The organism is Kribbella sp. NPDC004138 (genome assembly GCF_053603655.1).
The window spans coordinates 1-56570 of record NZ_JBSGFZ010000035.1 but is presented as its reverse complement, the minus strand read 5'-3'; the positions used below and the strand labels follow the sequence as shown (position 1 = coordinate 56570).

Here is a 56570-nt window from a genome sequence, read left to right as displayed (position 1 = left end):
GGCCGCCTGCACGACCCGACTGGTGTCGCGATCGACATCGCCGGCTTCTCGAGCTTCCGGTCGGTGAAGACCTGGCTGGCAACCGTCGCCGCGGTGCTGGGCCTGGTCCAGATCCTGTCGGCGATCGCCCTGTACCGCGGCCGACCCGGCCTCGCACCGCTGCACCGCTGGTCCGGCCGGGCCGCCGTCGCCTTCACCCTGCCGGTCGTCGCCCATTGCCTTTATGCGTTGGGCTTCCAGTACGGCGAGCCGCGGGTATTGATCCACTCGCTGCTCGGCTGCTTCTTCTACGGCGCCTTCGTCGTGAAGATGCTGTCGCTCACCCGCACCGACGCACCGCGCTGGCTGCTGCCCGTCGCCGGTGGCGCGGTCTTCACGGGACTCGTCGGCCTGTGGCTGACGTCCTCGCTGTGGTTCTTCACCACGTTCGGCATCATCCGCTGAAGGGAGCAGATGTGGACGCACCAAGCCGCCGTACGATCCTGGCCGGAGCCGCCGCCGGACTCGCGGGCCTCACGGGGTGCCAGAAGTACGGCGAACCCACGGCGACCCCGGCGCCCGCGCCGGCCAATACCGTCCTCGGCAAGATCGCCGACATCCCGGTCGGCGGCGGCAAGATCTTCGCGCCGAACCAGGTCGTGGTGACGCAGCCGGTCAAGGGCACGTTCAAGGCGTTCAGCTCGATCTGCACCCATCAGAGCTGTCCCGTCGCGAGCGTCTCCGGCGGCACCATCAACTGCGACTGCCACGGCAGCAAGTACGCCGTCGCGACCGGGGCCGTCGTCGCCGGGCCGGCGCCCCGCCCGCTGCCCCCGAAACAGATCACGATCACCGGCGACACCATCACGCTGACCTGACTCTGACCTGACGCTGACCTGACTCTGCCCGCGAACCAGCCGTGGGGGAGGATGGGCCCCATGACGCCCTCCAGTGACCGTACGTCGTACGCCGCCGACGCCGAGGTGGTGGAGCTCTGCAGCGAGCTGATCCGGATCGACACCACGAACTACGGCAACGGCAAGAGCAACGGCGAGCGCGTCGCGGCGGAGTACGTCGCGGCCAAGCTGGACGAGGTCGGGATCGAGTCGACGATCTACGAGTCGGAGCCGGGCCGCGCGACGCTGGTCGCGCACTGGGACGGCGAGGACCAGAGTGCGGACCCGCTGCTCGTGCACGGGCACCTCGACGTCGTGCCGGCGGACCCGAAGGACTGGAAGGTGGACCCGTTCGCCGGGGAGATCTTCGACGGGTGCGTGTGGGGCCGCGGCGCGGTCGACATGAAGGACTTCGACGCGATGGTGCTCTCCGTCGTGCGGGCGCGCCAGCGGGCCGGCGTGAAGCCGCGGCGGCCGGTCCGGCTGGTGTTCACGGCCGACGAGGAGGCCGGCGGGGTGTACGGCGCCCAGTGGCTGATCAACAACCACCCGGACACGGTCGCCGACTGCACCGAGGGCATCGGCGAGGTCGGCGGCTTCTCGATCACGGTCAAGGACGACCTGCGGCTGTACCTGATCGAGACCGCCGAGAAGGGCATGAACTGGATGCGGCTCAAGGCCCGCGGCACGGCCGGCCACGGGTCGATGGTGAACACCGACAACGCGGTCACCAACCTGGTCGAGGCGGTCACCCGGATCGGCTCCCACGAGTGGCCGCTGCGTGTGACGCCGACCGTCCGCGAGTTCCTGAAGACGCTCGAGGACGTGCTCCAGGTCGAGCTCGACCCCGACGACATGACCGCGACGCTGGCCAAGCTGGGCAGCTTCAGCCGGATGTTCGGCGCCACGATCCGCAACACCGCGAACCCCACGATGCTGAACGCCGGCTACAAGGTGAACGTGATCCCGGGCGACGCCGAGGCGCACATCGACGGGCGGTTCCTGCCCGGGTACGAGGACGAGTTCTACGCCACCATCGACGAGCTGCTCGGTGACAAGGTGCAGCGCGAGACCGTCGTCACCGACATCGCGCTGGAGACCGAGTTCAGCGGCGGTCTGGTCGAGGCGATGAAGGCGTGCATCCAGGCCGAGGACGCGCAGAGCAGGTTCGCGCCGCTGCTGATGTCGGGCGGCACCGACGCCAAGTCGTGGAGCCGGCTGGGCGTGCGCTGCTTCGGGTTCGTGCCGCTGCAGCTGCCGCCGGACCTGGACTTCATGGGCATGTTCCACGGCATCGACGAGCGGGTGCCGACGTCCGCGCTGGAGTTCGGCTCGCGGGTCCTCGACCGCTTCCTCGATCAGGCCTGAGGCGTCACCCCTGCAGGTGACTCGGCCGGTGGGTCACCTGCTCGATGTTCTCGGCCGCCGCCAGCACGAGCTGGTGCGAGAGTTCGGACAGCGCCCGGGCCGCCGCCAGTTGGTCGCCGATCCGCGGCACCTCCCGGTCGTGCGGATGCCGATACGCCGTACCGCGTGCCGAGAACTGCTCCTCCTGGTGGGTGTGCAGCCGTGCTTCGGCGCGCGTCACCCGTTCGTCGCCCTGCTCGTCGATCTCGATGTCCACGACCCAGTTCCGCACCGTTGACATCCCACTCACCTTCGTTCGCTCTGGTCCTCCTTCGAGCGTCGTACCACCACCGGCCGGTTGAGAAGACCTGAGTTCAAGAAGTCCGCTGCGTGCTCGATGTGTTGCAGATCGAAGCGGCGGCCGAACTCGGCTGTCACGTCGGCGGCCGCCTGCAGAAGGTGGCGGTCCGCCGAGAGTGCGTTGGCTGCCGTGTTGTGTACGTCGATGCGCAGGACGTTCGTGCCCGGGCGCGCGGCGTCGGTGAGGTCGACCTCGTACGGCGGGGCCCAGAGCGAACCGCAGTGGACGTCGTTGAGCCAGATGTCGGCGGCGACGCCGATGGGCGGGGTGATGAGGGCGCGATAGGAGTTGGCCGGGAGGTAGGGCTCGCTGCCCGGTGCGACCGGCTCGCCTGGGCCGAAGTCGAGGAGCAGGTGGTCGGTGGTGTCCGGGAGTTCGAGCTCGGTTCGATAGGTGGCCGAGCCTGAGTACGTCGCCAACGCCGGGTCGTCCTCCCACCGGTGCGGGAGCGAAACCGGACGTGTCTCGCCACCGAAGGCCACCGACCAGTCGCCCTGCACTGCGCCGTCGAGGCGCTCACGCTGCTCAGGTATGTCGTCCTGACGCCCGACCGGCGTCAGGACAGCCGACTCGTACGGAGCGAGGGTCGGGGTGCGAGTGACGGTCACCTTGCCGGAGAGCGGGCTCCAGCGTTCCATCGGGTGCGGGAAGGTAAGGGTGCGGGGCTGAGTGCCGGTGTTGGCGACGAAGTAGAGGTCGCCGTCGGCCAGGCGGCGGTGGACGATGCCGATGTCCTGCTGCGGCTGGATCGGCGGCGGGGGAAGGTGACCGGCGAGCGTGCTGACGTCGGTGACGACCTGTCCGCCGGACGCCTCGACGGCGGCGAGCCACCGGCTGGTCTCCGGTGGGGTCGTGGTTCCTTCGGGTACGACGACCAGCGGCGCGTCGGACGGATCCAGCACGGCCAGCGCGTCGTCGTCGATCAGGTCGAAGTCGAGCCCGGCCTCGCGGATGATCCGGGGAACGCTCTCGGGGATCAGCTGCCGCACGACGCGGTACAGGTTGAGCGGCTCGGCGTGCCCGGCGCGTGCGGCGTACGCGTCGTACGTCGGGACGTAGATCTTCACCGGCCGGACCGGTACGCCCTGCTGGAGCACCCAGGAGAGGCGGTGCAGGGAACCGAACAAGTCAGTTGCCGTCGGCCACCAGGGGTTCCGGTCGTCGAGCGCGCCCGCGGCGTAGAAGATCCAGCCGAGCCCCGGTCCGCCGGACGGCGAGTACGGCCATCCGTGGCCGATCAGCTGATTGACGCCGGAGAGGAAATGCTCGTTGGCCTCGCCCTGCAGATCCAGCGGCGTGGCGCGGTACGACGGCGAGTGGACCCACGTCCAGACCTCGGCGGACACCACCGGCCGGCCGTGGATGTTCGCGGCCGACGACGCCCAGCGGGTCTCCGGAAGGCGTGTCCAGCCCCAGCCTTCGCCCTCAAAGAGGTCCGCGTGGCGATAGCTGCTCATCGTCGCCGGCGGTTCGCCGTAGCTCTGGATCCGGAACGGTACGCCGTGCCCGGCCGCCCAGCGCTGGAAGACCTTCAGAAAGTTGTCCTCGTACAGCTCCGACAGCGTCCGCCCGAAATCGATCCGCAGCTGCCGCGAGCCCTCGGTGCCGACGAGCAACCCGTAGAGCCGCGGCCGCAGGTCGTACCCGCGCCGCTTCGCGAACTCGTCGAGCATCGCCGGCGTCCAGTCGCCGCCGTACACCTCGAGGCTGTCGCAGAACACGGACCCGAGCAGCTCCGGCGTCGCGGCCTGCACGAGCGGCTCCGCCACCCGCCGGATGTGCTCTTCGGCCGCGGCCGCCGAGTAGTGGTCGAGCGTCAGCCCTTCGGCGCCCGCGGCGGCCCGCTTCACGTTCTGGCCGGTCACACGGGACGTCGCGATCAGCACCTCGCGCGGCTGACCGCCTGCCGGCACGCGGATCATCCCGTCCCGCACCGGCACCTCGACGTACGACGACGGCGCGCCCGCCGACCCGTCACCGACGTACGCGGCCACGAACTCGTCACCGGGCCAGGCGGCGACGATCGGTACGTCGTACGCCGCGGCGCCGATCTCGCGGCGGTCCCAGTGCAGGTGCCGCGCAGCCAACGAGGGGCCGATGTGCGGGCCGCCGTACGACCATCCGCTCCCGAGCGTCACGTCGAACCGCAGGCCGAGGCGGCGTGCCGTCCGGGCCGCGTGCCCGACGAGCTCGAGGAACTCCGGCGATCCGAACGGCGCGGTCACCGGCCCCATCGGGTAGACGAACGCGACCTCGGCCCCGCCGAGCCCCGCCGCGGCCATGGCTTCCAGCTCGCGGTCGATCTCGTCTCGCTCGACGGACGGACCGAACCACCACCAGCGCATCATCGGCCGCGCCTCGGGCGGCGGGTTCCGGAACTGTCGTCGGACGTCGTCGACGGTCGCCATGCTCTTCACCCCACCGCCGCGGGCGGCGCGCGGTCAACGCCGCTGACCAGTACCGGTCAGATCGTCCTGCGCAGTGGTGACACCCGGGCGTTCACGACAGGTTCAGCGTGGCGCGGAGCTGGGGGAGGTGCTTCATCAGAGGTTGCGGGGGCGAGGGAGTGGTGACGACCGAGAGGGTGAGGCGGTAGTGGAACGGCGCGGGGGTGAGGTGCTCGCCGGCGCGGAGTTCGGTGGCGAGGGCGCTGCGGGGGACCAGGGCCAGGTGGGAGCTGCGACGGGCCATGGCGACGGTGGTGCTGAGGGTGACGCCGCGGCGCGGGATCGCGCCCAGCGCCGCAAGGCGGGAGTGGATGTCCTCGGCGCCGCGGTCGTACGTCGAGAACGCGATCTGGCGGTCCTTCAACGGTCGGCGACCCCGGCCGGGTGGGCGGGCGCCGGGCGGGACGAACAGGACGAGTTCGTCGCGGCCGACGCGGCGGGACACAGTGCCGCGCGGCAGCGTCATCTGGTCGGCGATGGCGATGAACGCGGCGTCCATGGTGCCCTCGGCGACGCGCTCGACCAGGAAGTGACCGTGGTCGACCTGCTGCTGGATCTCCAGGTCGGGGAGATCGGCGTCCAGGACCGGGAACAGGATCGGCGCGAGGCTGGCGAAGGTGCCGATCACGAGCCGCTCGGTGACCGCGGCCGTGCGCGTGGCGTCGTACACCTCCTCGAGGTGGCCGAGGATGTGGTCGGCGCGGCGGCTGAGCTCGGCCCCGGCCCGCGTGGGGCGGGCGCCGCGGGTGTCGCGCTCGAAGAGCTTGGTGCCGCAGAGCCGTTCGAGCCGGGCGAGCCGCTGGGAGGCGGACGGCTGCGAGATGCGCAGTTCCCGTGCGGCGGTCCCCACGGCGCCGGTGCGGGTGACGGCCTGGACCAGCCGGAGGTCCTCGACCGATGGTAATGAGACCATAGGCTGAGCCTATGGCAAGCGGGCAAGATCCGCTGGCTACCTGGGCGCCGCCGGAACGCCAAGAATGCAAGGCGTGAAGGCGCGATTCGAGGCATTGGTCCTGTTGGCCGGAAGTGGTACGGCGGACTTCGCGTTCCGGATCGCCCAGGTCGCGCTGCCGTTGGTGATCCTGCGTGAGACCGGGTCCGTCGCGGCGACCGGACTGGTCGCGGGCGCGGCCGGCGTACCGGTGGTGCTGTCGCCGTGGTGGGCAAGGAGGGCGCGGCAGTGGGTCGACTCCGGCCCGCGGCTCGCGGTCGTGGCGCTTGTGTCGGCGATTGCGCTGGCCTCGGTTCCCGCGGCCGCCGGATTGGGCATCTTGTCGCCGGAGTGGCTGATCCTGAGCGGGCTGCTGCTCGGGTGCGGCGACGCTTTGTCGAACCCGGGCCGGTCGGCGCTGCTCGCCGACACCGGTGACCGGTGGGGCGATGGCCGGGCGGTCCAGTTGCTGACCTGGCAGGACGGGCTACGGCGGTTCGGGATGCTGATCGGCCCGACCGTCGGAGCGGTCGCGATCTCCACCGGCTTGACGAACGGGTTGCTCTGGATCGAAGCCGCAAGCGTCGCCGGCGCCGGACTCCTGGCCTGCGCTGTCCGGTCCGAGCGGGCTCCAGTAGGTCTGGTGACGCCGTCGATCCGCGGCAGTCTGCGCGGGCGCACCGAGGTCGCCTACGGATGGGTGGTCCGCGGCACGGGATGCGTCACGTGGTTCGCGTTCACGCTCGGGCTGTCGGTCGTCGGTGAGGAACGCGGGCAGCCCGGCGTCTACCTGGCCGCGGGCATGACTGGGTACGGCGTGGGGTCGCTTGTCGGCACCGCGGTGTCGCTGGCGGTGGTCCGGCGTACCAGGCCGACAGTGGCGGCGTCGGTGGCCTGGGCCTGGAGCGGGTTGTGCTGGGTCGGGATGGGTGTGTGGACGACGCCGCCGGTGGTCGCCGTGATGGGCGCTTTGTCGGGGGTGACCGTGGTGATCGGAATCGCCGCGATCTCCGTCCTCATCACGCGCACATCCGTCGGCGCCGAGCGACGGGCGTTGCTGTCCGGGCAGAGCGTCGTCGTGAGCGCCGGCAGCGCGGCCGGGATGCTCGTGGGCGGGCCGATCATCGGCGCGGTCGGTGCCGAGCTCGCGCTGATCGGGTCCGGGCTCGTCACCGCGGCCGTCGCCCTGCTGGTCCTGGTTCGGTGCCAGACTGCGACGCCTGCCCGAGATCACCACGTCGGCCGAGCGGCCTGAGTACCTGAAGCGGATGGACGACTTCGATCTCTAACGCGCGAGCCGTCCGAGCAGCGCCGAGGCCGCGCAGATGCCGGCGATCGCCGCGGCGATGAGGACGCTGAAGTCGAGCAGGTAGTTGGTGGGCTGGCCGATCAGCAGGCCGCGGAGGGCGCTGACCTCGTACGTGAGCGGATTGGCGTGCGAGAGCGCGCGGAGCCAGCCGGGCATGATGGCGACCGGATAGAGGGCGTTGGACGCGAAGAACAGCGGCATCGTGATCGCCTGGCCGATGCCCATCAGCCGGTCGCGGCGCAGCACCAGGCCGGCGATCGTCATCGACAGGCAGGAGAAGAACGCCGCCCCGAGCACGACGACCGCGAGCATCGCGAGCAGCTTCAGCGGGTTCCAGGTGAGGCTGACGCCGAGCAGCGCGGCGACGATGAGGACGACGATCGCCTGGGAGATCGTCCGGACCCCGGCCGCGAACGCCTTCCCGGCGACCAGCGCCGAGCGCGGCGACGGCGTGACCAGGAGCTTGGTGAGGATCCCGGCGTCGCGCTCCCAGATGATCTGGATCCCGTAGAAGATCGCGACGAACAGCGCCGACTGCGCGATGATGCCGGGCGCGAGGTAGTCGAGGTACGGGACGTCGCCGGTCGGGATCGCCCGGATCCGGCTGAACGTCTGGCCGAAGATGACCAGCCACAGGACCGGCTGGATCGCGCGGGTGATCAGCTCGGTCCGGTCGTGCCGCAGCTTCTGCAGCTCGACCAGGCAGAACGTCCCGATCCGGGAGAACAGCCGGAGCGCCGCGCGCGGGCGCGAATCAACCCAGGCGCTGGGCGGTGCGGCGGGTGCCACGGACATCGCGCAGACCTCCCTTCGCCTGACCCTCCAGGCTTTCCCCGGTGTGGCGCCGGAACACGTCCTCCAAGCTCGCGGCGGGACCGAGCGCGGCCTTCAGCTCGTCCGGCGTACCGACCGCGCGGAGCCGGCCGAGGTGCAGCAGGGCGACCCGGTCGCAGAGGATGTCCGCCTCCTCCATGTAGTGCGTGGTCAGCAGCACGGTCATCCCGTACCGCTCCTGCATCTCCTGCACCCGCGCCCACACCGAATCCCTGGCCACCGGGTCGAGCCCGACCGTCGGCTCGTCCAGCACGAGCAGCGCGGGCCGATTCACGAGCGCCTGCGCGAGCTCGAGCCGGCGCACCATCCCGCCGGAGTACGTCGACGCGAGCCGGTCGGCCGCATCGGTCAGGTCGACGATCGCCAGAACCTCGGCCACCCGCGCGGCCCGCTCCCGCCGCGGTACGTCGAACAGGCGCGCGAACCAGGAGACGTTCTCGCGGCCGGTGAGCGCGCCCTCGATGGACAGCTGCTGCGGGACGTACCCGAGCACCCGGCGGACCCGCATAGCGTCGGTGCGGACGTCGAGGCCGAAGACCCGGACGGTGCCGGACTGCGGCGGGTAGAGCGTGTTCAGCACCCGCAGCGTCGTCGTCTTGCCGGCGCCGTTGGGACCGAGCAGGCCGAAGCATTCGCCAGGGGAGACGGTCAGGTCGAGGTCGTCGACCGCGAGCTGGTCACCGAACCGGTGACTCAGACCCGTCACCGACACCGCGGGTTCCGCACTCATACGCGCTCCTTCCTGAGCTGCTCGTAGGGATGCAGGCGCTCCGCGAGCCCGGTCAGCACCGGCAGCGCGGCGACCAGCGCGTCCCGCTCGTCCGGCGACAGGTCATCGAGCACACCGGACACCAGCGCCGTACGGCGGTCGCGCCAGGCCTCGACCTGTTCACGGGCCGGCTCGCTGAGCGTCAACCGAGCGACGCGCCGATCGGACGCGTCGGGCGTGCGCTGCAGCAGGCCGCGCTCGGTGAGCTGCCCGACGAGGGTCGACACCGTGTTCGCGACCAGGCCGAGCTCGGCGGCGGCCTCGGCGACCGAGATGCCGGGGTTGCGGCGCACGGTGCGGACCAGCTCGGCCTGCGAATCGGTGAGCGCGGACAACGGGAACGGGCGTCCCGCGGAGCGGCGCAGCCGCCGCCGTACGAGCCCGATCGCGGCGATCAGTTCCTCGGCCAGGAGTTCGCTCACGCCGTCCAGAATACCTCTGGAGCAGAGATATTGCGCCGCGAGAACGGCCCGGACTTTCCGGGCCGGTCAGAGGGTCCGCATCACGCGGATGATGCGGCGGCGCAACCAGACGCGCCGCGATCCGTCCGGGTAGCGCCGGAGCCTGGCCAGCTCCCACCCGCCGTACTCCGCGTGCTCGGTGAGCAGCTTGCGCACCGCACCGCGGGACTCCGTCCTGGACACCTCGAACTGCTGCAGTTCGTATTCGGCCATCCGCACCTCCAGTACTACGCCCTCAGGAAACATCCTCCAGTGCCGCGACGATGGCGGGCGGCAATGTGAGCTCCTCCACACCCAGAACCGATTTCAGTTGCAGTGCTGTCCGGGCCCCGACGATCGCCGCCGACACCCCCGGCCGGTCCCGCACCCAGGTGAGCGCCACCTCGAGCGGGGTCCAGCCGAGCCCGTCGGCGGCTCGTGCGACCGCTTCCACGATGCCCGAAGCCCGGGCGTCGAGATAGGGGTCGACGAATCTGGACAGATGTTGGGACGCCGCGCGGGAGTCCGCCGGGATGCCCGTGCGGTACTTCCCGGTCAGTACACCGCGGCCGAGCGGGGACCAGGCGAGGACCCCGATGCCGAGGCCGGCGGCGGCGCGCAGGGCGTCAACCTCGGCGTCCCGTGCGAGCAGCGAGTACTCGACCTGGTTGCTGACCGGCACCGCGCGCCCCGGCCAGGCCTGCTGCCAGGTGACCGCGCGCGCCGACTTCCAGCCGGCGTAGTTCGACACGCCGACATACCGCACCTTGCCGGAGCTGACGGCGTGGTCGAGCGCCGACAGCGTCTCCTCCAGCGGCACGTCGTCGGACCAGGTGTGCAGCTGCCAGAGGTCGATGTGGTCGACCTTCATCCGCCGCAGCGAGCCCTCGAGATCGCGCAGCAGCGCGCCCCGGGAGGTGTCGGTGATCCGCTCGCCCCGGCGGACGCTGAACCCGGCCTTGGTCGCGATCACCAGGTCGTCGCGGTCCACCACGTCGCCGAGCAGCGACCCGATCAGCAGCTCGCTGTCGCCGTCGCCGTAGGCCGCCGCGGTGTCGATCAGCGTGCCGCCGGCGGACACGAACGCGGCGAGCTGCTCGCGCGCCTCGTGCTCGTCGGTGTCCCGGCCCCACGACATGGTGCCCAGGCCGAGCCTGCTCACCGCCAAGCCACTGTGACCGAGATAGCGCTGCTGCATGCACCGAGCCTATTGCGAGCCACCGACAACGGCTCGCTAGGCTCGCCAGTCATGCGACTCGGACTGAACATCGGCTTCGTCTACGGCGGCGACGACCATCTGGACCACCTGAGGCTGGTGAAGGAGGCCGAGGCACTCGGATTCTCGGTCACCTGGGCCGCGGAGGCGTACGGCTCGGACGCCGCTACGCTGCTCAGCTGGATCGCCGCCCAGACCACCACGATCGACGTCGGCGCGGCCGTGTTCCAGATCCCGGCCCGGACGCCGGCGATGACCGCGATGACCGCGGCCACCCTCGACCGGCTGTCGAACGGCCGGTTCCGGCTCGGCCTCGGCGTGTCCGGGCCGCAGGTGTCGGAGGGCTGGCACGGCGTCCGGTTTTCTCAGCCTCTGCTCAGGACCCGTGAGTACGTTGACATCGTGAACGCGGCCCTGCGGCGCGAGACGGTGGTGTACGGGGGGAAGTACTTCACCCTGCCGCTGCCCGACGGGCCGGGCAAGGCGCTGAAACTGACCGTGCGGCCGATCCGCGACCACGTGCCGGTGTACCTGGCCGCGGTCGGCCCGAAGAACCTCGAGCTGGCCGGCGAGATCGCCGACGGCTGGCTCGGGATCCTCAACGACCCAGGCTTCCTTGGAGAGCAGTTGGCGCACATCAGGACGGGCCGTGCCGCCCGTCAGAACCGTCAGGAGGACCTCGACGGGTTCGACGTCGTGGTCACCACCCCGCTGATGACCGGGGACGACATCCAGGCCGCGGCCGACCCGGTCCGCGGGTACGCCGCGCTGTACGTCGGCGGCATGGGCAGCCGGGAGAAGAACTTCTACAACGCGCTCGCGGTGCGGATGGGGTACGCCGACGAGGCGAAGGAGATCCAGGACCTGTACCTGGCCAAGAAGCACCGCGAGGCGATGGCCGCCGTACCGTTCGGCTTCCTGGACTCGATCTCGCTGCTCGGCGGCAAGGAGCGGATCGCCGAGAAGCTCACGGCGTACGCCGAGGCGGGCGCGACGACGGTGTCGCTGACGCCGTTCGCGCCGACCGTCGAGCAGCGGATCGCCGACCTGCGGACCGCCGCGGAGGCGCTGGAACTGTCCGGAGCCGGCCACTGATGACGATCTGGGACTCCATCATCCTCGGCATCGTCGAGGGGCTGACCGAATTCCTCCCGGTCTCCAGCACCGGGCACCTGACCATCGTCGCGAAGATGCTCGGGCTGAAGATCGACGACCCGTCGATCACCGGGTTCACCGCGGTGATCCAGATCGGCGCGATCGCGGCCGTGGTGCTCTACTTCCTGCAGGACATCCGGCGGATCGCCGTCGCCTGGGTCCGCGGCCTGGTCAAGCCCGAACACCGCGGCGAGTTCGACCACCGGATGGGCTGGTACGTGATCGTCGGCTCGACGCCGATCGTGATCGTCGGTTTCCTGGCCCGGGACGTGATCTCGGGACCGCTGCGCAGCCTCTGGTGGGTGGCCGGTGCACTGATCGGCTGGTCGGTCGTGATGGTCGCGGCCGAGCGGCTCGGCTCCAAGTCGAGACCACTCACCCGGATCACGATGGTCGACGCGATCGTGATGGGTGTCGTCCAGTGCCTCGCGCTGGTCCCCGGCGTGTCCCGCTCCGGGGCGACGATCTCGGCCGGCCTGTTCCGCGGCCTCGACCGGGTCGCCGCCACGCGGGTCTCCTTCCTGCTCGGCATTCCCGCCCTGGTCGGCGCGGGCATCTACGAGCTGAAGGACGCCCTCAGCGGCGACGTCGGTGCCGTCCCGCTGATCGTCGGCACGGTCGTCAGCTTCGTCGTCGCCTACGCGTCGGTCGCCTGGCTGCTCCGCTTCGTCGCGAAACACTCGATCTCGGTCTTCGCCTTCTACCGCGTCCTCCTCGGCATCGTCCTGATCATCCTCCTGGCCACCAGCACGATCACCGCGACCTAGAACCGATTTCGCTTACGTCCGAACAACGGGAGCGACGTCTCTCCAGTTGTTCGGACGTAACGGGGTGATCGGGGTCAGAGCCAGCCGACCTTGCGGAAGAAGCGGTACATGGTGAAGCAGACGAGGGCCATCAGGAGGAGGACGGCGTAGTAGCCGAAGTGCCAGCGGAGTTCGGGCATGTTGTCGAAGTTCATGCCGTAGATGCCGGCCAGCATCGTCGGTACGGCGGCGATGGCGACCCAGGCGGAGATCTTGCGCATGTCGTCGTTCTGCTGCACCGAGACGCGGGCCAGATGCGCGTTGAGGGCGGACGTGAGCAGGGTGTCGATCGCCTCGGCCTGGTCGGAGACCCGGCTGAGGTGGTCGGCGACGTCGCGGAAGAACGGGCCGGCCTTCGGGCCGAGTCCGCCGCCGCCGTGCGCGAACTGCTCCATCGGCTCCCGCAGCGGGTCGATCGCGCGGCGCATCTCGAGCACCTCGCGCTTCAGCCGGTAGATCCGCTCCGCGTCACTGGTGCGCTCGGGGGAGAACACCGAGCTCTCGATCTCGTCGACGTCGATCTCGACCTGCTCGGCGACCCGCTCGTAGTCGTCGACGATCGCGTCCGAGACCGCCCAGAGCACCGCGGCCGGGCCGTGCCCGAGCATCGAGGCCCGCTCCTCGAGCTCGTGCCGGGTGGTGGCCAGTTCGCCGCCTTTCCCGTGCCGCACGGTCACGACGTACCGCGGTCCGACGAAGGCGGTCACCTGCCCGGTCTCGACGGCGTCGCCCTCGTCGACGTACCAGAGCGTCCGCAGGACGACGAGAAGCGTGTCACCGAACCGCTCGACCTTCGGGCGCTGGTGGAGCTGCAGCGCGTCCTCGACCGCGAGATCGTGCAGGCCGAACAGCCGCTGCACCCGCGCCATCTCGGCGTCCGACGGCTCGTGCAGGCCGATCCAGCCGAAGCTGCCGGCCCGGCCGTCGGTGTCCTTGATGGCGTCGGCAACGGTCTCGGGATCCTTGGGCAGGTCCTGCCGTTCCCCCTCGGCGTACACCCCGCAGTCCACGATCACGGCACCATCATGGCATCGGGTATGGCATCGGGCACCGCATCAGGACTTGCGCGGACGGGATAACGTGCACTCCATGCCCACCGTGATCCTGGTTCGCCACGGTCGTAGCTCCGCGAACACGTCCGGCACGCTGGCGGGCCGGACGCCCGGCGTGAAGCTGGACGACACCGGCGTCCAGCAGGCCGCTGCGGTCGCGCAGCGGCTCGCCGAGCTGCCACTGGCCGCGATCGTCACCTCCCCGCTCGAGCGCTGCAAGCAGACCGCGGCCGCGATCGCGAAGCAGCACGACGGGTTGCGTCCGGCAACGGATCGCCGGCTGACCGAGTGCGGGTACGGCGACTGGACCGGACAGAAGATCGCGACGCTGGCGAAGGACCCGCTGTGGGCGGTCGTGCAGCAGCACCCGTCCGCGGTCACGTTCCCGGGCGGCGAGTCGATGCGGGCGATGCAGCAGCGCGCGGTCGACGCCGTCCGCGGGCACGACGCGGAGCTGGCGAAAAGCCACGGTGACAACGCGATCTGGGTCGCGGTCTCGCACGGCGACGTGATCAAGGCGATCGTCGCGGACGCGCTCGGTCAGCACCTGGACACGTTCCAGCGGATCGTCGTGGACACCGCGTCGACGACGATCATCACCTACACCAAGACCCGCCCGTTCCTGGTCCGGCTGAACGACTCCGGCAGCGAACTGGCCTCGCTGGTCCCTAAGCCGTCAGCGAAAGGCAAGCCCAAGAAGCAGTCCTCGGACGCCGTGGTCGGTGGACGGTAATAGGGTCTGGGTATGGCGCGAGTTGTGCACTCCTACGACGACCCCGAGCGGTTCGTCGCCGGCACCGTGGGCGAACCCGGTGCGAGGACGTTCTTCCTGCAGGCCCGGGCCGGGCACCGGCTCACCTCGGTGGCGTGCGAGAAGGAACAGGTGATGGCCCTCGCCGAGCGGCTGGACGTGATGCTGGACGAGGTCGCGCGGCGGTTCGACCGCGACCCGGTCACGCAGACCGCGGTCGACGACACCGCGCCGCTCGAGCAGCCGATCGAGGAGGAGTTCCGGGCCGGCACCATGACGCTGGCCTGGGAGGCCGACGCCGAGCGGGTCGTGATCGAGGTCTTCGCGGTCGTCACCGGCGACCAGGCGGACCTGGAGGAGACCGACCCGGTGGCCGCGGCGATGGAGTCCGAGGACGCCGAGGTGTTCATCGTCCGGATCACCGAGGAGCAGGCCCGGGCGTTCGCCCGGCGGGCGGTCGCGCTGGTCGCGTCCGGGCGGCCGAGCTGCCCGTTCTGCGGGCGGCCGATCGACGCCGACGGTCACATCTGCCCGCGGGCCAACGGCTACCGCAGGCACCTGCCGGAATGACGCCACGATGAGCGCCGACCCGGAGCTGCTCGCCCTCGGGGAGCTGTCGTTGCACGGCCGCCTGGTCGCGGCCTCGAACGGCACCTACCAGGGCTCGGTCAGCCTGGCCGGCGACACCGCAACGGTGGTCTACAAGCCGGTCGAGGGGGAGCGGCCGCTGTGGGACTTCCCGGACGGCACGCTCGCCCAGCGCGAGTTCGCGGCGTACGTCGTGTCCGAGGCGCTCGGCTGGTCGATCGTGCCGCCGACACTGCTGCGCGACGGGCCGCTCGGCGAAGGCATGGTCCAGCTGTGGATCGACGAGGCCGAGCTCGGCGCGGGGGAGACCGAGCTGGTCGACATCGTGCCGCAGGGCCGCGTCCCTGACGGCTGGGTGGGTGTCCTGGATGCGCTCGACGGCCGCCACAACCCGGTCACTCTCGTGCACGCCGACACCGACGCGTTGCGGCGGATGGCGGTGTTCGATGCCCTGGTCAACAATGCCGACCGCAAGGGCGGCCACGTGCTGAACCCGGGCGACGGGCGCGTGTTCGGCGTGGACCACGGCGTCACGTTCAACGCCGACGACAAGCTCCGCACGGTTCTCTGGGGCTGGGCCGGTGAGCCGATCCCGGCGGACCTGCTGGACGACGTCCGGCGGCTGGCGGATCAGCTGGCCGGCGGTCTCGGCCAGCAACTGTGCGAGCTCGTCACCGCCGTCGAGCTGACCGCGACCCGGGAACGCTGCTCGACCCTGCTCAAGACCGGAACCTTCCCGTACCCGAGCGAGGACTGGCCCGCGATCCCCTGGCCGGCTTTCTAGGACCGCGGCTGCACGCTGATGTTGCCGATCCGGCCGAGGTCGTCGAACTCGACCACGACCGGCCCGCCGTCCGGCGCCGTACCGCGGATCGCCTCGGCGCTCTCGTCGTACCGCAGGCCGAAGTGCTGCAGGTAGCCGCGGACGACCTGGCGGTGGTCGGCGGGGAAGACGCTGACCGCGGTCATCAGCAGCCGCGGCGTGGCGATCGCGTCGAAGTCTGCCCGCGGCAGTTGCTCGTCGGCGACGTGCAGGTACACGTGCCCGCGCCCCTCGTTGATCGCCGTCGACCAGACTCCGCGGCCGCCGAGCACCGACCCGGCGGCGATCGCCAGCGTGATCGCCGCCTGTGCGGGCTGCTCGAACCCGCCGAGGTCCGGGCTGTCGGTGGTGAACTCGGAGATCCCGTGCCGCTCGCCGAACTCGCGGATCGCAAGCGTCGGCGCGACCGCGGGCGCGTCCGGGCCGAACCCCGGGTTCGCCCAGCCCCACAGCCAGGTCCGGTCGAGCTCGGAGAAGCTCCCGAGCAGGGAGATCCCGCCCAGGACGCCGCGCTCGCTGCTGAGCGTGCGCGCGTCCAGGTCGGCCTCCAGCGAGTCCGGTCCGACCACGTCGTTGAACAGGTCCTGCTGCTGGATCGCGGCGGCGGCGATCCAGCCGCCGTACGCCTGGAGCTCGGGACTGAAGTCTGCACTCATCGTTCGGCGAGATTAGCGGCCGCCGGGGTGCACGTCGCCGTCCGGACCACGGAATGGAACCGTGTCGCGTCATTGAAAATCGGACTGGCATAAGCTCCGACACATGCAGGCGTGGACGAAACCAGACATCCCGGTCGTACCGGGCCCGGCCCGGCGGCTACGCCTCTACGACACCGCGTCGCGCGGCCTGGTCGAGGTCCCGCCGGGCGACGGCGGGACGGCCCGGATGTACGTGTGCGGCATCACGCCGTACGACGCGACGCACATGGGCCACGCGGCGACGTACGTCACGTTCGACCTGATCAACCGCCTGTGGCGCGACGCCGGGTACGACGTCTCGTACACGCAGAACATCACCGACGTCGACGACCCGCTGCTGGAGCGCGCGACCGCGACCGGCGTCGAGTGGACCGACCTCGCGGCGCAGGAGATCCAGCTGTTCCGCGACGACATGACCGCGCTGCGGGTGATCCCGCCGCAGCACTACATCGGCGTGGTCGAGTCGATCGACCTGGTCGCGAGCGCGGTCGAGGACCTGCGCCGCGCGGACGCGGTCTACTCCGTCGACGGCGACCTGTACTTCGCGGTGAAGGCGGACCCGGCGTTCGGCAGTGTGTCGAACTACGACCGCGAGACGATGCGCGAGCTGTTCGCGGAGCGCGGCGGCGACCCGGACCGCGAGGGCAAGCGGGACCCGCTCGACAGCCTGCTGTGGCGGTACGAGCGGCCTGGGGAGCCGGCGTGGGACTCCGCGCTCGGTCGCGGCCGGCCGGGGTGGCACGTCGAGTGCTCGGCGATCGCGCTGAAGTATCTCGGCATGACGTTCGACGTCCAGGGCGGCGGGTCGGACCTGATCTTCCCGCACCACGAGATGTCCGCGAGCGGGGCGCAGGTCGCGACCCGGGAGTACCCGTTCGCGCGGGCGTACGTGCACCAGGCGATGGTCGGGCTGGACGGCGAGAAGATGTCGAAGTCCAAGGGCAATCTGGTGCTGGTGTCGAAGGAGCGGACGGCCGGCGCTGATCCGATGGCGATCCGGTTGGCACTGCTGACGCATCACTACCGCACGGACTGGTTCTGGACCGCCTCGGATCTGACGGATGCGCAGGCGCGACTGGACGTGTGGCGGGGCGCGATTGGGCGTGGCTCCGGGCCGGACGGGGCGGCTGCGGTTGACGCCGTACGGGCGGCGCTCACCAACGACTTGGACACCGCCGGTGCGTTGGCAGCTGTCGACGCGTGGGCCGAGAGCGAGGGCGAGGACCATGAGGCCCCCGCCCTCATCGCTCAGGCTTGTGATGCCTTGCTGGGCGTGAAGCTCTAGCCCAGCGGCTGCGGTCAGCCGGTGACCGGGTGGTGGGTCTTGACCGGGGTCGGCACGGGGGCCGCCGGCGGGGTGTTGACCTGCGCCGGGGCCTCGACCGGCGGGCTCGGCTTCGGGGTGGGCTTGGGCTTGGCGGCGGGCGTGGCGCAGGTGGCCGAGGCGAGCGTGATGACCTCGGTCCCTCCGCCGAGGTCGATGCTCAGGCCCGTCACCGTGAACGCGCCGTCGGAGTGCTTGCCCTGACTGTTGACCTTGATGGTCGCCAGCGGGTTCGACGGCAGCGACGCGCCCTGCTTGGTGCTCGGCGCCTTGATGGTGCGGCCGAGCAGCGTCAGCGAGCCGATGTCCACGCCGCCGGTGTCACCGGAGCACCAGACGTTCAGCGAGTCGATGCCGAGCAGCAACTTCGGCGGGTTCAGCAGCAGGTTGCACAGGTCCGGCAGGTTCTTCACCGGCAGGTCCTTGGTGCTCAGCTGCGGCAGTGGCAGGCCGAGGTCGGGCAGCGCGATGTCCGGGATCGGCAGGTTGTCGGCGCCGGTCGTCGGCAGCGACGTGCACTGGTTCTTCAGCTCCGCCGGGATCGTCACCTGGCTGAGGATGTCCGGGCCGACGACGATGTCGAACAGCTCGACCGAGGCCGAGTCGTTGCCCGCGGTCGCCGTACCTGCCCGGACCGAGAGCAGCGGGTTCTGCGGGAGCTCGAGCGCGGACGTCGTGTGCCGCTTGCCGTCGAGCGACTCGGCGTACGGCGTCTTCGGGATCGGCACCTGGCCTTCGGCGCTCACGGCGTACGCCGAGGAGGGGCGGGCTGCCGCGTTGCCGACGGGGGCGCTCGCGACCAGGCTGAACGTCACGACGCCGGCCACGGCCGCGGCCGTCAGCACGGTCGGCGTCAGACGCCTCCTCAATGGTCGTCGCATCGGATCTCCTCTATTTGCTGTCGATCAGGACGAGCGTCCCGAGCGGAACCTTCTGCAGATGGGCCAGCGCGGTCCGCGGCACCCGGACGCAGCCGGCGCTGATGGCCGCTCCGAACACGCGCGGATTCGGCCAGCCGTGGATCGCGACCGTACCAGGCCCGCCACCGAACGTGTCCAAGGTGGGACTGTGCGCACCCAGCGGCAGCACGATCGGCGAGGCGGAGCGTTTGTGGTCGATGATCGAGCCGAGCAGGAACGTCCGGCCGGGCGGCGTCGGCGTCTGCTGCGCGCCGACCCCGGCCTTCCAGCTGCCGAGGCTCTTGTTGTTCAGGAACAGCTCCAGCGTCCGCGAGTTGGTGTGCACGCGGATCAGGTACGACGACGTGGCTCGGTCGAGGTCCTCGTCGCGGAGCCAGCCGGTGGACCGGTTGGGCTTGGAGGGGAGCAGGACGCGGACCCAGCCGTCGGTCTGCTCCACCACCGGCAGCCAGGTCGGCCCGAACTGGGTCGGGCCGATCTTGCCGAAGGCGTCCGCGCCGTCGAGGTCCGGGGCGCTGTAGAGCGCGGCCTCGGTCCGCGGGTGCACGACCAGGCCGGTGGTGCCGGCGTACGGCTCGCCGTCCAGGGGTGCGGTGGTGATGGTCGTGGCGGTCGTCGAGGCGGTCAGGGTGGTGAGGTCGACCGTCTCGTGCTTCTTGTTGCCGAGGATGCCGACCGTGGCGACCACGCCGAGGAGCAGGAGCACGGCCAGCGCCGGGACCGAGCTACCGCCCCGCTCGTCGCGCCTGCGCATGTCGTTGCTCCCCGTGCTTGCGGTGACGGCGGACCGTCACCCCCCAGTTGTCCGGTCGAGAATAAACCCGTTGGTAACAACGGTCCACACCCCGCGGTGGTTACGCCGCCGCGTAGTGCGCGGCGATCTCGTCGCTGGTGGTCATCCAGACGTCCGGCTGCGCGGCGATGTACCGGAGTGCGAGGTCCAGGTACTTCGCCCGGAACGGCTGCCCGATGACGAACGGGTGCAGCGCGAGAGCCATCACCCGCCCGGTGTCCGCAGAATCGTCGCGCAGGACGTCGTACTGGTCCTTCACCATCTGCAGGAAGTCCGGGCCGCTGAGGCCGCGGAGGAACAGGCCGAGGTCGTTGAGCTCCACGGTGTACGGGACGCTGAGCATGCCGGGGACGTTGAGGCGGTACGGCTGGTCGTCGTTGGTCCAGTCGAGGACGTACTGGTAGCCGAGCTCGGAGAGCAGCTGCGGCGTGTTGTGCGTCTCGGTCAGGGCGGGGCCCATCCAGCCCTTGGGGCGCTGACCGGTGGCGGTCTCGATGGTGTCGGTGATCTCGGTGAGGACGCGTCGTTCCTCCTCGGGCTCGTATCCGGTGTGGAGGACCGAGTTCGTCCGGCCGTGGGCGAGCCAGGCCCAGTCCCGCTCGACGCCGGCCTTGACGATCTGCGGGGTGTGCTCGGCGACGTCGGAGTTGAGCAGGGCGCTCGCGCGGACGCCGTACCGGTCGAGGATGTCGATGGTGCGCCAGATCCCCACCCGGGCGCCGTACTCCCGCCAGCCGTGGTTGAGCGGATCGGGATCGAGGTCGAGCGGCCAGATGCTCGTGGACGGCTTGCCGGGGAGGAAGTGCTCGATGTTGAGGCCGACGTAGAACGCGACGCGCTTGCCGTCGGGCCAGGTCAGGCGGGGCCGGGAGGGGAGCGGGCTGTAGTCGTAAAGGGAGTCGTAGAGCGTCATACCGGGACGGTAGAGTCTGACATCAGTGTCAGGTTCAAGTCCCGGAGGTGACCGTGCGGATCGGGGAGCTGGCCGACCGGACCGGGGTGAGCGTGCGGTCGCTGCGGTACTACGAGGCGCAGGGGCTGCTCGTCTCCGAGCGGACGGCGGGCGGACAGCGTGAGTACGCCGAGCGCGCCGTCGACCGGGTGATCCTGATCCAGGAGCTGTTCGCGGCCGGACTGCACAGCAAGAAGATCGCTCAGCTGCTGCCGTGTATGCGCGACCCCGACGGCGGCCCGAACGAGCGGGCCACCCCGGAGCTGGTCGTCGAGCTGACCGCCGAGCGGGATCGCATCGACCGGATGATCGCCGACCTGGCCACGTCCCGGGCAGTGCTCGACGACGTGATCGCCACCGCGGCCCGGGAACTGTAGATCTACTCGCCCGGCCGGTTCTTGTTGCGGCGCTTCAGGTAGCGCTCGAACTCGGCGGCGATCGCCTCGCCGGTGGCCTCCGGCAGGTCGGCGGTGTCGCGCTGCTCCTCGAGCGAGTGGACGTACTCCGCGACCTCGGGGTCCTCCTCGCTGAGCTCGTCCGCGCCGCGCTGCCAGGCCCGCGCGAGCTCGGGCAGCTCACCTTCGGGGATGGCCAGGTCCAGGAGCTCCTCGATCTTGCTGAGCAGCGCCAGCGACGCCTTCGGGCACGGCGTCCCTGCGATGTAGTGCGGGATCGCGGACCAGATCGACACCGCCGGCACGCCGAGCGTCGTACACAGGTCGGCGAACACGCCGGTGATCCCGGTCGGGCCCTCGTACGTCGACGGCTCCAGGCTCCAGGACGCGGTCAGCTCCTCGTCGGACGAGGTCGCCGAGACCGGGATCGGCCGGGTGTGCGGGGAGTCCGCGAGCAGGGCGCCGAGCACGACGACGAGCTGCGCGTTCGACTCGTCGACGATCTCCAGCAGCTCCCGGGAGAACGCCCGCCAGCGCATGTTCGGCTCGACGCCGCGGATCAGCAGCACGTCGCGGCCGGTGTCCTCCGGACGAGCCAGGTAGATCCGCGTGGTCGGCCAGGTGAGCTGCCGGCCGCCGTCCTCGTCGATGCTGACCCGGGGCCGGTTCACCTGGTAGTCGTAGTAGTCCTCGGGGTCGATCGCCGTGACGAGCTCCGCGTCCCACTCGTCGATCAGGTGGTCGACCGCTCCGGTGGCCGCCTCGGCCGCGTCGTTCCAGCCCTCGAACGCGGCGATCACGACCGGGTCCCTCAGGTTCGCGAGGTCAACCACTCGCAGGCCCCCTGTCGTCTCTGTAGCCAATCGGACTGCCAGCCTACGTGCTCGGCCGCTCCGGTGTGCCCGGTTTCACCCCAGGCGGAACGTGTCGTGCCCGACCAGGGAGAATGGAGGCGACCTGATCGTGGAGACGACGTAGAGGAGCGGTAGTTGCCGGCCCTGCAAGCGGTGCTGTGGGACATGGACGGGACATTGGTCGACTCCGAGAAGGTCTGGGCGGAGGTGCAGCTCGAACTGCTGGCCGGACTCGGCGCGACCTGGACGATCGAGGACTGCATGACCTTGATCGGGAGCGACCTGCGGGACGCCGTCCAGGTGTGGATGGCGCGGATCCCGGAGGGGGTGATCACCGCCGACGAGCTGGCCGACCGGATGTTCTCGGAGGTGGTCGAGGCGCTCCGGCGGGAGGTCAGCTTCCAGCCGGGCGCCCTGGAGTTGCTGCAGGCGCTGCGCAAGGAAGAGGTGCCGTGCGCGCTGGTGTCGGCGTCGTACCGGAGCATGATCGACGCGGTCCTCGGCCACCTGCCGCCGGACCCGTTCGACGTGATCGTCGCGGGTGACGAGGTGACGCTGGGCAAGCCGCACCCGGAGCCGTACCTGACCGGTGCCGCCAGGCTCGGTGTGGACCCGGCGAACTGCGTGGTGATCGAGGACTCGATGACCGGCACGCAGGCCGGGACGGCGGCCGGCATGTACGTGGTCGCCGTGCCGCAGTGGGTGACGATCCCGGACGCGCCGCGCCGGCTCGTGGTCAAGTCGCTGGAGCCGCTGACTCCGGAATCCTTGCGGGCGCTGCTCCGTTGACCAGCTAACGTCACTTGAGCCCATCGGGGGCGTTGTTTCGGGTAATGGGCTGGGGAAAGGTGAGACGGTGAGCGAGTGGGTGCGCCGGGTGTCGGCGGCCGTGGCAGTGGGTGCCCTCGGGGTGTCCCTTGCTGCCTGCGGTGAGCCGGACGACAACGCCCCGCACCCGGGGGAGCCGACGCCGAAGCTGATGCTGCTCCGGCTCGCGACCACCGACACGATCGCGTCACTGGACCCGGCAGGCCGGTACGACGTCGGCTCGCGGACCGTCCAGGCGAACCTGTACCAGACGCTGCTGACGATCCTGCCGGACAAGCCGACCCCGGTCCCGGACGCCGCCGACTGCCAGTTCGACTCGCCGACGACGTACACGTGCAGCCTGAAGGAGCACCTGACCTTCCCGAACGGGCACGAGCTGACGTCGTCCGACGTGAAGTTCAGCTTCGACCGGCTCGCCCGGCTGAAGACGCCCGGGGGAGCGGCCGCGCTGTTCTCCTCGGTGAAGTCGGTGAGTACGCCGGACGAGCTGACCGCGGTCTTCAACCTGACCACCCCGGACGCCCGCCTGCCGTACCTGCTGACCACCACCGCCGCGTCGATCGTGGACGAGGAGACCTACCCGGCGAACAAGTTGCTCGACACCAAGGCGATGGGCAGCGGACCGTACCAGCTGTCGAAGTACGAGCCGGGCACCGAGGTCACGCTGACGAAGTTCGCCGGCTACCGCGGACCGCGGGCGGCGCAGAACGACGGCGTCACGATCAGCCTGCTGAAGGACTCGAACGCGCTGTACCAGGCGGTGACCACCGGGAAGACGGACCTCGCGTTCCACGGTTTCGGCCCCGGCCTGCTGGACAAGCTGCGCAAGTCCGACCAGGTGCAGATCGCCGACAAGGGCTCGGCGGAGATCCGGCTGTACGCGTTCCAGATGAAGTCGCTGCTGGCCCGCAAGCCGGCGGTCCGGCGGGCGGTCGCGCAGCTGATCGACCGCCAGGCGATCGCGAAGAAGGCGTACGGCGACCGCGTGTCGCCGCTGTACTCGGTGGTGCCGCCCGGTTACGGCGGGCAGGCCGACGCGTTCAAGACGCAGTACAAGCAGCCGAACAAGGCGGCCGCCGCGACGATCCTCAGAGAGGCGAACATCGCGGCGCCGGTGCCGCTGACCGTCGGCTGGACGCCGTCGCAGTACGGCGTCGGCGCGAAGGCCGAGGTGCTCGAGCTGAAGCGGCAGCTCGACGCGTCGGGGTTGTTCCGGGTGACGTTGCGCGGTGCGGAGTGGCCGCAGTACCAGCAGGCGACGAAGGCCGGGGCGTACGACCTGTACCAGACCGGGTGGACCCCGGAGTACCCGGACGCGGACGACTACCTGGCGCCGTTCGTCACCGACGTTCCGTTGCAGAACGGCTACCGGTCGGCGGCGGCCACGAAGTTGCTGCAGCAGGAACGCACCGAGCAGAACGGGCTGAAGCGCGACGATCTGATCGGGCAACTACAAGGAGTGATCGCGCAGGACGCGCCGGTGATCCCGAGCTGGCAGGGCCGCGTCACGGTGGTCGCCGGCAAGGGCGTGGAGAACCTCGCGACGGCTCTCGACCCGTTGTCGTTCCTTTATCTTTCCGGCCTTCGACGGTGACCTCCGGGCTGTCGCCCGGTGACACAAAAATGCCATGGCAGTAACGGTTCGCGAGGTCCTGGCGACCGTGGGTGCGACGCCGTGGTTTACTGCGGAAAGTCCACGATACGGGACGATTTCCTGACGATCACGATCGGGCAACGCAGCACTTTCCGCGTTTGACTCCGGGCTGTAATGGCGGCAGGTTAAGGCGGCAGCCATTCCGGATTTCGTTCCGGTTCATCCGAACCAGGCAGGGGAACTCATCGCGTGAGCACGCCACTCGAGGTCGAGCCGGGGTCGTCGGCGACGCAGCCGGAGGCCGTACTCGAAGGTGTCGGCAAGATCGAGGGCCGGTCGCTGTGGCAGATCTCCTGGATTCGCCTGAAGCGTGACAAGGTCGCGATGGCCGGCCTGGTGGTGGTCTGCCTGCTGATCCTGATGGCGATCTTCGCGCCGCTGATCGTGAAGTGGTTCGGTGATCCGCCGAACGAGTTCCACCAGGATCTGATCGACACCAAGGGCGGCACGCTGGCCCCGCTCGGCACGTTCGGCGGCATGAGCTGGGACCACCTGCTGGGCGTGGAGCCGGTCAACGGCCGGGACATCTTCAGCCGGGTCGTCTACGGCTCCCGGATCTCGCTGCTGATCGCCTTCCTCGCGACGCTGCTGTCGGTCGTGATCGGCACCACGATGGGTATTGTCGCCGGCTTCTTCGGCGGCTGGGTCGACGCGGTCATCAGCCGGTTGATGGACATGTTCCTGGCCTTCCCGCTGCTGGTCTTCGCGATCGCACTGGCCGGTGTGATGCCCGACAACGCGTTCGGGCTGCAGGGCAACACGCTCCGGGTGAGCCTGCTGATTTTCATCGTCGGCTTCTTCAACTGGCCCTATATCGGCCGGATCATCCGAGGCCAGACATTGTCACTGCGGGAACGCGAGTACGTCGACGCCGCCCGCAGCCTCGGTGCCCGGCGGCCCTACGTCCTGTTCGTCGAGATCCTGCCGAATCTGCTCGGTCCGATCCTGGTCTACGCGACGCTGCTGATCCCGACGAACATCTTGTTCGAGGCGGCGCTGTCGTTCCTCGGCGTCGGCGTCCGGCCGCCTACCGCGACCTGGGGCGGCATGCTGTCCGACGCGGTCGCCTTCTACACATTGCCGCACTTCATGCTCTGGCCAGGTCTGGCGATCTTCATCACCGTGCTGGCCTTCAACCTGTTCGGGGACGGTCTGCGTGACGCCCTCGACCCACGAGCCCGCTAGCGCGCGACGGATGCGCCGGCTGGACCTGACTCCTGACACGAAGGGGTGGATCGGAGAACGATGAACGCCAGAAGGAAGACGGTGATCGCCGCAATGTCGGCGCTCGCCCTCGCGCTGACCGCCTGTGGCGGGAGCGGCGGGTCGACGAGCAACAACGGCTCGTCGAGCAAGGCTGAGTTCAACGCAGCCATGAACAAGGTGTTCAACGCGTCGGACAAAAAGGGCGGCACGATCAAGTACGCCGACGAGAGCGCCCCGGACTCGGTGGACCCGGGGGACACCTATTACGGCAGTCAGTGGGACATGATCCGGAACTGGGGCCGTTCGCTGACGATGTTCAAGGTCGCTCCGGGTGACGCCAGCAACGAGCTGGTCGGCGACCTGGCCGACGGCCTGGGCAAGGCCAGCGACAACGCCAAGACCTGGACCTACAAGCTGCGCTCGGGCCTGAAGTACGAGGACGGCACCCCGATCACGTCGAAGGACGTCAAGTACGCGGTCGAGCGGTCCACGGCCAAGGAGGTCCACCCGGACGGCCCGGCGTACTTCGACACGATGCTCAACTGGCCGGCCGGCTGGAAGGGTGCGTACCTGTCGAAGGGGATGAACACCGACTCGGCCATCACCACGCCCGACGACCTGACGATCGTGTTCCACCTGAAGGCGCCGTTCGCCGGGTTCGACTACCTGGCCATGACGCCGCAGACGATCCCGGTCCCGCAGGCCAAGGACACCGGTGCGAAGTACAAGGAACACGTGATCTCGTCCGGCCCGTACAAGTTCGACTCCTACCAGGACGCCAAGGGCTACGTCCTGGTGCGGAACGATCAGTGGGACCAGTCGACCGACGCGAACCGCAAGGCGCTGCCGGACCGCATCGAGATGTCGATGAACGTCAACGCCGAGGACATCGACAACCGGATCATCGCCGGTGACCTGGACGTCGCCGTGACCGGCGTCGGCGTCACGCCCGCGACGCAGACCCGGGTGCTGAGCGACCCGAACCTCAAGTCGCGCGCGGACAACCCGACGCTGGGCCGCTTCCAGTACGTCAGCATCAACCCGACGGTGAAGCCGTTCGACAACATCGAGTGCCGCAAGGCGGTCATGTACGGCATGGACAAGACCGCCTACCAGACCGCGTACGGCGGCGAGTTCGCCGGTGGCGAGCTGGCCAGCAACCTGATGCCGCCGGTCATCCCGGGGCAGCAGAAGTTCAACATGTACGAGACGCCGGACAGCAAGGGCGACGAGGCCAAGGCGAAGGACGCGCTGACCAAGTGCGGGTTCCCGAACGGGTTCTCCACCAACATCACCTTCCGGACCGAGCGGCCGAAGGAGAAGGCGGCGGCCGAGGCGTTCCAGCAGTCGCTCGCCAAGATCGGCATCAAGCTGACGCCGAAGGGCTTCCCGCGCAAGGACTACTTCTCCACCTACGCCGGCAACCCGCCGTACGTGGTGAAGAACAACCTCGGACTGGTCGTCAACAGCTGGGGCGCGGACTGGAACGACGGCTTCGGCTTCCTGTCGCAGATCGTCGACTCGCGGGTCATCCGGGACACCGGTGGCTCGTCGAACACCAGCGTCCGGATCCCGGAGGTCGACAAGCTGCTCGACCAGGCCAGCGTCGAGCTGGACAAGTCCAAGCGCGAGGCGCTGTGGGTCGAGATCGACAAGAAGGTGATGGAGCAGGCGGTCATCTACCCGGGCCTGTGGGCGAAGACCCTGATGGTGCGCGGGCAGAACCTGACGAACGTGTTCGTCAACGACCAGTACGGCATGTACGACTATCTCTCGCTCGGCAAGCCGTAACGCTTCTCGCTCAAGTAGGAAGGTAAGGCTGCAGGTGACCGGCCGGGGACAGCTTCCCCGGCCGGCCACCGAGGCCAGGATCCGTGATCGCATACATCATCAGGCGCCTGCTCGCCGCCGCCGGCACGTTGTTCGTCGTCAGCGTGCTCACCTTCGGCATCTTCTATATGTTCCCGCGGCTGGCCGGTGCGACACCGGAAACGCTCGCCAGCCGGTACGTCGGCCGTTCCGCCACCGCGGAGACCGTGAAGGCGACCGCGAACGCCCTGGGTTTCTACGACCCGGTCACGGTGCAGTACTGGCATTGGGCGAAGGGCATCTTCGTCGGCGCGGACTACAACCTGGGCACCGGCGTGGAGCATTGCCCGGCGCCCTGCCTGGGCTATTCCTTCATCAGCCGGACGCCGGTGTGGCCGGATCTGCTCGACCGCTTCCCGGTGACCCTCTCGCTGGCGATCGGCGCGTCGGTGCTGTGGCTGGCCGGCGGTCTGGCGGTCGGTGTGCTGTCGGCGCTGCGGCGCGGGACGGTGCTGGACCGGACGGCGATGATGGTGGCGCTGGCCGGCGTGTCGATGCCGATCTTCTGGACCGGCCTGATGGCGTTGTCGTTCTTCAGCTACAGGTGGGGCCTCTTCCCCGGCGGCGGCTCGTACGTGGCGTTCACGGAGAATCCGATCCGCTGGGCCTATGCGCTGATGCTGCCCTGGATCACGCTGGCGTTCCTGTTCTCGGCGCAGTACGCGCGGCTCACCCGCGCGGGCATGCTGGAGACGATGAACGAGGACTTCATCCGGACCGCGCGGGCCAAGGGCCTGGTCGAACGGGACGTCGTCGTCAAGCACGGGCTCCGGGCGGCGCTGACCCCGATCCTGACGATCTTCGGCCTGGACTTCGGCCTGCTGATCGGCGGCGCCGTCCTGACCGAGAACGTGTTCAGTCTCAACGGTCTCGGCAAGTACGCGGTGATCGGCATCTCCGATCAGGACATGCCCAAGATCATGGGTGTCACGCTGGTGGCCGCATTCTTCATCGTGCTCTCGAACCTGGTGGTCGACCTGCTGTATGCCTTCGTGGACCCGAGAGTGCGGCTGAAGTGACGGATCTCGAACCGAAGGCAGGACGTGCGTGAGCTTCCTCGAAGTCAAGGACCTCAGGGTTCATTTCCCGACCGACGACGGGCTGGTCAAGTCGGTGGACGGCCTGTCCTTCCACCTCGACCGCGGCAAGACGCTCGGGATCGTCGGCGAGTCGGGCTCCGGCAAGAGTGTGACGAGCCTGTCGATCATGGGCCTGCACAAGGCCGGTACTGCCCGGATCTCCGGTGAGATCTTCCTCGACGGTCAGGAGCTGGTCGGGGCCACGCCGGACGAGGTGCGGGCCCTGCGCGGCAAGCGGATGGCGATGATCTTCCAGGACCCGTTGTCCGCGATGCACCCGTTCTACACCGTCGGGCACCAGATCATCGAGGCGTACCGGGTGCACAACCAGGTCAGCAAGCAGGTCGCGCGCAAGCACGCGATCGAGATGCTGGACCGGGTCGGCATCCCGCAGCCCGACCGGCGCGTGGACGCGTACCCGCACCAGTTCTCCGGCGGTATGCGGCAGCGCGCGATGATCGCGATGGCGCTGTCCTGCGACCCGGACCTGCTGATCGCCGACGAGCCGACCACGGCGCTCGACGTCACCGTGCAGGCGCAGATCCTGGACCTGATCCGGGACCTGCAGCGCGAGTTCAACTCCGCCGTCATCATCATCACCCATGACCTCGGCGTGGTCGCCGAGCTCGCCGACGACATCCAGGTGATGTACGCCGGCCGCGCGATCGAGTACGGCACCGCGGAGGACATCTTCGACCGCCCGCAGCACCCGTACACCTGGGGTCTGCTCGGGTCGATGCCGCGGATCGACCAGGAGCGCACCGAGCGGCTGGTCCCGATCAAGGGCACGCCGCCCAGTCTGATCAACGTGCCGTCCGGTTGCGCGTTCCATCCGCGCTGCAACTACGCGAGCCTGACCGGTGGCGCCAGCGAGTCCGAGGTGCCGGAACTGCTCGACATCGGCGACGGCCATCGGGTCGCCTGCCACCTGACGGCGGAGCAACGCCGGAAGAGCTGGGAAACCGACATCAAGCCGAAGCTGTGAACGACGGAGCAACTGTGAGCGCGACTGAGACCGATACATCCATCACGCCACCCGCGGTGGGTGAAGAGCTGCTGGCCGTCACCAATCTGAAGAAGCACTTCCCGATCCGTCACGGCCTGCTGCAGCGCGAGACCGGTGCGGTCCGGGCGGTCGACGGCTTGGACTTCACCGTCACTCGGGGCGAGACATTGTCGCTGGTAGGGGAGTCGGGCTGCGGCAAGACCACCACCGGTCGGCTGCTGACCCGGCTGCTGGAGCCGACCGACGGAAAGATCGTGCTCGAGGGGCGGGACATCAGCCATCTCCGGGACGGGGCGATGCGTCCGCTGCGTCGTGACATCCAGATGATCTTCCAGGACCCGTACGGTTCGCTGAACCCGCGGCACACGGTCGGCAAGATCGTCGGTGCGCCGTTCAAGTTGCAGAATGTGAAGACCGAGCACGGCGTGAAGAAGGCCGTGCAGGAGTTGCTCGAGCTGGTCGGCCTGAGCCCGGAGCACTACAACCGGTACCCGCACGAGTTCTCCGGCGGCCAGCGGCAGCGCATCGGGATCGCGCGCACGCTGGCGCTGCGGCCGAAGCTGATCGTCGCCGACGAGCCGGTGTCCGCGCTGGACGTGTCGATCCAGGCGCAGGTGGTGAACCTGCTCGAGGACCTGCAGGACGAGTTCGACTTGACGTACGTGATGATCGCGCACGACCTGTCCGTCGTCCGGCACGTGTCGGACCGGGTCGCGGTCATGTACCTCGGCAAGATCGTCGAGCTGGCCGACCGGGTCAGCCTGTACGAGAAGCCGATGCATCCGTACACCGTCGCGCTGCTGTCCGCCGTACCGGTGCCGGACACCAAGCGGAAGGGCAAGCAGGAGCGGATCCGGCTGCAGGGCGACGTCCCGAGCCCGATCAACCCGCCGCCCGCGTGCCGCTTCCACACCCGCTGCTGGAAGGCCCAGGAGATCTGCAAGACGGTCGAGCCCCCGCTGATCCAGCTGGGCCCGGGCCACCAGACCGCCTGCCACTTCCCGGAGAACGCCACCCCGGAGCAGGAGAAGACGGCCCGGGACGCCGCCGCCAAGAGCTGAGCATCACGTGTCTGCGTGGTCAGACGCGTGAGCCGGCTTCTGCCTTCTCGAGCAGTCGCCGGGCCTGTTCGGCATGGCCCGGGTGGTGCCCGCGGTAGAAGTCGAGTGCGAACCGGAGGTTCGCGAGTGCGTCGTCGTACTCGCGAATCTCGGTGAGCACCTCGCCCAGGGTCAGCCGGCTCTGCGCTTCCCGACGCTCGTCGCCGACTGCCTTGGCGATCTCCAGTGCGGACTCGACATGCTGGATGGCGCGGTCGTGGTCGCGCAGCTCCTTGAAGGTGAGTGCCAGCACCCAGTGCGCGTCGCTGACGCCCTTGCTGTGCCCCAGTCCTTCGAGCTCCAGGAGTGACAGACGCAGGTCGTCGACGGCGAGTTCGGGGTGGCCGGACTTCACCCGTGCCCAGGCTGCCTCGATCCTGGCGTTGGCAACCCCGTCCGCGTCACCGAGGACCTCCCACTGCTGCAACGCAGCCCTGGCGTCCGCCTCCGCGGCGACCGGATCGCCCAGTTCGAGGAGAACCTCGCAGCGCGTCCCGTAGGCGGCCGCGAGCCCTCGGATGTCACCGAGCTCCCGGTTGACCGCGAGAGCGGATTCCACCAGCGGGAGGGCGTCCCGGTGCCGATGCATCCTGATGAGCAGGCGCGCGCTGTTGTTGGCCGCGAGGGACATGCCGCGCAGGCTCCCGGCGGCCTCGAAGCCTCGCTGCGCGAGGCGGAACCGGTCCGCCGACTCGTCGTACCGAGCGAGCTCCGCCAGCGCGATCGCGGCGTCGGCGTGCAGCTGTGCGCGGGTCCACTCGGTGATGTCGCCGGTGACGACACGATCGATCGACGGGAGCCAGTCGACGAGATTTCCGCGCTTGACGAAGTACTCGTAGAGGCCGATCACCAGGCCTGCGACGCGCTCGTCGCGCCCGCCACCGGCGCCGAACTGTTCGATCAAGCCGATGTAGTTGGGCAGTTCGCGGTCGATCCAGCTCAACACCGCGTCATGCGTCGCGAAGTCGGCACAGGAGGGCGGGGGCGGCTGATGAGGCCACGCCGTCCGCAGGGCGGTCGGGCCGTTCAGGACGACCGCATGCCATGCCACGGACAGGTAGAAGGTGAGGAGGCGGTCGAGGGATGCCTCCTGCGTCGCGGGTGGGAGCCGAGTGGCCAGCTCGCGGGCGTAGGCGCGGACGAGATCGTGGAACTGGTAGCGGCCAGGGGTCCAGGATTCGACGAGGTGAAGGTCGGTCAGCCGTTCGAGGATGCGGTTCGTCTCGACCGGGGTGGCGGCGAGGAGCGGGGCGGCGGTCCGCGCGGTGAAGTCCTGGGCGTCGCTCAGGCCGAGGATCGGCAAGGCCTCGGCCGCCGGTGGATCGATCCGGCGGAGCTGCTCGACCGACGAGGAGAACCCGGCTCGAACGCCACGGTCGTCGCCGTGCAGCAGGTCGAGGCGGTGTGACTCGTCGGCGAGCCGGTCCACGAGCTCGGCAGGTGCGGCCGCCGGGTGCGTGAGTGACCAGGCGGCGACGATGCTGAGTGCCAAGGGGAGATGACCACACAGCTCGGCGATTCGGTCGGCCGCATCGGTCAGGCGGCCGTCCGCGGCGATGGAGGTGAGCAGAGCGGCCGACTCGCTCGCAGCGAGCGGATCGACCTGGAGGTGCACCGCGGCAGGCATCGTGGAGAGCGTGTCGCGGCTGGTGATCAGCACCGCCGCCCCCGCGGACGCAGGAATCAGGTCAGTCACCTGCTGGACGTCCCGAGCGTTGTCCAGGACCAGGAGGACCCGACGGTTCATCAAGCGCGAGCGGAGTGCTGCGACAGCTTCCGCCCGGTCGCCGGGCACCACCTCAGGCGGTACTCCGGTCGCCCTGAGGAGCTGACCGGCCGTCTGCAACTGGCTCATCGGCTGACCGAACCCGCGCAGGTTGACGAACAGCGTTCCGTCCGGAAAGTGGTCGGCGCTGGCCTGCGCCGCCTCGGTCGCGAGCGCCGTCTTGCCCACACCCGCCATGCCGCGGATCGTCACGATGTTCGGTGCGATGCGGTCCGGTGACGTGGTCAGAAGCTCGACCAGTAGGTCGAGCTCGCGGCGCCGGCCGACGAACCGCTGGTGCGCTGCCCGCTGCGCCTGCCGGGCGACGATCCAGGACGGATCGCTGCCCGCGGCCGGTGCGCTCACCGCGCCGCGGGCCGCGAGCCGCCGGAAGAGACGGCGTTCGGTGTGGCTCAGGCCGAGCGCGCGATCGAGCTTGTCGAGGGTCGTGAGCTGCGGGAAGCGCCGTACTCCGCGCTCCAGCAGTCCGATCGCCTGAGCACTGAGCCCGGCACGCTCCGCCAGCCCTTCCTGCGTCAGTCCACGGGCGACTCGCACTGCACGCAGGGTCGCGGCAAACGACTGTTCCACGTCGGACAGGCTAGCCGGAATCCTCCTGGTCAGCCCCGGTCGATGAGCGGCCGGCCGGTCGGCAGTGCGAACGGCGCCGTCCGCGGCGCCCTCGTACGGAACGCGACCTCCGAGAAGCTCGGTACGGCGACCTCCACCGTGCCGGTCGCGGCGTCGACGAGCAGCAGGTCCGCCACCCGCGAGGTCGTCCGTTCTCCCACGGCGGTGAACGTCTTGTCGTCGAGCCATTGACCGAAGTAGGTGCTGACGTACGTATGCGGCGCACGCTTGAGTTCGCCGGTCGGCACGTCGTACATCAGCAGATCGGCCCAGAGCGGCTGGATGCCCGGCTTGGCGTCCTCCGGTTCCGTGACGAGATGTTTGCCTTCGGGGGAGAGGAAGGCCAGCTCGCCGGTGAACCTGGCCGGCTCGTCCGGAGAGACGGTCTTCGCGATCGCCAGGCTGGTGCCGCCGAACCGGTCGAGCGGCTGCTGGTACACGAAGCGCCCGGCAGCTACGGTGCGGACCGCGGTCGGGCCCACCTTGGCGATCCGCTCACCGTTGTCCGTGGTCACGTCCCAGCGGTACAGACCGTCCAGCGTGCCGAAGTACGCGAGGTTCCCGTCGAGCGCCACGATCTGCGGGCCGACCGCGACGCTGGCGTACTGCGGGATCTTGTTGCCGATCGGTGTGCGGACGAGTTCGCGGCGTGCGGCGACGTCGTACACCACCGACTCGCCGTGATCGCTGAAGGTCTCGACCCACCCGACCAGGGAGCCGCGGACATCGGCCGTGAGTCGCCAAGCGCTCTTGCCCAGGGCGCGGACGCCGGATCGGTCGACGACGTGGATCGCGTTGTCGGCGTTCAGGAACACGAAGCCGGCGTCGGTCTGGACGAACGCGGTGACCTTGTGCGGTGCCACCGAGATGGTCTCGTCGCCGTAGTGGATGGTGTCGCCGAGCGCGTACGTCGCCCGGCGCTGTGTGAACGGCGCGGGCTTGGCCGGTTGGGGCTGGGTGTCGCGGGGACGGATCACGGTCGCGGTGCCGGCCGCGATGGCGGCGGTGGCGACCGCACCGCCGAGGACGCCGAGTGCCCGCCGCCGGCCGGCCCGGTGCTTGCCGGCCGCCATGATGCCGTCCAGGTCGAGCGGGGGCGGCTCGGCCCCGTCGGCCCGTTCGTGGAGGGTGTCCCTGAGGAGGTCGTTCATTCCGTCATCCCTGCCTTCAGCACGACGTCGGAGCCCAGGCGGGTCCGGAGTTTCTTGAGCGCGTCGGAGACCTGGCTCTTCACGGTCCCGACGCTGCAGCCGAGGATCTCGGCGGTCTGTGGTTCCGTGAGGTCCTCGTAGTACCGCAGGACCAGCGCGGCCCGTTGCCGCGGCGGGAGCTTCTGCAGCTCCCGCCACAACCAGATCCGCGCGGTCGCGTCGTCCCCGGCCGCGGCGCGATCGGGTACGTCGTCGTTCGGCCGCTCCGCGCGCCAGGATTTCCGGCGCCACCAGCCGATCGCGGTGGTGGTGATCGCGCGCCGGGTGTAGGCCTCGGCGTTGCTCGGGTCGCGCAGGCGGTGCCAGCCGACGTACGTCTTGACCAGCGCTTCCTGGACGAGGTCCTCGGCCAGGCCGCGGTCGCCGGTGAGCAGGTACGCATACCGGAACAGCGCGCCATGCCTGCTGGTCGCGAACTCGGCGAACGCGTCGGCCATTCTGGTTCCCCCTCGGTCTCTAACCTCCCTGACGTGGGGACGCGGGCAAAGGGTTGGGCGTTGCGGCCAGCAGAACCCGCGCGATCAGCGCATGACCGGCCGCGTCCGGATGATCGCCGTCGGAGGCGAGCAGCGCGGTGACGTCGGGGTTGTCCTCGAAGGGGGTGTAGATGTCGGCGTACGTCGCGTCGCCGGCGCGGGCCGCGGCGGCGATCGCGGCGTTCGTACGAACGGTGAGCTGGTCGCTGGCGATCCGGCCGCCCGGGGTGTACTGCCGTTCGGCCACCTCGCCGTCCTTGAAGACGTTCCAATAGCCGGTCATCAGAACGGTGGTCGGTCGGCCGGCCCGGAGCGCGCGCACGCGGCTCAGGATCCGGCCGAGGTTGGCGGTCAGCTGCTCGAACTCGTCCGCGACGCAGTCGGCCGTGCACTGTCCGCTGGTGACGTCGTCGTGGTGGTCGCCGAAGTCGTTCGCGCCGATCGTGAGGAGAACGACGTTCGCCGCGCCGACGGCCTGCGCGACACCGCGCTGGCCCAGTTGCTGCAGCAGCCCGCTGGAGTCGAGGCCGCCGACGCCGAGGTTGTCGACGGTCACTGCCGCGCCGGAGCGGTCCTCGAGCAGGTCGCCGTACAGCTGGGGGAACGGCGTGCAGTCGCAGTTGGAGCCGGACGTGACCGAGTCGCCGAGGGCAACCACCCGGACGTCGCCGCCGGTTCGCATCTCGCCGACCGTGTCCGCGCCGGAGATCACGCTGAGGAGCGCGACCACCAGCAGGCCGGCGGCGAGCCGTCGCAGATTCTCGATCACGCCGGCCTCGGGTGGCTCCCTTCGTGCTGGGGGAGGGCGAGCTGGTTGACCAGCCACGGGTAGGCCGACGCGAAGGCCGGCGCGGCGAACTGCCAGACGTGGGTGCCGGGGGAGATCTCGACCCGCGACCAGATGCCGGCCTTGGCCGCGGCCCTGGACAGCTCCTCGGCCTCGTGCTGGTGGCGCAGCTCCTGGGTGCTGGTCAGGAACAGGCCGTCGACGTTCGTGTACTTGCCATGGGCCCGCATCACGAGCAGCGGCTCGTTGGCCTTCTCGAGCGCCACGTTGCCGCCGTACAGGTCGTGCAGGCTGGCGGCCGGCGTGCTCGTGTACGGCGCGAGGTCGCCGGAGATGTCGACGAAGTGGTCGAAGACGTCCGGGTGCTCGACGACCAGGTCGATGGCACAGGTGCCGCCCATCGAGAACCCGGCGACCGCCCATTGCCGCGGATCCCGGGACGCGCCGAACGTCTTCTCGACGTACCGCGGGATGTCCTGGTCCAGGTGGTCGGCGGAGTTCCCGCGCGGACCGTTCACGCATTCGGTGTCGTTGTCGAACCGCTCGGTCGCGTCGGCGAACACCAGGATCGGTGCGTACCCGTGGTGCCGGTGCGCGTACGCGTCGGACACCTGGACGGCGTTGCCGAGCCGGACCCAGTCACCCGGGCCGCCCCGCTCGCCCCCGATCAGCTCGACGACCGGCAGCGCGGGCCGGTGCGCGCCGCGGAACCAGATCGGCGGCAGGTAGACGAGCTCCTGGCGGTGCTTGAAATGGCTGTACGTCGCCGGGATGTCCACCGCGACCAGCCGCCCCGCCGGCGGCATCTTCGTCGTACCGGCGTCGCGCGCGATCCCGGACATCGACACCTCACCCGGCAGCGGCGTGTTCGTCCAGTCGTTCACCGCGGAGTCGATCGTCGGGTAGTAGCCCACGAACTGGTTGATCCCGTTCGCACACACCACCCCCGCCAGCACCGCCGCCAGCACCGCGGCCCCCCGCCGCCACCACCGCGCCGACCGCCACCCGGCCCCCAGCACGATCAAGGCCCCGACCGCGACCCCGAACCACAACCACACGACGAACGGCAACGGATCCGTCAGCCCCACCAGTTTCGCCCCCGGATAGGCCGCCACCAACGTCACCAACAGCGCCCCTACGGCCACCAACGGCACCACCCGCCGCCACTGCGAATCCCGCCACCCGACCGCAGCCAGCACCATGACGCCGGCCACCACCTCCAGCACCACTGGAAACCATCCGCCGAGCAACGACACACTCATCCGACCCTCCAACCGAGCAGACCCATCCCGCAGACGCCCGACCCCGGCGAATGGTTGGCACGCCCGCCGCCGGCTCTCTCAGCGGTCGCTCAGCTGCGAGCGACCTTTCGCAGCACCTCAACCAGAATGTCACCGGGTTCCAATGCAACGGCCCGGCTCTCCAGATAGAGCTTCAAGAGGACATCGGAGTGCTCGGGCCAGGTCTCCACCAGGTGACGCATGTCCTCGGCGGCGATGCTGGCGAGAATCTCCCCCTCGAGGCCGTGGAAGACGCTCAGAGCGCCGCGCTGGGCCGTCCAGTGGCTTGGCTGCTCGACGCGCAGGTAGGTGACGAACTGCGGAGCGAAATAGGTGTGTGCGCAGGCGACCGGTGTCTGCGCCAGTCGGCGGTCGACGTCGAGCCGCATGTCCCGCAGCTGCTCGCGGACGGCCCCAGCGGCGTCCTTCTCGGCGCACCACAGCATGGCGACGACCGCCGGCGCGACCTCGGCCGGAACTGCGCAAATGTGGTCCCGAAGGCCGGGTATCGCATCGAGCACACTCGGGTGGCAGATCACGGTCGCCGCGAGCTCGACCTCGTAGCCGGCGGCCTCCGGCGTCGGGAACGCGTGGGTGAGTAGGCCGGTGACGTCTTCGGCAGACAGCTGACCAGCTGCCCTGGAGAGTAGGACAAGGATTGCTCGCTTGACCTTGCTGTTCACGGCGGGTCGTGCGGAGAGGACCATCAGCAGGCGCCGGTACCACGTGAGGTCGTAGGGGAGTGGATGATCGAAACCCGGTGTGCCCGAGCTCGCGAAGTGAATGATCGCTATCTGCTCGATCGCCGCAAGATCTTGCTCTCGCCACGGATCCCACGGATCGTCAACCACCTGGGCCGCAAGAGCACCGACCATCAATCTCGCCTTGAGCGTCAGGTCGCCCATCAGTTCAGCTTCGTTGATCATGACGTCCGTCGTCGAGTCGATCCTGGAGCAGAGCCGCAGCTCCCACCAGGGCGATGGTTCCGCCACGGTCTCCACGCCGAGTGCGGTCATGACGCTGAACCAGCCCGCGGGGTCGATACCGGCATGCCACAGATGCACCAGGGGGCGCCAGCGCTCGGCCGCGTCGGGCCCGACGAGCTCCTGTACCGGAACCGAGTTGTCGTCGATCAGGACACGGAGAAGAGTGAGATTGGCGGTGTAGCAGGCGCGGCGGCGTACCGGGTCGTACTGGGTGGGGTGGTAAAGCTGGTCGCCCGTGTCAGCGCGGTTCAGTTCGCGGCGTAGCAACTCGCTGATGGTGGCCTGGAGCGACTCGAGGTGATGGTCGGGGAGTCGCTCCGCCAGTTCGGCGATGAAGAGCCGGACGGGGCCGCGGCTGCTGAGCGGCTGGTGGCCGAGGAGCCGGCGCAGGAGTTCGTCGTTGAGGCCGCTCGGTTGCGGAGCCAGCTCGGTGGCTTCCAGTTCGCGGTGACGCATGAGTTGGACGAGCAGTTCGAGGACGAGTTCCGCGACCAGGAACTCGCCGAACGTCGCGTGGAGGAACTCGTAGGCGCTGCGTTGTTCGCGGTCGGCCCGGGGGTTGTGGACGAACATGAACTCGCCGAGGACCCGGTCGGCGGCGCTCAGGGGCTGGATGGCGGCCGAGGTGGCGGCGGGTGGGTCGAGTGCGGCGAGGTCGGCGTTCAGTTCGGTGTCGGTGATGTGCTGGCGGCCGCGGTTGAACATGCCGATCGCGGCGTACTGGAGTTGCCGGCGTCGCTGACGCTGCAGCAACTTCTGCTCGGCCTCCGAGGCGCCGGGCGCGGTCTTCTCGGTGATCTGGCGGGTGATGAAGCGGTCCAGGATCCGCTGGTACAGCTCGCTCTGCGTCAGATCGGCGCCGCCCAGCTGGTTCGTGCCGAGCTCGGCCAGGTAGACCGCGAGCATCAGCAACAGCAACGGCTGGCCGGTCAGCTCGGCGATCTCGTCCGAGGCCGTCATCTCGTCGATCTCGAGCGGGACGAACGACGCGATCCCGGCGTGGGCGGCGTTCCAGGCGCTGAGCCAGCGCTCGATCCGCGGCCGGTCGAACTCGCGGAGCTTGATCATCGGCGTGTCGGTCGCGATCTCGGCGCGGTCGGCGACGACGGTTCGGGACGTGACGATCACCGACGTCGGCGTACCCAGGGTTCGGGCCCGCTTCTGGAACTCCTCGACCTTCGACAGGTACGCCGATTGCGTCACGCCGGTCGCCTGCACGAGCTCGTCGAAGCCGTCCAGGAGGACGACGAGGTGGCAGCGGTGCGGACAGCTGCCCGGATCGGGGCAGGACCCGCAGGCGCCGCACTCCTGGCGCAGCTCGTCCAGATCGGCATTCGGTCGTTGAAGGGCGCGCTGCAGTTCCTTGGTGACCTGAAGCGTCAGATCGTCGTCCGGATTGACCGAGCGCAGTGGTACCCGGACGACCGCGAACGCGTCTTCGGGCAGCTGGGCGGCGAGCACCTCGGTCAGCAACGACTTGCCGGCGCCCGGATGGCCGAGCAGGAGAAGCGGGCGGCGCGCGCCGTCCGGGCCGGCCAGGTAGCTTGCGAGGTACTCGACCAGCGACGAGTGCTCCGGCTGCTCCGCCCACCAGCCCTCGTCGGACGGCCGCGACCGATCGTCGGCGACGGCGTAATGGAAGGACGGTTCGACGAACCCGTCCCGGACCGTGGGTGAAGCGATCGACTGGGTACGGGACCGCAGCAGCGGCTCGTCGAGCACTTCCCGGGCCGCGAGCGCCAGCTTCTCGCGGTAGCCGTTCCGGGGCGCGGGGGTACCGGGCATCACCATCGAGAGCATCGTCGTGAGCTCACCCAGCGCCGCGGTCTGCGCCCGGATCAGCTCGCGCGTGCCCGCGAACTCGTTCAGTGTCACCCACAGACCGAACGGCGCGGACGCGCTGAGCTCCAGCATCCGGCTGCGGTACAGGAATGCGGCCCGTTCGACGATCGCGTCGAGGAGCCCGGCCACCGGCACGGGTTCGAGCCGGTTCCACGCCTCCAGTCCGGTGAAGAAGTCGAGGCACCGGCGTCCGAGGGCCTCGTAGTACGGCTTGAGGTTGTGTTCGAGGTTCGCCTCGAGGCCGAGCTCCGGCGACGACAGGGGTACGACGACATCGAACAGCTCGTCGTGGTCGCTTCCCGGGACGGCGAGGAGTCGGCGCCGCTCGCTGTCGGTGAGGCCGAGATCGCGGTAGTTCGGGCCGATGATGTGCGGCAGCGCGTCGAAGAACGAGGCGACGGCGGTGATGGTGTGGGCGGCCACGACGAGCTCGAGCTGGGTCTTGTCCTTCGTGCCGCGCAGCCTCTTGGACACCTTGCTGACGAGGGCGTCCAGCAGACTCACGGCTTCGTTCTTCGGGTCGATCAGCGACAGCCAGGCGGCGGCGGTGAGCCCGGCGACCGGTCCGCCCGCAAGCGTCGCGGTGGCGGCGCCGGCGAACACCGCCGTACCGAAGAACCGCTCGAGCGCCGATCGGTTCCGGTCGTCGATGTCGAGCACGGACAGCGCACCTCGAAAGGTGTACGGCGACAGAGCCATAGACGGAGCTCCCGGAGGCGGATCGGACGCGGAAGAACAACCTAGCGTCGTACGGTCGACTCATGCCGGAACCGCTGGACCCGAAGCCGGGCCGGGTGGTCTCTACCGCTGTCTGTGAGCAATCAGGCGCTTACTGAGTGTCGTAGCTAGGCGGTCGGTGGGCATCGTTCGACAATGTCGAACGGCGGGCGTTGTACCGAGGGGGGTTGGATCTTACATTCCAGCCAGCCGTGGTCGTCACGGCTTGAAGGGAGGCCAAGCATGGCTACGACCGAAGCGGTCAAACAAAGAACCCTTCTGGGGGAGTGTTCGGCGGAATTCGCCGGAACGTTCATCCTGATCCTGTTCGGTGTCGGGGTGGTCGCCCAAGTGGTGGCGGGCGGCATCGGGAATCACGACTCCATCGCGTGGGCCTGGGGTATCGGCGTGATCATGGGCGTCTACGTTTCCGCCCGGCTCAGCGGTGGCCACATCAATCCCGCGGTGACGATCGCCCTGGCGGTCTTCCGCGGGTTCGCCTGGCGGAAGGTGCTGCCGTACATCGGGGCACAGTTCCTGGGCGCGTTCGCGGCGGCGCTGGTGGTCCGCTGGAACTACTCGAAGGTGCTGCACCACTTCGACCCCGGACTGACGATCAAGAGCCAGGGTGTGTTCTCCACCCTCCCGGGCAACGGCAACACCGAGCTCGGGGCCGGCATGTGGAGCGGCTTCCTGGACCAGATCATCGGCACCGCGATCCTGATGCTGGTCATCCTGGCCATCGTCGACCTGCGCAACACCGCGCCGGCGGCGAACCTCGGCCCGTTCATCATCGGCCTGCTGGTCGTCGGCATCGGGATGGCCTGGGGCACCCTGGCCGGCTACGCGATCAACCCCGCGCGTGACTTCGGCCCGCGGCTGGCCTCCTACCTGACCGGTTACGGAGGAGCCTTCAAGGACCAGTTCGGGGATCCCTATTTCTGGGTCCCGATCGTGGGACCGATCATCGGTGCGCTCATCGGCGGTCTGCTGTACGACCTGCTGGTCGGCCGGTATCTGCCGGTCAGCGACGTGGACGAGGAGCCGGGCCGGGTTCCGACGCCCGAGGGGGAGACGGCGGCATGATGCAACGCACTACAGCGCACTGTGAGGAGAGGACTTTCCATGGCTGACTTCGTCGGCGCCGTCGACCAGGGCACCACGAGCACCCGTTTCATGATCTTCGACCATTCGGGCAACGAGGTGGGCATCCACCAGTTGGAGCACGAGCAGATCCTGCCGCAGGCGGGCTGGGTCGAGCACAACCCGGTGGAGATCTGGGAGCGCACCAGCTCGGTGATCCGGACCGCGATGAACGCACAAGGCCTGCAGTCGAGCGACCTGGCCGCGCTCGGCATCACCAACCAGCGCGAGACCGCGGTGGTGTGGAACCGGAAGACCGGCCGGCCGTACTACAACGCGATCGTCTGGCAGGACACCCGGACCGACCGGATCGCGTCCGCCCTCGAGCGCGAGGGCAAGGGCGACGTGATCCGCCAGAAGGCCGGTCTGCCGCCGGCGACGTACTTCTCGGCCGGCAAGGTGCAGTGGATCCTGGAGAACGTCGACGGGGTCCGGGAGGCGGCCGAGGCCGGGGACGCGGTGTTCGGCAACACCGACACCTGGCTGCTGTGGAACCTGACCGGCGGGACGGACGGCGGCGTGCACATCACCGACGTCACGAACGCCAGCCGCACGATGCTGATGAACCTCGAGACCCTCGACTGGGACGACGAGCTGATCAGCTTCTTCAACATCCCGCGGCAGATGCTGCCGGAGATCCGTCCGTCGTCGGACCCGAACAAGTACGGCGAGACGCTCGCCAACGGTCCGCTCGGCGGCGTCGTACCGCTCACCGGCGACCTCGGTGACCAGCAGGCCGCGACCGTCGGCCAGGTCTGCTTCAACCCGGGCGAGGCGAAGAACACCTACGGCACCGGCAACTTCATGCTGCTGAACACCGGCACCGAGCTGGTCCGCTCGAAGGCGGGCCTGCTCAGCACGATGTGCTACAAGTTCGGCGACGAAGCCCCGGTGTACGCGCTCGAGGGCTCGATCGCGGTCACCGGCTCGGCGGTGCAGTGGCTGCGTGACCAGCTCGGCATCATCTCCGGTGCGAGCGAGACCGAGACGCTGGCCCGTCAGGTCGAGGACAACGGCGGGGTGTACTTCGTCCCGGCGTTCTCCGGCCTGTTCGCGCCGTACTGGCGCTCGGACGCCCGCGGCGCGATCGTCGGCCTGTCCCGCTTCAACACCAACGCACATCTGGCGCGCGCAACACTGGAAGCGATCTGCTACCAGAGCAAGGACGTCGCGGACGCGATGGAGAAGGACTCCGGCGTGAAGCTCGACGTGCTGAAGGTGGACGGCGGTGTCACGGCGAACGAGCTCTGCATGCAGATGCAGGCCGACATCCTCGGCGTACCGGTGAGCAAGCCGGTCGTTGCGGAGACCACCGCGCTCGGCGCGGCGTACGCGGCCGGGCTCGCCGTGGGCTTCTGGAAGTCCAAGGACGAGCTGGTGCAGAACTGGAACGAGGCCAAGCGGTGGGAGCCGCAGTGGAACGACGAACAGCGCACTCAGGGGTACGCCGGCTGGCAGAAGGCCGTCCAGCGCACCCTTGACTGGGTCGACGTCGACTGATTGAGCACGACCAACGAAATCGGAAGGACGAACACAGTGGCTGTAGTGGCTCTGTCACCGCAAGCAAGGGCCGACGCGATCGACGCGCTGGCCGACGGACGGGAACTGGACGTCCTGGTGATCGGTGGCGGGGTGGTCGGCACCGGCTCGGCGCTCGACGCCGCCACCCGCGGCCTGACCACCGGACTGCTGGAGGCCCGCGACTTCGCGAGCGGCACCTCCAGCAGGTCCAGCAAGCTGATCCACGGCGGCCTGCGCTACCTGGAGATGCTCGACTTCCGGCTCGTGCACGAGGCGCTGCAGGAGCGCGGTCTGCTCCTGCAGCGCCTGGCGCCGCACCTGGTGAAGCCGGTTCCGTTCCTGTACCCGCTGCAGCACCGCTGGTGGGAGCGGTTCTACGCCGGCGCCGGCGTCGCGCTGTACGACGGGATGGCGGTCAGCTCCGGTCTCGGCGCCGGGCTGCCCATCCACCGGCACCTGACCCGGCGCGGCGCGATGCGACTCGTCCCGTCGCTGAAGAAGTCCGCGCTGGTCGGCGCGTTGCAGTACTACGACGCGCAGGTCGACGATGCGCGGCACACGATGGAGCTCGCCCGGACCGCGGCGTCGTACGGCGCGCTGGTCGCGAACCGGGTGAAGGTGACCGGTTTCCTGCGGCAGGGCGAGCGGGTGACCGGCGTCCAGGCGAAGGACCTGGAGAGCGGTCGTGAGTTCGAGGTCCGGGCGAAGCAGGTCGTGAACGCGACCGGCGTCTGGACCGACGACACGCAGGCGATGGTGGGCGAGCGCGGGCAGTACCACGTCCGCGCGTCGAAGGGCATCCACCTCGTCGTACCGAAGGACCGGATCCAGTCCAGCACCGGGATGATCCTGCGCACCGAGAAGTCCGTGCTCTTCATCATCCCGTGGGGCCGGCACTGGCTGATCGGCACCACGGACACCGACTGGCACCTGGACAAGGCGCACCCGGCCGCGACCAGCAAGGACATCGAGTACCTGCTGGACCACGTGAACGCGGTGCTCACCACGCCGCTGACCCGCGAGGACGTGGAGGGCGTGTACGCCGGTCTGCGGCCGCTGCTCGCGGGCGAGTCGGAGAGTACGTCGAAGCTGTCCCGCGAGCACGTCGTCGCGCACGCGGCGCCGGGCCTCGTGGTGGTTGCCGGCGGCAAATACACGACGTACCGGGTGATGGCCAAGGACGCGATCGACGCGGCCGCGGACGCGCTCGACGGGCGGGTGCCGCGCAGTGTCACGAAGAACATCCCGCTGGTCGGCGCCGACGGCTACCAGGCGCTGTGGAACCAGCGGCAGCTGATCGCGCACCGGTCCGGGTTGCACGTGGCCCGGATCGAGCACCTGCTGAACCGGTACGGCGCCCTGATCGAAGAGGTGCTCGAACTGGTCGCCGAGGATCCGTCGCTCGGCGAGCAACTGCCGGGCACCCAGGACTACCTGAAGGCCGAGATCGTGTACGGCGCCAAGGCCGAGGGGGCGCGTCATCTCGACGACATCCTGGCCCGGCGGACCCGGATCTCGATCGAGGCCTGGGACCGCGGGGTCGGCGCCGCCGAGGCCGCCGCCCGGCTGGTCGCGCCGATCCTCGGCTGGGACGAGGCGACGATCGACCGCGAGGTGTCGTTCTACCTCAAGCGTGTCCAGTCCGAGCGTGACTCGCAGGACCAGCCCGACGACGAGTCCGCCGACAAGGTCCGCCTCGAGGCCCCGGACATCGTCTCGCCCGCCTGACGTCTGGACGCCGTCGTCCCTCCCGTGCCTTACTCGGAGCGGGAGGGACGACACATGGGGGAGACGGCACAGCTGCGCGGTCCCTGGCGGACGATGTCCGTGACCGGCGCAGCGAGCGGCCTGGCCGGCCTGGTCCTGGTCGGTACGAGCCAGGCGCTGGCCTGCTTCGTCTCGGTGCCGTACTCGATCTTCTGGATCTGGGTCGTTGCTGTCAGCATCCAGCTGTTCCGCGGCCGGCTGCCGGAGAGGGCCGGCTGACGCTCTTCGGCCGTGCACGAAGGGGTTGCTACAGCTCGTGGTCCTCGGTGCGGATCCAGTTGAAGGTGCGTTGGACAGCGGCCTGCCAGTTCGCGTACTCCGTCGCGCGGCGGGCCGGATCCATGTGCGGCACCCACTGGCCGGCGCGGTGCCAGTTGCTGCGCAGCCCCTCCAGATCGGGCCAGTAGCCGACCGCGAGCCCGGCGGCGTACGCCGCTCCCAGCGACACCGTCTCGGTCACCATCGGCCGGACCACGCGGACGTCGAGCAGGTCGGCCAGGAACTGCATCAGCAGGTTGTTGGCCGTCATCCCGCCGTCGACCTTCAACGCGGTCAGCGCGATCCCGGAGTCCGCGTTCATCGCGTCGACCACCTCGAGGGTCTGGAACCCGGTCGCCTCGAGGACCGCCCGGGCCAGATGCCCCTTGGTGATGTAGCCGGTCAGTCCGGCGATCACCCCGCGCGCCTCGCTGCGCCAGTGCGGTGCGAACAGCCCGGAGAACGCTGGCACGATGTACGCGCCGCCGTTGTCCTCGACCGTGCGCGCCAGCGTCTCGATCTCGGCCGCGGTGTGGATCATGCCGAGCCCGTCGCGGAACCACTGCACGAGCGACCCGGTGACCGCCATCGAGCCCTCGAGCGCGTACGACGCGGGCTGGTCGCCGATCCGGTACGCCACGGTCGTCAGCATCCCGTGCTTGGACCGGACGATCTCCTGCCCGGTGTTCATCAGCAGGAAGGACCCGGTGCCGTACGTGCATTTCGCCTCGCCGGCGCTGAAGCAGGTCTGACCGAACAGCGCCGCCTGCTGGTCGCCGAGCGCGGCGCCGATCCGGACCCCGGGCAGGACTTCGGTCGCGGTCGCGAGCACCCCGGACGACGGACGGATCTCGGGCAGGATCGCCCGCGGTACGTCGAACGCCTCGAGCAGTTGGTCGTCCCAGTCGAGGGTCTCGATGTTCATCAGCATCGTGCGGCTGGCGTTGGTGACGTCGGTGACGTGCTGGGCGTTGCCGTCCGGGCCGCCGGTGAAGTTCCAGATCAGCCAGGTCTCCATGGTGCCGAACAGGATCTCGCCGCGCTCGGCCCGCTGCCGCAGCCCGGGCGTGTGGTCGAGCATCCACCGGATCCGCGGCGCGGAGAAGTACGTCGTCAACGGCAGGCCGCACAGGTCCGCGAACCGGTCCGGGCCCTCCTCGCCCGCCAGTTCGGTGACGAGCCGGTCGGTGCGGGTGTCCTGCCAGACCACGGCGTGACCGATCGGTTGCCCGGTCCGGCGGTCCCAGAGCAGGCTGGTCTCGCGCTGGTTGGTGATGCCGATGGCAACGACCTGGGACGGCGCCGCGCCGATCTGCCGGATCGCCGCCGGCACCACGCGGGTCACGTTCCGCCAGATCTCCTCGGCGTCGTGCTCGACCCAGCCCGGCCGCGGGAACAGCTGCCGATGCTCCCGCTGCGCCACCGACACCAACCGCCCGCGCCGATCGAACAGGATGCACCGGCTCGAGTTCGTCCCCTGGTCCACTGCCGCCACGTACTGCTCAGCCATCCCCCCACCCCTCATTCACCCGGCCGCCCCCGGTCATGTGTCGTCGCGGAGATCGCGGGCGATCGCATCGGCGGTGGCGCGGACCATGCTGATCAGGTCGCCGCGGTGCCGCAGCCGGCTGTCGCAGATCCGTTCTACCCGGCCGGCCAGGCCGACCGCGCCGACGACCAGCCCGCCGAGACCCCGGATCGGCGCCGCGATACTCGCCAGCTCGACGGTGTGCTCCTCGAACTCGGTCGCCCAGCCACGCGCCCGGACCGTCGCCAGCTCCTCGGCCAGCCGCGCCGGGTCGGTGATCGTCCGGGTGGTGAACGCCTCGAGTTTGCGCGGCCGTGTCGCGCCGCTCGCGTCGAAGGCCAGCACCGCCTTCCCGAGCGCGGTCGCGTGCGGCGGCAGCGTCGTACCGACGTCGAGGTCCTGGTCGCTGTCGTCGGGGCGGAACACGTGGTGCACGACCTCGACCTTGCCCTCGACGAGGCGGCCGACCCGGACCACCTCACCGCTGCGCGACGCCAGCGAATCGGCCCAGTTGATCGCGCGGCTGCGCAGCTCGTTCGGGTCCAGGTAGCTCTCACCGAGGCGCCCGAAGGCGTCGCTCAGGTGGTAGTGCGCGCCGCTGTGGTCCTGGTCGACGAAGCCGACCTGGTGCAGCGTCCGGAGGATCCCGTGCACGGTCGGCTTCGCGAGCCCGAGCGCGTTGCCCAGATCGGCGACGCCCAGCCCGTCAGGCGCGGCGGCGAGCAGTCGCAGCACCGCCGCGGCCCGCTCGATCGACTGTACGGTCCCCGGCACACCGGCAGGCTACCTGTGAATCACTGGTCTGGCTCCACCTCAGGCGTCACGCCACGTGTCATCCTGCGGTCATTCCGACGCGATAGCCCGCAGGACATCGAGGCGCGCAGCACGGCGTGACGGCCAGACAGCGGCGAGTACGCCGAACACCATCGCGACCGCGGCCGCGATCACGAGCTGCAGCACCGGGATGTCGCGGACAGCGAGCCCGTCGTCGACCATCGCCGCCTGCACCGAGGCCGCGAACGTCACGCCGATCGCCAGCCCGAGCAGCGCCCCGAACAGCGTGATCGCGATCGACTCGACCCGGAGCATCCGGCCGAGCTGCGGCCGGTCCATCCCGATCGCGCGCAGCAGCCCGATCTCCCGGGTCCGCTCGACGACGCCGAGCGCGAGCGTGTTCACGATGCCGAGCAGCGCGATCAGGATCGCCATCGCGAGCAGGAACCCGACCGCGGCCAGGACGCCGTTCACGGGCTCCCGCGCGACCGCGGCGTACGCCTGCTGGTCGCGGACCTGGAGCGCCGGGTAGTCCGTCCGCAGCTGGTCGAGGATCGCGGTCCGGACCTGCGCCACCTGATTGCCGTCGGCAACCCCGACGTACAGGAGGTTGTCGCTCGGCGAGCCGCCGAGCGTCTCGTACGTGGACAGTGACACGACGACCGCGTTCAGTTGCCGGTTCGGCGCCAGGATGCCGCCGACGGTCAGGGTGTGGGTGCCGCTCGTGGTCTTCAGGGCGAAGGTCTTGCCCACCGTGAGCGCGAGGGTCTTGGCGAGGTTGCGGGGGAGGAGCACCTGGCCGGAATCGAGCGCCGCGGCTGAGCCGGCGTCGAAGTGCGTGGTGACGGGCCCGGCCAGCGTGCCGTCGCTGATCCCGCTGATCCGGACGCTCGCCTTGCCGACCTCGCCCGTCTGCTGGCGGACACGATGTACGGAGCTGACCCCCGGGACCTTCGCGGCCCGGTCGCCGACCTCGGTGCTGAAGCTGGGCGCGCCGTCGTTGCTGACCAGGATGTCGGCGGTGCCGAGCGCCTCGACGATGCTCCGGTCGATCGAGGCCTTCACCGAGGCCCCGATCACCAGCAGGCCGGAGATCAGCGACACCGAGATCATCAGCGCCGCCGCGGTCGCCGACGTACGGCGCGGGTTCCGCTCGGCGTTGCGGCGCCCGAGCGTGATCGGCGCCTTCCGGCCGAACGGGTACATCAGCGCGCGGACGACGTACCGGCTGACCAGCGGGCTGAGCATCACGATCGCGAGCACCGCGGTGCCGGTGCCGAGCGTGATCAGGACGGCTCCGGGGACGCCGCCGGCGTTCACGCCGATGGCGTAGAACATGACGGCCATCAGGAGCATGAACGCGCCGATCAGGACCCGGACGAGCAGCGAGCGCTCCGGGACCCGGATGTCGTCGCGCATCGCCGCGACAGGCGGCAGCTTGCCCGCCCGGCGCGCGGCGGGTGCAGCGGCCGCCATCGTGACGCCGATGCCGATCACGTAACAGGCGATGATCGTGGTCGGGGTGACCTGCAGCGCCGCCGTCGGGATCCGCAGCTCGAGCCGCTCGTAGAAGAACCGGATCCCGACCGCCACGCCGATCCCGATCAGCAGCCCGAGCGTGGCGCCGACGAACCCGATGACGGCGCTCTCGGCCAGGATCGTGCCGGTGATCTGGCCGCGGGACGCGCCGATCGCGCGCAGCATCGCGAGCTCCCGGGAGCGCTGCGCGACCACCATCGCGAACGTGTTGACGATCAGGAACGTGCCGACGAACAGCGCGAGGAAGGCGAACAGCAGCAGGACGGTGCCGAACCCGCCGAAGGTGTTGTCGAGGTCGTGCTCGCCGTCGGCGGTGACCTGCTTCGCCGTCCGGACCTGCACCGAGTCGCCGACGGCCTTGGCGATCGCCTGGCTGACCGAGCCGGGGTCGGCCCCGGGCTGGACCGAGACGGTGACCGACGTCCAGCCCGGCCTCCCGAGCAGCAGGAGCTGGGCCGTCGCGCCGTCGAAGCTGACCAGCGGGGCACCGGCCGCCGCGCCGGCCTGGGCCGGCGTGGTGGTCGCGGTGAGCGTCGCGGTGACGGCCCGGGTCGGCGTGACGATCCGGACCTGGTCGCCGAGCGAATAGCCCGCGCGGTCCGCGGTGGACTCGTCGAGTGCGAGCTGGCCGCTGCCGGACGGCGGTACGCCGGTGAGTGGCTTGAACGGCGCGTTCTGCGGGTCCCGCGGCCAGTTCGCGCCGAAGGACGACAGGCCGTAGTTCTGCAGCAGCTTGCCGTCCGGGCCGAGGATCTGGACGTTGCTGATCATCAGCTGCGGGGCCGCGTCCTGGACTCCGGGAACGGTACGGACGCGGTCGACGACGTCGGACTGGAAGGTCGCGGGGCGGTCCGTGCCGGTCTCGATCGGCGACGTGGGCGTGACGGTGATATCCGCCGTACTGACCTGGAAGTTCTTCTTCAGCGCGGTCGAGAGGGTGTCGGTGAACACCATCGCGCCGCCCGCGAACGCGACGCCGAGCGTGACGGCGAGCGTGCACAACACGAAGCGGAGCCGGTGCGCGAGGACCGAGCGGAGGCCGAGCTTGAACATCAGCCGGCCAGCTCGCCCGCGGCGCTGCCGGCCCTGTCCCGGTGTTCCTGCTCGAGGTCGAGTTCCTTCATGGTGTCGAGCACCGACTCCGCGGTCGGGTCCACCAGCTCGGACCGCAGCCGGCCGTCGGCCAGGAACAGCACGCGATCGGCGTACGACGCCGCGGTCGGGTCGTGGGTGACCATCACGACGGTCTGCTGGAAGTCCCGCACGGAGCGGTGCAGGAACCCGAGGACGTCACCGGACGCCCGCGAGTCGAGGTTGCCGGTCGGCTCGTCGGCGAACACCACGTCCGGCCGCGAGACGAGCGCGCGGGCGCAGGCGACCCGCTGCTGCTGCCCCCCGGACAGCTCCGACGGCTTGTGCCGGAGGCGGTCCATCAGACCGACCGTGTCGACGACCGTGGTCAGCCATTCCTGGTCGGGTCTGCGACCGGCGAGATCGAGGGGGAGCGTGATGTTCTCCAGCGCGGACAGCGTCGGGACCAGGTTGAACGCCTGGAACACGAACCCGATCCGGTCGCGGCGCAGATGGGTGAGCTGCTTCTCCGGCAGCGTGGTCAGGTCGACGTCACCGAGGAACACCTTCCCGTCGGTGGGCTTGTCGAGGCCGGCCAGACAGTGCAGCAGGGTCGACTTGCCGGAGCCGGACGGTCCCATGATCGCGGTGAACCGGCCCTTCCCGAAGTCCGCGCTCACCCCGGCCAGTGCGTCCACCTGCGTCAGCCCACCGCCGTACCGCTTCCAGACGTCCGCCGCCCGCACCGCCACATCACCCACGCTCATGCCACGAACCGTATCCACCCAGGGTTCCTCCGCCCGGGTGCAGGTAGGGCCTAGCCGTCGACTGTGATCAGGTCTATGCCTGCCGACTCGGCCGCGACCTCTTCGACGGAGCGGGTCGGCAGCGGCGGCGGTGTGCCGCCCCACGCCGGACACAGCGGCTTGTGGTCGCACCAGTCGCACAGCGGGCCGGGGCTGGGGCGCCAGTCGCCGGAGTCGAGGGCACGGGTGATGGCGACCCACAGCGCGGAGACCTTGCGCTCGCAGGCCCGCAGATCGGCCTCGTCCGGGACGTAGCGGACGATCTCGCCGTTGCCCAGGTAGACCAGTTGCAGCATCGCCGGCACCACACCGCGCAGCTTCCACAGCACCAGCGCGTAGAACTTCATCTGGAACAGCGCCTTCGCCTCGAAGAACTCCGACGGCGAGCGACCAGTCTTGTAGTCGACCACTCGGATCTCCCCGGTCGGAGCCACGTCGAGGCGGTCCACATACCCCCGCAGCACCAGCCCGGAGTCCAGCGCGGTCTCGACATACAGCTCGCGCTCGGCGGGCTCCAGCGCATTCGGATCCTCGAGTGTGAAGTACTTCCCGAGGAGGTCGTGCGCCTCGGCCAGCCAGGTGGCCAGCTCCTCGCCGCTCGCATCCTCGGCGAACAGCTCCGCGACCTCCGGCTCGGCCTCCAGCAGGCGCTGCCACTGTGGCTCAAGCATCTGCGCCGCCTGCTCCAGCGTCCGCTCGCCGCGCGGCAGGTCGAACAGCCGCTCCAGCACCGCGTGCACGACCGTCCCGCGGACCGCGGCCGACGACGGCTTCTCCGGCAGCCGGTCGACGACCCGGAACCGGTACTTCAGCGGGCAGCTCATGAAGTCCGCGGCTCGAGAGGGCGACAAGGCGCCCCGCGGGTGCTCATGCGGATCGGCAGCAGCTGCAACGCTCATGCCTCAAACCCTAGGCACAACCACGGACAGTTCGCCCGCATCCCACTCCGTGCCTGTGGAAAACCGCCTCCCAGCGAACTCCCAGCGAACTCACGGCCGGCCTGCGGCGGGCGTTGCCATGCTCGAAACATGACGCCACCGACGCAGCCGCCTCCGAACCACGACCGCGGTCTCGAGTACGACCTCGCGACCCTGCACCGCCGCCGTTTCCTCGGCCTGTTCACCGCGGCCGGCCTCGCCGCCGTCGCCGGCTGCTCGGCCGACGAACAGACGGCCGGCACACAGACCGGCACACAGACCGGCACATCGACCAGCGCATCGACGAGTGCCTCACCGTCCGCCTCGTCGTCCGCCACCTCCGGTACGACGACGAGCGCCGCCACCGACGTCGACGAGATCCCGCAGGAGACCGGCGGACCGTACCCGGGCGACGGCTCCAACGGCCCGAACGTCCTCACCCAGTCCGGCATCGTGCGCAGCGACATCACCAAGTCGTTCGGCTCCGCGTCCGGCGTGGCCACCGGCGTACCGCTGTCCGTCGAACTCACCGTCGTCGACGCCGGCCAGGACACGGCTCTCGAAGGTGCGGCCGTCTACCTGTGGCACTGCGACGCCCAGGGACGGTACTCGTTGTACTCCGACGGCGTGACCGAGGAGAACTACCTCCGCGGCGTCCAGTCGGCCGACGGGTCGGGCAAGGTCACGTTCACGACGATCTTCCCGGCCGCGTACATGGGCCGCTGGCCGCACATCCACTTCGAGGTCTACGCGAGCGCCGACGAGGCGACCAAGGCCGGCCAGATCACCCGCACCTCACAGCTCGCCCTCCCGAAGGACGTCTGCAGCACGGTCTACGCCACCGACGGGTACGACGGCAGCGCGGAGAACCTCAGCCGGACCTCGCTGGAGAACGACAACGTGTTCGGCGACGACGACGGCGTACACCAGCTCGCGACCGTCACCGGAGACGTCACCGGCGGGTACGTCGCCACGCTGACGGTGGGTGTGTAGCGCAGCGTTGACACCGGCCAAGTAGCGTTGGGGTGATGCCAGACTCGCGCGAATCCCAGAACCCCGCCCAGCCGGCCGGTCCGCCACCGCCCGGAACGTGGGTACTGGGTCGTGTCCGCGGCATCCGGCTGACCATGCGCTTCACCTGGCTGCCGGTGGCGATGCTGCTCGCGATCGGCTTCGCCGCGATCATCGGCCAGCAGTTCCCGGAGCTCGGCGGCTGGCGGTACGTGGCCGCGTTCGCGTTCGTCGTCGCGTTCACGGTTTCGATCCTGATCCACGAGTTGGCGCACGCGCTGATGGCGATGAAGTTCGGCATCCCGGTGTCCGAGATCAACCTCGGCTTCTTCGCGGCCGGTACGCACATCGAGGGCGAGCGGAAGTCGCCGCTGGAGGAGTTCGCCGTCTCGGTCGTCGGGCCGATCGCGTCCCTGATCGTCGGCGGGCTGGCCTACCTCGGCTCCCGCGCCGTCGACGAGGGCGTCGGGTACGTCGCGCTGTGGGAGCTCGGCATCGCGAACCTGATCGTCGGCGTCACGAACCTGCTGCCCGGCCTGCCGCTGGACGGCGGCTGGGTGCTGCGGGCGATCGTGTGGAAGCTCACCGGCAACATGCACACCGGCACCATCGCGGCCGCCTGGGCGGGCCGGCTGCTCGCGATGGGCGTGCTCGTGCTCCCGGTCCTGCTGGAGGAGATCTGGGGCCGGCAACCGTCGATGATCGACTTCGTCATCGCGCTGCTCGTCGGGTTCTTCCTCTGGTCCGGATCGACCGCCTCGCTGATGCAGGCCCGGCTGCGGCGCAAGCTGCCCGCGCTCCAGGTCCGCACGATGGCCCGGCGCGCCATCGCCGTCCACTCCGGCACGCCGGTGTCGGAGGCGGTCCGGATGGCGTCCGAGGCGCACGCCGGAGCGGTCGTGGTGATCGACGGCGACGGCAAGCCGCACGCGCTGGTGTCGGAGACCGCGGTCGCCGCGGTGGCCCCGAACCAGCGCCCGTGGACCACGGTCTCCGAGGTCTCCAGCCGGATCGCCGCGGGCCACATCATCGGCGTCAACGACACCGGCGAGGAGATCCTCGCCACACTGCGTGAGCACCCTGCGTCGGAGTACCTGGTGCTCGACGCCGACGGCGGCGTGTACGGCGTCCTCGCGACGTCGGACGTGGAACGCGCCTTCCGCGGCCGCTGATCACGCGGCTGACTACACGCTGATTACTCGGTCGGGGTGACCGAAAGTTAAGGTGAGCGCCTTATGGCTGACTTGCGTGACTTTCCCGACCAGGCGTTCTCCGGCGTCCACCACGGACCGCTGCAGGAGGGCGAGTGGATCACCCTGCAGGACTCCAAGGGCCGCCGGCACTCGGTCAAGCTGGAGCGCGGGAAGATCTTCCACACCACCAAGGGCGGGATCGCGCACGACGACCTGATCGACGGCCCGGACGCGGTCACGATCCGGTCCAAGGGCAACGTCGAGTACCTGGCGCTGCGGCCGCTGATGGCCGACTACTCGGTCTCGATGCCGCGCGGCGCCGCGGTGATCTACCCGAAGGACACCGCGCAGATCGTCACGATGGCCGACATCTTCCCGGGCGCGAAGGTGGTCGAGGCCGGCGCCGGTTCCGGCGCGCTGACCACCGCGCTGCTGCGCGCGGTCGGGATCCACGGCCAGGTGATCTCGTTCGAGCGCCGCGAGGACTTCGCCGAGGTCGCCCGCAAGAACGTGACCGGTTTCTTCGGCGGCGAGCACCCGGCCTGGCGGCTCGAGGTCGGCGACCTGGTCGAGAAGCTGAACGAGCAGGACGTCGACCGCGTCGTGCTTGACATGCTCGCCCCCTGGGAGTGCGTCGACGTGGTCGCTGAGGCCCTTTCGCCCGGTGGGGTGTTCTGTGCCTACGTCGCCACCACGACGCAGCTGAGCCGCGTTGTGGAGACGCTGAGGGCACACGGGGAGTTCACCGAGCCGCGCGCGTGGGAGTCGCTCGTGCGAGACTGGCACGTAGAGGGTCTCGCCGTCCGTCCGGGCCACCGGATGCAAGGACACACAGCCTTCCTGGTCACCGCCCGGAGGATGGCGCACGGGGTGCAGGCACCCCGCAAGAAGCGCCGTCCGGCACCGGGTGCGTACGGCGACGACTACTCCGGCCCGCGCCGCGCCGAGCCGTCGTCCGAAACTTCTGACGACATGCCGTAGGCAACGGACTCATCCGCAACCGACACGTGATGGGATTCAGCTTGCCCGGCGAGGTTTTCTGGGTAAGGTCCATAGGGTCGAGCCCCACATGGTGAGGTGATGATCGTGGCTGGAGACGAGAGTCCTACCGCGGCAGAACTGCGTAACCAGGTCCGGTACCTGGAAGCCGAGGTCGCGGCGTTGCGACGTCGGCTGCTCGAGCACCCGGCTGACAGCCGGTCGCTCGAGAGCAGACTGTCCGAAACCCAGGCCTCCTTGGCGAGTGTCACCGCTCAGAACGAGCGGCTGGCGGACACGCTGCGGGAGGCGCGAGAGAAGATCATCGCCCTGAAGGAGGAGGTCGACCGGCTGGCGCAACCGCCGTCCGGATTCGGCACCTTCCTCGGACGGAACGAAGACGACACGCTCGACGTGTTCACCGGCGGCCGGAAACTTCGGGTCGCGGCGAGCCCGTCGGTGGACCTGGACGCGCTCAAGCTCGGCCAGGAACTGATGCTGAACGAGGCACTCAACGTCGTCGAGGCCTGCGACTTCGAGGTCGTCGGCGACGTGGTGATGCTGAAGGAACTGCTCGCCGACGGCGAGCGGGCGCTGGTGATCGCGCAGGCCGACGAGGAGCGCGTGGTGCGGCTCGCGTCGCCGCTGCTCGACGCTGCGTTGCGGTCGGGCGACTCGCTGCTGCTGGAGCCCCGCTCCGGCTACGTCTACGAGAAGATCCCGAAGTCCGAGGTCGAGGAGCTGGTGCTCGAAGAGGTCCCGGACATCGACTACACCCAGATCGGTGGCCTGTCCGGCCAGATCGAGCAGATCCGGGACGCCGTCGAGCTGCCGTACCTGCACAAGGACCTGTTCCTCGAGCACGAGCTCAAGCCGCCGAAGGGCGTGCTGCTCTACGGCCCGCCGGGCTGCGGCAAGACGCTGATCGCGAAGGCGGTCGCGAACTCGCTGGCCAAGAAGGTCGCCGAGCGCACCGGGATCGCCGAGCAGAAGTCGTTCTTCCTGAACATCAAGGGTCCGGAGCTGCTGAACAAGTACGTCGGCGAGACCGAGCGGCACATCCGCCTGGTCTTCCAGCGGGCCCGGGAGAAGGCGTCCGAGGGGATGCCGGTGATCGTGTTCTTCGACGAGATGGACTCGCTGTTCCGCACCCGCGGCTCCGGTGTCTCCTCCGACGTCGAGAACACCATCGTCCCGCAGTTGCTGAGCGAGATCGACGGTGTCGAGGGCCTGGAGAACGTCCTCGTGATCGGTGCCTCGAACCGTGAGGACATGATCGACCCGGCGATCCTGCGGCCCGGCCGGCTGGACGTGAAGATCAAGATCGAGCGCCCGGACGCGGAAGCTGCCCGGGACATCTTCTCGAAGTACCTGACCGCCGGGCTCCCGCTGCACGCCGACGACCTCAACGAGTTCGGCGGCGACCGGCAGGGCTGCGTGGACGGGATGATCCAGCGCACCGTCGAGCGGATGTACACCGAGGCCGAGGAGAACCGGTTCCTCGAGGTCACCTACGCCAACGGCGACAAGGAGGTCCTGTACTTCAAGGACTTCAACTCGGGCGCGATGATCCAGAACATCGTCGACCGGGCGAAGAAGATGGCGATCAAGGCTTTCCTCGACGAGAACCAGAAGGGCCTGCGGGTACAGCACCTGCTGCAGGCGTGCGTGGACGAGTTCAAGGAGAACGAGGACCTCCCGAACACCACGAACCCGGACGACTGGGCCAGGATCTCCGGAAAGAAGGGCGAGCGGATCGTCTACATCCGTACCCTCATCTCCGGCAAGCAGGGCACCGAGCCGGGTCGCTCGATCGACACCGCGACCAACACGGGTCAGTACCTGTAAGACCGCACCTGAAACGCCCGGCTGCCCCCGGCAGCCGGGCGTTTCGGCGTCCCGGCCGGTCCCGGCCGGTCCCGCGGCAAGCTGCGGAGCCGGGGTGGCGGGGTGTCGTGGGGATCGGGTGGGGGCGGGGTGGCCGGGTGGGG

At 69.6% G+C, this 56570-nt stretch carries 51 protein-coding genes (1 of these 51 running past the window's edge); 26 read left to right on the top strand and 25 right to left on the bottom strand.

Annotated features, from left to right (window positions below; translation table 11 throughout):
• The 3 genes in view from ACWEOO_RS37340 to ACWEOO_RS37330 are tightly spaced (at most 60 nt apart) and all read left to right on the top strand, a layout consistent with a single transcriptional unit that may run on beyond the window.
• Positions 1–444, top strand: partial view of a DUF6529 family protein gene (locus tag ACWEOO_RS37340; RefSeq protein ID WP_452147056.1) — the 3' portion only. Its footprint begins 87 nt before the window's first position; only the last 444 of its 531 coding nucleotides appear in the window; its start codon lies off the left edge, out of view; the stop codon is at positions 442–444.
• Positions 445–455: 11 nt separating this feature from the next.
• Complete coding sequence (locus ACWEOO_RS37335; protein ID WP_359924840.1) at positions 456–857, top strand: Rieske (2Fe-2S) protein; 402 nt, start codon at positions 456–458, stop codon at positions 855–857.
• Positions 858–917: 60 nt separating this feature from the next.
• Positions 918–2243, top strand: a complete 1326-nt coding sequence (locus ACWEOO_RS37330; protein WP_452147055.1) for a M20/M25/M40 family metallo-hydrolase — start codon at positions 918–920, stop codon at positions 2241–2243.
• Between the two features lie 4 nt (positions 2244–2247).
• Here ACWEOO_RS37330 and ACWEOO_RS37325 read toward each other — a convergent pair whose 3' ends face one another.
• The 3 genes from ACWEOO_RS37325 to ACWEOO_RS37315 all read right to left on the bottom strand — a co-directional run bounded on the left by ACWEOO_RS37325 (position 2248) and on the right by ACWEOO_RS37315 (position 5943).
• Entirely contained in the window at positions 2248–2523 is a 276-nt protein-coding gene (locus ACWEOO_RS37325) for a DUF1876 domain-containing protein (RefSeq protein ID WP_359924846.1), read from the bottom strand.
• Between the two features lie 5 nt (positions 2524–2528).
• Positions 2529–4991 (bottom strand): glycosyl hydrolase, encoded by a 2463-nt coding sequence (locus ACWEOO_RS37320; RefSeq protein WP_452147054.1) that lies wholly within the window; start codon positions 4989–4991, stop codon positions 2529–2531.
• A 91-nt stretch (positions 4992–5082) separates the two neighbouring features.
• Entirely contained in the window at positions 5083–5943 is an 861-nt protein-coding gene (locus ACWEOO_RS37315) for a LysR family transcriptional regulator (RefSeq protein ID WP_452147053.1), read from the bottom strand.
• Positions 5944–6016: 73 nt separating this feature from the next.
• Here ACWEOO_RS37315 and ACWEOO_RS37310 point away from each other — a divergent pair, with 73 nt between their 5' ends.
• Positions 6017–7216 carry an MFS transporter gene (locus ACWEOO_RS37310; protein WP_452147052.1) on the top strand — a complete coding sequence of 400 codons (1200 nt, stop codon included), beginning with the start codon at positions 6017–6019 and terminating at the stop codon, positions 7214–7216.
• A 30-nt stretch (positions 7217–7246) separates the two neighbouring features.
• Here the strand turns inward: ACWEOO_RS37310 and ACWEOO_RS37305 are convergent, their stop codons facing one another.
• The 5 genes from ACWEOO_RS37305 to ACWEOO_RS37285 all read right to left on the bottom strand — a co-directional run bounded on the left by ACWEOO_RS37305 (position 7247) and on the right by ACWEOO_RS37285 (position 10511).
• A complete protein-coding gene (locus ACWEOO_RS37305; RefSeq protein WP_452147051.1) occupies positions 7247–8065 on the bottom strand; it encodes an ABC transporter permease in 819 nt (272 codons plus the stop codon).
• A complete protein-coding gene (locus ACWEOO_RS37300) occupies positions 8025–8834 on the bottom strand; it encodes an ABC transporter ATP-binding protein (protein ID WP_452147050.1) in 810 nt (269 codons plus the stop codon). The genes ACWEOO_RS37305 and ACWEOO_RS37300 overlap by 41 nt, the downstream gene beginning before the upstream one ends.
• The gene (locus tag ACWEOO_RS37295) at positions 8831–9295 is read right to left on the bottom strand and encodes a MarR family winged helix-turn-helix transcriptional regulator (RefSeq protein ID WP_452147049.1); all 465 of its coding nucleotides are present in this window, start codon (positions 9293–9295) and stop codon (positions 8831–8833) included. The genes ACWEOO_RS37300 and ACWEOO_RS37295 overlap by 4 nt, the downstream gene beginning before the upstream one ends.
• A gap of 66 nt (positions 9296–9361) precedes the next feature.
• Positions 9362–9547 (bottom strand): DUF5703 family protein, encoded by a 186-nt coding sequence (locus ACWEOO_RS37290; RefSeq protein WP_130385444.1) that lies wholly within the window; start codon positions 9545–9547, stop codon positions 9362–9364.
• A gap of 22 nt (positions 9548–9569) precedes the next feature.
• Positions 9570–10511 (bottom strand): aldo/keto reductase, encoded by a 942-nt coding sequence (locus ACWEOO_RS37285; RefSeq protein WP_355480620.1) that lies wholly within the window; start codon positions 10509–10511, stop codon positions 9570–9572.
• A gap of 51 nt (positions 10512–10562) precedes the next feature.
• On the opposite strand from ACWEOO_RS37285, the gene ACWEOO_RS37280 reads away from it, so the two are divergent.
• Positions 10563–11624 carry an LLM class F420-dependent oxidoreductase gene (locus ACWEOO_RS37280; RefSeq protein ID WP_363708187.1) on the top strand — a complete coding sequence of 354 codons (1062 nt, stop codon included), beginning with the start codon at positions 10563–10565 and terminating at the stop codon, positions 11622–11624.
• A complete protein-coding gene (locus ACWEOO_RS37275; RefSeq protein ID WP_452147048.1) occupies positions 11624–12451 on the top strand; it encodes an undecaprenyl-diphosphate phosphatase in 828 nt (275 codons plus the stop codon). The genes ACWEOO_RS37280 and ACWEOO_RS37275 overlap by 1 nt, the downstream gene beginning before the upstream one ends.
• A gap of 74 nt (positions 12452–12525) precedes the next feature.
• Here the strand turns inward: ACWEOO_RS37275 and ACWEOO_RS37270 are convergent, their stop codons facing one another.
• Entirely contained in the window at positions 12526–13506 is a 981-nt protein-coding gene (locus tag ACWEOO_RS37270; RefSeq protein ID WP_363708183.1) for a magnesium and cobalt transport protein CorA, read from the bottom strand.
• Positions 13507–13579: 73 nt separating this feature from the next.
• On the opposite strand from ACWEOO_RS37270, the gene ACWEOO_RS37265 reads away from it, so the two are divergent.
• The 3 genes from ACWEOO_RS37265 to ACWEOO_RS37255 are packed head-to-tail and all read left to right on the top strand — an operon-like array spanning position 13580 to position 15665.
• Positions 13580–14275: a histidine phosphatase family protein gene (locus ACWEOO_RS37265; RefSeq protein WP_452147047.1), complete on the top strand. Its 696-nt coding sequence runs from the start codon at positions 13580–13582 to the stop codon at positions 14273–14275.
• A 12-nt stretch (positions 14276–14287) separates the two neighbouring features.
• Positions 14288–14863 (top strand): DUF3090 domain-containing protein, encoded by a 576-nt coding sequence (locus ACWEOO_RS37260; protein ID WP_355692398.1) that lies wholly within the window; start codon positions 14288–14290, stop codon positions 14861–14863.
• Between the two features lie 7 nt (positions 14864–14870).
• The gene (locus tag ACWEOO_RS37255; protein ID WP_359924875.1) at positions 14871–15665 is read left to right on the top strand and encodes an SCO1664 family protein; all 795 of its coding nucleotides are present in this window, start codon (positions 14871–14873) and stop codon (positions 15663–15665) included.
• Here the strand turns inward: ACWEOO_RS37255 and ACWEOO_RS37250 are convergent.
• Entirely contained in the window at positions 15662–16360 is a 699-nt protein-coding gene (locus ACWEOO_RS37250) for a DUF6882 domain-containing protein (RefSeq protein ID WP_452147046.1), read from the bottom strand. The genes ACWEOO_RS37255 and ACWEOO_RS37250 overlap by 4 nt on opposite strands.
• 103 nt (positions 16361–16463) lie before the next feature.
• Here ACWEOO_RS37250 and mshC point away from each other — a divergent pair, with 103 nt between their 5' ends.
• Positions 16464–17684 carry a cysteine--1-D-myo-inosityl 2-amino-2-deoxy-alpha-D-glucopyranoside ligase gene (gene mshC, locus ACWEOO_RS37245; protein WP_452147045.1) on the top strand — a complete coding sequence of 407 codons (1221 nt, stop codon included), beginning with the start codon at positions 16464–16466 and terminating at the stop codon, positions 17682–17684.
• A gap of 14 nt (positions 17685–17698) precedes the next feature.
• Here the strand turns inward: mshC and ACWEOO_RS37240 are convergent, their stop codons facing one another.
• The 3 genes from ACWEOO_RS37240 to ACWEOO_RS37230 form a co-directional block, all read right to left on the bottom strand.
• On the bottom strand, positions 17699–18604 hold the full coding sequence (locus ACWEOO_RS37240) for a hypothetical protein (RefSeq protein ID WP_452147044.1): 906 nt from the start codon (positions 18602–18604) through the stop codon (positions 17699–17701).
• Between the two features lie 10 nt (positions 18605–18614).
• Entirely contained in the window at positions 18615–19397 is a 783-nt protein-coding gene (locus ACWEOO_RS37235; RefSeq protein ID WP_452147043.1) for a L,D-transpeptidase, read from the bottom strand.
• A 100-nt stretch (positions 19398–19497) separates the two neighbouring features.
• The gene (locus tag ACWEOO_RS37230) at positions 19498–20349 is read right to left on the bottom strand and encodes a polysaccharide deacetylase family protein (RefSeq protein WP_452147042.1); all 852 of its coding nucleotides are present in this window, start codon (positions 20347–20349) and stop codon (positions 19498–19500) included.
• 47 nt (positions 20350–20396) lie between these two features.
• Between ACWEOO_RS37230 and ACWEOO_RS37225 the strand changes: the two genes are divergently transcribed.
• The gene (locus ACWEOO_RS37225; RefSeq protein ID WP_452147041.1) at positions 20397–20765 is read left to right on the top strand and encodes a MerR family transcriptional regulator; all 369 of its coding nucleotides are present in this window, start codon (positions 20397–20399) and stop codon (positions 20763–20765) included.
• A gap of 2 nt (positions 20766–20767) precedes the next feature.
• Here the strand turns inward: ACWEOO_RS37225 and ACWEOO_RS37220 are convergent, their stop codons facing one another.
• Positions 20768–21616, bottom strand: a complete 849-nt coding sequence (locus tag ACWEOO_RS37220) for a PAC2 family protein (protein WP_359924893.1) — start codon at positions 21614–21616, stop codon at positions 20768–20770.
• A 156-nt stretch (positions 21617–21772) separates the two neighbouring features.
• Here ACWEOO_RS37220 and ACWEOO_RS37215 point away from each other — a divergent pair, with 156 nt between their 5' ends.
• From ACWEOO_RS37215 to ACWEOO_RS37185, 7 genes are all read left to right on the top strand, one after another.
• Positions 21773–22426, top strand: a complete 654-nt coding sequence (locus tag ACWEOO_RS37215) for an HAD family hydrolase (RefSeq protein ID WP_359924896.1) — start codon at positions 21773–21775, stop codon at positions 22424–22426.
• Between the two features lie 67 nt (positions 22427–22493).
• Complete coding sequence (locus ACWEOO_RS37210; protein WP_452147040.1) at positions 22494–24059, top strand: ABC transporter substrate-binding protein; 1566 nt, start codon at positions 22494–22496, stop codon at positions 24057–24059.
• 249 nt (positions 24060–24308) lie between these two features.
• On the top strand, positions 24309–25304 hold the full coding sequence (locus tag ACWEOO_RS37205; protein ID WP_359924901.1) for an ABC transporter permease: 996 nt from the start codon (positions 24309–24311) through the stop codon (positions 25302–25304).
• A 60-nt stretch (positions 25305–25364) separates the two neighbouring features.
• Positions 25365–27116, top strand: coding sequence for an ABC transporter substrate-binding protein (locus ACWEOO_RS37200; protein WP_452147039.1), 1752 nt, complete (start codon positions 25365–25367; stop codon positions 27114–27116).
• An 83-nt stretch (positions 27117–27199) separates the two neighbouring features.
• The gene (locus ACWEOO_RS37195) at positions 27200–28213 is read left to right on the top strand and encodes an ABC transporter permease (protein WP_359924907.1); all 1014 of its coding nucleotides are present in this window, start codon (positions 27200–27202) and stop codon (positions 28211–28213) included.
• A gap of 28 nt (positions 28214–28241) precedes the next feature.
• A complete protein-coding gene (locus ACWEOO_RS37190; RefSeq protein ID WP_452147038.1) occupies positions 28242–29258 on the top strand; it encodes an ABC transporter ATP-binding protein in 1017 nt (338 codons plus the stop codon).
• 14 nt (positions 29259–29272) lie between these two features.
• Positions 29273–30340, top strand: a complete 1068-nt coding sequence (locus ACWEOO_RS37185; protein ID WP_359924912.1) for an ABC transporter ATP-binding protein — start codon at positions 29273–29275, stop codon at positions 30338–30340.
• Positions 30341–30359: 19 nt separating this feature from the next.
• On the opposite strand, the gene ACWEOO_RS37180 is transcribed toward ACWEOO_RS37185, so the two are convergent.
• The 6 genes from ACWEOO_RS37180 to ACWEOO_RS37155 all read right to left on the bottom strand — a co-directional run bounded on the left by ACWEOO_RS37180 (position 30360) and on the right by ACWEOO_RS37155 (position 40055).
• On the bottom strand, positions 30360–32735 hold the full coding sequence (locus tag ACWEOO_RS37180; RefSeq protein ID WP_452147037.1) for a tetratricopeptide repeat protein: 2376 nt from the start codon (positions 32733–32735) through the stop codon (positions 30360–30362).
• 29 nt (positions 32736–32764) lie between these two features.
• The gene (locus ACWEOO_RS37175) at positions 32765–33925 is read right to left on the bottom strand and encodes a hypothetical protein (RefSeq protein WP_452147036.1); all 1161 of its coding nucleotides are present in this window, start codon (positions 33923–33925) and stop codon (positions 32765–32767) included.
• Entirely contained in the window at positions 33922–34422 is a 501-nt protein-coding gene (locus ACWEOO_RS37170; RefSeq protein WP_359924920.1) for a SigE family RNA polymerase sigma factor, read from the bottom strand. Before ACWEOO_RS37170 ends, ACWEOO_RS37175 begins: the two co-directional genes overlap by 4 nt.
• A 19-nt stretch (positions 34423–34441) precedes the next feature.
• Positions 34442–35230 carry an SGNH/GDSL hydrolase family protein gene (locus tag ACWEOO_RS37165; protein ID WP_452147035.1) on the bottom strand — a complete coding sequence of 263 codons (789 nt, stop codon included), beginning with the start codon at positions 35228–35230 and terminating at the stop codon, positions 34442–34444.
• Positions 35227–36510 carry an alpha/beta hydrolase-fold protein gene (locus tag ACWEOO_RS37160; protein WP_452147034.1) on the bottom strand — a complete coding sequence of 428 codons (1284 nt, stop codon included), beginning with the start codon at positions 36508–36510 and terminating at the stop codon, positions 35227–35229. Before ACWEOO_RS37160 ends, ACWEOO_RS37165 begins: the two co-directional genes overlap by 4 nt.
• A gap of 89 nt (positions 36511–36599) precedes the next feature.
• Positions 36600–40055, bottom strand: a complete 3456-nt coding sequence (locus ACWEOO_RS37155; RefSeq protein WP_452147033.1) for an NACHT domain-containing protein — start codon at positions 40053–40055, stop codon at positions 36600–36602.
• 261 nt (positions 40056–40316) lie between these two features.
• Between ACWEOO_RS37155 and ACWEOO_RS37150 the strand changes: the two genes are divergently transcribed.
• Genes ACWEOO_RS37150 through ACWEOO_RS37135 form a run of 4 tightly spaced genes read left to right on the top strand, consistent with a single transcriptional unit; the run spans position 40317 to position 44723 of the window.
• Positions 40317–41159, top strand: coding sequence for an MIP/aquaporin family protein (locus ACWEOO_RS37150; protein ID WP_363708140.1), 843 nt, complete (start codon positions 40317–40319; stop codon positions 41157–41159).
• 39 nt (positions 41160–41198) lie between these two features.
• Positions 41199–42716, top strand: coding sequence for a glycerol kinase GlpK (gene glpK, locus ACWEOO_RS37145; RefSeq protein WP_452147032.1), 1518 nt, complete (start codon positions 41199–41201; stop codon positions 42714–42716).
• A gap of 36 nt (positions 42717–42752) precedes the next feature.
• Positions 42753–44465, top strand: a complete 1713-nt coding sequence (locus ACWEOO_RS37140; protein ID WP_452147031.1) for a glycerol-3-phosphate dehydrogenase/oxidase — start codon at positions 42753–42755, stop codon at positions 44463–44465.
• 54 nt (positions 44466–44519) lie between these two features.
• On the top strand, positions 44520–44723 hold the full coding sequence (locus ACWEOO_RS37135) for a hypothetical protein (RefSeq protein ID WP_452147030.1): 204 nt from the start codon (positions 44520–44522) through the stop codon (positions 44721–44723).
• A gap of 28 nt (positions 44724–44751) precedes the next feature.
• Here the strand turns inward: ACWEOO_RS37135 and glpK (ACWEOO_RS37130) are convergent, their stop codons facing one another.
• The 5 genes from glpK (ACWEOO_RS37130) to ACWEOO_RS37110 form a co-directional block, all read right to left on the bottom strand.
• Positions 44752–46272, bottom strand: a complete 1521-nt coding sequence (gene glpK, locus ACWEOO_RS37130; protein WP_452147029.1) for a glycerol kinase GlpK — start codon at positions 46270–46272, stop codon at positions 44752–44754.
• 33 nt (positions 46273–46305) lie between these two features.
• A complete protein-coding gene (locus ACWEOO_RS37125) occupies positions 46306–47064 on the bottom strand; it encodes an IclR family transcriptional regulator (RefSeq protein ID WP_359924945.1) in 759 nt (252 codons plus the stop codon).
• A gap of 69 nt (positions 47065–47133) precedes the next feature.
• On the bottom strand, positions 47134–49656 hold the full coding sequence (locus ACWEOO_RS37120) for an ABC transporter permease (protein ID WP_452147028.1): 2523 nt from the start codon (positions 49654–49656) through the stop codon (positions 47134–47136).
• Positions 49656–50441: an ABC transporter ATP-binding protein gene (locus ACWEOO_RS37115; RefSeq protein WP_452147027.1), complete on the bottom strand. Its 786-nt coding sequence runs from the start codon at positions 50439–50441 to the stop codon at positions 49656–49658. The genes ACWEOO_RS37120 and ACWEOO_RS37115 overlap by 1 nt, the downstream gene beginning before the upstream one ends.
• Before the next feature lie 50 nt (positions 50442–50491).
• A complete protein-coding gene (locus tag ACWEOO_RS37110; RefSeq protein WP_359924953.1) occupies positions 50492–51379 on the bottom strand; it encodes a RecB family exonuclease in 888 nt (295 codons plus the stop codon).
• A gap of 129 nt (positions 51380–51508) precedes the next feature.
• Between ACWEOO_RS37110 and ACWEOO_RS37105 the strand changes: the two genes are divergently transcribed.
• The 4 genes from ACWEOO_RS37105 (at position 51509) to arc (ending at position 56427) form a co-directional block, all read left to right on the top strand.
• Positions 51509–52390 carry an intradiol ring-cleavage dioxygenase gene (locus tag ACWEOO_RS37105; RefSeq protein ID WP_452147026.1) on the top strand — a complete coding sequence of 294 codons (882 nt, stop codon included), beginning with the start codon at positions 51509–51511 and terminating at the stop codon, positions 52388–52390.
• Between the two features lie 35 nt (positions 52391–52425).
• Positions 52426–53580, top strand: a complete 1155-nt coding sequence (locus ACWEOO_RS37100) for a site-2 protease family protein (protein WP_452147025.1) — start codon at positions 52426–52428, stop codon at positions 53578–53580.
• A 63-nt stretch (positions 53581–53643) separates the two neighbouring features.
• On the top strand, positions 53644–54582 hold the full coding sequence (locus ACWEOO_RS37095; protein WP_359924962.1) for a tRNA (adenine-N1)-methyltransferase: 939 nt from the start codon (positions 53644–53646) through the stop codon (positions 54580–54582).
• Between the two features lie 99 nt (positions 54583–54681).
• Complete coding sequence (gene arc, locus ACWEOO_RS37090) at positions 54682–56427, top strand: proteasome ATPase (protein WP_452147024.1); 1746 nt, start codon at positions 54682–54684, stop codon at positions 56425–56427.
• The last annotated feature ends 143 nt before the right edge of the window (positions 56428–56570 follow it).

Bases quoted from the DNA above. Each gene is read 5' to 3' on its own strand.
- ACWEOO_RS37235 (WP_452147043.1), bottom strand. From the start codon at position 19,397: ATGCGCAGGCGCGACGAGCGGGGCGGTAGCTCGGTCCCGGCGCTGGCC.
- ACWEOO_RS37110 (WP_359924953.1), bottom strand. From the start codon at position 51,379: ATGAGCGTTGCAGCTGCTGCCGATCCGCATGAGCACCCGCGGGGCGCC.
- ACWEOO_RS37285 (WP_355480620.1), bottom strand. From the start codon at position 10,511: ATGCAGCAGCGCTATCTCGGTCACAGTGGCTTGGCGGTGAGCAGGCTC.
- ACWEOO_RS37115 (WP_452147027.1), bottom strand. From the start codon at position 50,441: ATGAGCGTGGGTGATGTGGCGGTGCGGGCGGCGGACGTCTGGAAGCGG.
- ACWEOO_RS37260 (WP_355692398.1), top strand. From the start codon at position 14,288: ATGGCGCGAGTTGTGCACTCCTACGACGACCCCGAGCGGTTCGTCGCC.
- ACWEOO_RS37135 (WP_452147030.1), top strand. From the start codon at position 44,520: ATGGGGGAGACGGCACAGCTGCGCGGTCCCTGGCGGACGATGTCCGTG.
- glpK (WP_452147032.1), top strand. From the start codon at position 41,199: ATGGCTGACTTCGTCGGCGCCGTCGACCAGGGCACCACGAGCACCCGT.
- ACWEOO_RS37280 (WP_363708187.1), top strand. From the start codon at position 10,563: ATGCGACTCGGACTGAACATCGGCTTCGTCTACGGCGGCGACGACCAT.
- ACWEOO_RS37150 (WP_363708140.1), top strand. From the start codon at position 40,317: ATGGCTACGACCGAAGCGGTCAAACAAAGAACCCTTCTGGGGGAGTGT.
- ACWEOO_RS37175 (WP_452147036.1), bottom strand. From the start codon at position 33,925: ATGAACGACCTCCTCAGGGACACCCTCCACGAACGGGCCGACGGGGCC.
- ACWEOO_RS37230 (WP_452147042.1), bottom strand. From the start codon at position 20,349: ATGACGCTCTACGACTCCCTTTACGACTACAGCCCGCTCCCCTCCCGG.
- ACWEOO_RS37315 (WP_452147053.1), bottom strand. From the start codon at position 5,943: ATGGTCTCATTACCATCGGTCGAGGACCTCCGGCTGGTCCAGGCCGTC.
- ACWEOO_RS37250 (WP_452147046.1), bottom strand. From the start codon at position 16,360: ATGAGTGCAGACTTCAGTCCCGAGCTCCAGGCGTACGGCGGCTGGATC.
- ACWEOO_RS37265 (WP_452147047.1), top strand. From the start codon at position 13,580: ATGCCCACCGTGATCCTGGTTCGCCACGGTCGTAGCTCCGCGAACACG.
- ACWEOO_RS37100 (WP_452147025.1), top strand. From the start codon at position 52,426: ATGCCAGACTCGCGCGAATCCCAGAACCCCGCCCAGCCGGCCGGTCCG.
- ACWEOO_RS37160 (WP_452147034.1), bottom strand. From the start codon at position 36,510: ATGAGTGTGTCGTTGCTCGGCGGATGGTTTCCAGTGGTGCTGGAGGTG.
- arc (WP_452147024.1), top strand. From the start codon at position 54,682: ATGATCGTGGCTGGAGACGAGAGTCCTACCGCGGCAGAACTGCGTAAC.
- ACWEOO_RS37155 (WP_452147033.1), bottom strand. From the start codon at position 40,055: ATGGCTCTGTCGCCGTACACCTTTCGAGGTGCGCTGTCCGTGCTCGAC.
- ACWEOO_RS37120 (WP_452147028.1), bottom strand. From the start codon at position 49,656: ATGTTCAAGCTCGGCCTCCGCTCGGTCCTCGCGCACCGGCTCCGCTTC.
- ACWEOO_RS37330 (WP_452147055.1), top strand. From the start codon at position 918: ATGACGCCCTCCAGTGACCGTACGTCGTACGCCGCCGACGCCGAGGTG.
- ACWEOO_RS37300 (WP_452147050.1), bottom strand. From the start codon at position 8,834: ATGAGTGCGGAACCCGCGGTGTCGGTGACGGGTCTGAGTCACCGGTTC.
- ACWEOO_RS37275 (WP_452147048.1), top strand. From the start codon at position 11,624: ATGACGATCTGGGACTCCATCATCCTCGGCATCGTCGAGGGGCTGACC.
- ACWEOO_RS37325 (WP_359924846.1), bottom strand. From the start codon at position 2,523: ATGTCAACGGTGCGGAACTGGGTCGTGGACATCGAGATCGACGAGCAG.
- mshC (WP_452147045.1), top strand. From the start codon at position 16,464: ATGCAGGCGTGGACGAAACCAGACATCCCGGTCGTACCGGGCCCGGCC.
- ACWEOO_RS37305 (WP_452147051.1), bottom strand. From the start codon at position 8,065: ATGTCCGTGGCACCCGCCGCACCGCCCAGCGCCTGGGTTGATTCGCGC.
- ACWEOO_RS37290 (WP_130385444.1), bottom strand. From the start codon at position 9,547: ATGGCCGAATACGAACTGCAGCAGTTCGAGGTGTCCAGGACGGAGTCC.
- ACWEOO_RS37200 (WP_452147039.1), top strand. From the start codon at position 25,365: ATGAACGCCAGAAGGAAGACGGTGATCGCCGCAATGTCGGCGCTCGCC.
- glpK (WP_452147029.1), bottom strand. From the start codon at position 46,272: ATGGCTGAGCAGTACGTGGCGGCAGTGGACCAGGGGACGAACTCGAGC.
- ACWEOO_RS37170 (WP_359924920.1), bottom strand. From the start codon at position 34,422: ATGGCCGACGCGTTCGCCGAGTTCGCGACCAGCAGGCATGGCGCGCTG.
- ACWEOO_RS37095 (WP_359924962.1), top strand. From the start codon at position 53,644: ATGGCTGACTTGCGTGACTTTCCCGACCAGGCGTTCTCCGGCGTCCAC.
- ACWEOO_RS37240 (WP_452147044.1), bottom strand. From the start codon at position 18,604: ATGCGACGACCATTGAGGAGGCGTCTGACGCCGACCGTGCTGACGGCC.
- ACWEOO_RS37255 (WP_359924875.1), top strand. From the start codon at position 14,871: ATGAGCGCCGACCCGGAGCTGCTCGCCCTCGGGGAGCTGTCGTTGCAC.
- ACWEOO_RS37105 (WP_452147026.1), top strand. From the start codon at position 51,509: ATGACGCCACCGACGCAGCCGCCTCCGAACCACGACCGCGGTCTCGAG.
- ACWEOO_RS37320 (WP_452147054.1), bottom strand. From the start codon at position 4,991: ATGGCGACCGTCGACGACGTCCGACGACAGTTCCGGAACCCGCCGCCC.